Source organism: Pseudomonas sp. ICMP 3272 (genome assembly GCF_001466905.1).
Lineage (GTDB): Bacteria > Pseudomonadota > Gammaproteobacteria > Pseudomonadales > Pseudomonadaceae > Aquipseudomonas > Aquipseudomonas amygdali.
Map to the genome: position 1 here is coordinate 1 of NZ_LKEK01000063.1, position 57,671 is coordinate 57,671.

The following is a 57,671-nucleotide window of genomic DNA, read 5'->3' on the forward strand; positions in this document are numbered from 1 at the left end:
GTTTCCGTCTGCGCCGGAAGTGGGGCGAATTATAGACAGATCACAGAGGGCGTCAACCGTTATTTTGAACTTTCTTCGATCCTGCCGCCGCAGAACCGCCAAGACGCGGGATTCGCCTTGTAATCACTGGAATCCGCAGCAGCAACAGGAACGCACCTATCCCCGCATACAGTGCCCATTCCTTAAGGTCAGCCCTGACAATCCAGAACATGTGCAGCAAGCCCAGCCCCAGAATCACGTATATAAGCCGGTGCAGCTTCTTCCAGCGCGCCCCGAGTCGACGCTGACTATAGCGATTGGACGTCACCGCCAAAGCCAACAGCCCGAGAAACGCCAACGCACCCACGATGATATAAGGACGCTTGACCAGCTCCACGCCCAACTGGCCTAAATCCAGCCCGAGGATGAACAGCGCATACATCGTCATGTGCAGCACTACATAAGCAAAACACCACAACCCCAGTTGACGACGGACAACGATCCATCCCGGCCAGCCGGTCAGACGCTGCAAAGGCGTCATGGACATTGTGATCAGCAACATCACCAGAGTCGCCAGCCCGAAGTTCTCTACCAGAACCTTGCCCGGATCAGGACCCAGGGCAAAGATCCATGCCTGATAGAGCCACCAGACCGGCGCAACACACGCGGCGAGAAATACAGCCAGACGCCAGAACGGGTATCGCATCAATAGTCCTTCCTCAGATCCATACCGGCATACAAGGCACCCACCTCCTCCTCATAACCGTTGAACATTTTCGTGTCGCGCAGATTCGGACTGAATAGCCCACTCGGCAAGCGACGCTCTCGGGCCTGGGTCCAACGAGGGTGATCCACCGTCGGGTTAACGTTGGCATAGAAGCCGTACTCATTTGCCGCAATGCTTTGCCATGTGGTCTTCGGCTGCTCACTGACCAGACTGATACGCACGATGGACTTCACACTCTTGAAGCCATACTTCCAAGGCACCACCAAACGCAGCGGCGCGCCGTTCTGATTAGGCAACTCACGCCCATACATGCCCACCGCAAGGATCGCCAACGGATTCATCGCTTCATCCAGTCGCAGCCCCTCTACATACGGCCAGTCGATGAGGGCAAAGTCAGAGCGTTGCCCAGGCATGGACTTTGGGTCTTCAAGCGTTTCGAAGCGAATGTATTTGGCCTTCGAGGTCGGCTCTACCTGCTTAAGCAGTGCAGAGATCGGAAAGCCCATCCAGGGAATGACCATCGACCAGGCTTCGACGCAGCGCAGCCTATAGATCCGCTCCTCCAACTGGTAAGGCTTCATGAAGTCTTCCAGCGCATAGCGGCCCGGCTTGCCGACTTCACCATCGATCACGACGCTCCACGGTTCAGTCTGCAAGGAACCGGCATTTTTTGCCGGATCGCCCTTGTCGGTACCAAACTCGTAGAAATTGTTGTAGTGGGTGGCGTCCTTGAACGGCGTGATCGCCTCATCCTTGACATTGACCGCCTGCCATTTAGTGGACGCAAGTTTGTCGGCGAACCACCCCGGCGCTTTCCCGGGCTCTACATCCGCATAGCGCGAAGCATCTGCAGCGCTTGCCCAGCGCGGCAGCGCCGTGACGGCCAGACCCGCAAGCGAGCCGCCGAGCAATGTACGTCGAGAGAGATAGATGGATTCAGGCGTGACGTCCGACTCTTTGGAGTCGGACGCAGAAGGAAGCTTGATTAGCATAATGACTCCACAGCCTAAGGGAACTGATGCACCAGTAGACTACGGAGTATGGTGGAAATTAGATCATTGAGAGGCTTTATGACGACGCAATAGATACTGAATAGGTCCCGACAGTGCGTAGGCGAGGAATATCAGCAGCAGAATGCGTGGCGGGTCGCTGAATACCACGGCAAACACCAGCACCACGGCCAGAATCGCAACAAAAGGTACACGCCCTTTCAGGTCCAGCTCCTTGAAGCTGTTGTACTTGATGTTGCTGACCATCAGCATGCCTGCAGCCGCAACCAGCAAGGCCACCAGGAACGACAACTTCGAACCCTGAATCCCGAAATCACTGAACGCCCAGACCGTGCCAGCTACAACACCTGCCGCAGCAGGGCTAGCCAGGCCGATAAAGTAGCGTTTGTCAGCCTTGCCGACCTGAGTGTTGAAGCGCGCCAGACGCAATGCCGCGCCCGCCACATAGATGAAGGCCACCATCCAGCCCACCTTGCCCATGTCACCCAATGCCCAACCGAATGCCAGCAACGCGGGTGCCACACCAAAGGCGACCATGTCGGACAAGGAGTCGTACTCGGCACCAAACGCGCTTTGGGTATTGGTCATGCGCGCAACGCGACCATCCAGCCCGTCGAGGACCATGGCGACGAAGATCGCAATGGCAGCGAACGCGAAATACTTGCTCGCACCAGCGGTATCACCTGCACTCATCGCGCTTTGTGCACTCATGGAACTGATGATGGAGTAAAAGCCAGCGAACAGGTTCGCGGTGGTAAACAGGTTGGGCAGCAGATAGATACCGCGATGCCGGACCTGCCGGCCTTCGGCGTCATGGCCCTCTTCCACATGTTCATCGATAGGTAGCAGACTTTCAGCGTCGGAGGCCTTGTTGGGCTCCTCGGGACGTTCGCTCATGGAGATTACCTTGCAGCGGTATGAAAAGGTTCGACAGAGGTCTGCCGCGAGGGTTCGGCGGCAAACGATGCAGCTTTATACCAGAGCCTGACCCATAACGAAAAAACGCGACCGATTGGCCGCGTTTTTTTGCGAAGCTAAAGCTTAGTTCTTGTCTTTGTCGACGATTTTGTTCGCAGCGATCCAAGGCATCATCGAGCGCAGTTTCTCGCCGATGATTTCGATGCCGTGGGCAGCGTTGTTACGACGCTTGGCGGTCATCGATGGGTAGCCGGTAGCGCCTTCGCTGATGAACATCTTCGCGTACTCACCATCCTGGATGCGCTTCAGAGCGTTGCGCATGGCCTGACGGGATTCAGCGTTGATGACTTCAGGGCCGGTCACGTACTCGCCGTATTCGGCGTTGTTGGAGATCGAGTAGTTCATGTTGGCGATACCGCCTTCGTACATGAGGTCAACGATCAGCTTCAGTTCGTGCAGGCACTCGAAGTAGGCCATTTCCGGCGCGTAGCCAGCTTCAACCAGTGTTTCGAAACCAGCTTTTACCAGCTCGACAGTACCGCCGCACAGAACAGCCTGTTCGCCGAACAGGTCGGTTTCGGTCTCGTCCTTGAAGGTAGTTTCGATGATACCGGTACGGCCGCCGCCAACGCCCGAAGCGTAGGACAGGGCAACGTTCTTGGCGTTGCCGGAAGCATCCTGATAAACCGCGATCAGATCAGGAATACCGCCGCCCTTGACGAACTCGGTACGTACGGTGTGGCCCGGAGCCTTTGGCGCGATCATGATCACGTCGAGGTCAGCGCGCGGTACAACCTGGTTGTAGTGAATCGCGAAACCGTGGGAGAACGCCAGTGTTGCGCCCTTTTTCAGGTTCGGCTCGACTTCGTTCTTGTACAGCTGGGACTGGAACTCGTCCGGGGTCAGGATCATGACCAGGTCGGCAGCAGCAACGGCAGAAGCAACATCAGTCACTTTCAGGCCATGAGCCTCGGCCTTGGCGACAGTAGCCGAACCTTTACGCAGGCCAACAGTGACATCAACGCCGGAGTCTTTCAGGTTGCACGCTTGAGCGTGGCCTTGCGAACCGTAACCGATGATGGCGACTTTCTTGCCCTGGATGATCGAAAGGTCACAGTCTTTGTCGTAGAAAACTTTCATGGAAATCCCCTGTTATCTTGGCCGTTCAGGCCATTTGCTTAATTGATTTAAATGCTCAGCACTTTGTCGCCACGGGCAATGCCCGTTACGCCACTGCGTACTGTTTCCAGGATAGCGGCGGTGCCGATGGCCTGAATGAAGCTGTCCAGTTTGTCGCTCGTGCCGCTCAGCTGCACGGTATAAACGCTGGCGGTCACGTCGACGATCTGCCCGCGGAAGATATCCGTGGTGCGTTTGATCTCGGCACGCTGCGCGCCAGTGGCCTTGACCTTGACCAACATCAGCTCGCGTTCGATGTGAGCGCTTTCCGACAGGTCGACCAGCTTGACCACTTCGATAAGTTTGTTGAGGTTCTTGGTGATCTGCTCGATCACCTCATCATGGCCTACGGTGGTGAGCGTCAGACGCGACAGGGTCGGGTCCTCGGTCGGCGCAACCGTCAGGCTTTCGATGTTGTAGTTGCGCTGGGAGAACAGACCGACGACGCGAGACAATGCACCCGGTTCGTTTTCCAGCAGCAGGGAAATGATATGGCGCATGATTATGTCCGCTCCGTCTTGCTCAACCACATATCGCGCATGGAGCCGTCCTTGATCTGCATCGGGTAGACGTGCTCGGTCACATCGACCTGAATATCCATGAACACCAGACGATCAGTCATGGCAAAAGCTTCTTCCATCTTCGGCTTCAAGTCCTTCAGGTCAGTGATACGCATGCCGACGTGGCCATAGGCTTCGACCAGCTTGACGAAATCAGGCAGCGATTCCATGTAGGAATGCGAGTGACGCGAGCCATAGCTCATGTCCTGCCACTGACGGACCATACCCAGAACACCGTTGTTGAGCAGGATGATCTTCACCGGCAGGCCGTACTGCAGGCAGGTCGACAGCTCCTGGATGTTCATCTGGATGCTGCCTTCACCGGTCACACAGGCAACGTGCGCATCCGGAAAGCTCAGCTTGACGCCCATCGCAGCCGGGAAGCCAAAGCCCATCGTGCCCAGACCGCCCGAGTTGATCCAGCGGTTCGGCTTGTTGAAACGGTAGTACTGCGCAGCGAACATCTGATGCTGGCCAACGTCCGAGGTGACATAAGCGTCGCCATTGGTGACCTCGCACAGCGTTTCGATAACGGCTTGCGGCTTGATGACCGTGCCATCGCCACGGTTGTAAGGGAACAGATCGCCCGTACCGCGCCACTCGTCAATCTGCTTCCACCACGCGGCAACGGATGCCTTGTCAGGTGTCTCGCCGATCTCTTTCAACGTGGCGACCATTTCGGTCAGCACGCTTTCTACAGGACCCACGATAGGCACGTCGGCCTTGATGGTCTTGGAGATCGAAGCCGGGTCGATGTCGATGTGGATGATTTTTGCGTTCGGGCAGAACTTGCTCGCGCCATTGATGACACGGTCATCAAAGCGCGCGCCTACAGCCAGAATGACGTCGGTGTGGTGCATCGCAAGGTTGGCGGTGTAGCTGCCATGCATCCCGAGCATGCCGAGGAACTGGCGGTCAGTGCCCGGATAGCAGCCAAGACCCATCAGGGTATTGGTGACCGGAGCGTTGAGCAGTTGTGCCAGTTCGGTCAGTTGCGCCGACGCATTGCCCATGATCACCCCGCCACCGGCGTAGACGATAGGACGCTTGGCCGCCAGCAGCATCTCGACGGCTTTGCGGATCTGGCCGGAATGACCACGAACCGCAGGGCTGTAGGAGCGCAGCTTGGCTTTTTTCGGGAAGACGTATTCGAACTTCTCGGCCGGGTTGGTCATGTCTTTCGGAATGTCGACCACGACAGGGCCCGGACGACCGGACTGCGCCAGGTAGAAAGCCTTTTTCAGGACTTCCGGGATTTCCGCCGGGTGTTTGATCATGAAGCTGTGCTTCACGATCGGCCGGGAGATACCGATCATGTCGGTCTCCTGGAACGCATCGGTACCCACCAGCGTGCTCGCTACCTGACCGGACAGAACCACCATCGGAATGGAGTCCATGTACGCCGTGGCGATACCGGTAATGGCATTGGTTGCACCCGGGCCGGACGTCACCAGCACCACGCCCGCCTTGCCGGTAGCCCGCGCATAGCCGTCGGCCATGTGCGTGGCAGCCTGCTCGTGGCGAACAAGGATATGGCTCACCGCCGGTTCTTTGAACAGGGCATCGTAAACATGCAGGAGGGCACCACCCGGGTACCCATAGATATGCTCAACGCCTTCGTCACGCAAAAAGCGGACGACCATTTCAGCGCCAGATAAAAGCTCCACGTTGTTCACCTCTAAAACGCCAGAATACCGCCCACTCCGGGACGGGTCTTAATAGGTTTACTGCCAGCAGAGCATGAGCGACGGTGGTCGCCGACTACGTCAGCACTGACTGAGCAAGTATTGGGAGGTCCCTGAGTGTTGCGGAACATTCCCACCCAGCGCGAGGTAACGCGTTGCGGGTGTTACAGGTCGGCGCGGGTGTGCGCCTCATGATCTACTGAGAGGGTCTGCTTCTGGCAGTCCTTCTACAGCGAACTTTGGATTGTTGTGATTCCCCCCCTTCAAGTCAAGTGATCCGTGCGCTTTCTTGACAGCGGACTGGCGAAATCGCACCGTTTCGGACTGAAATGCACCGTTATGGTAGTTTTCTGTATGCACAGACTCTCAAGGACACGACATGCATTGGATGATTCTCGCAGCCGCACTGGCCCTCAGCACAACCAGCCAGGCCGCCTCAATCTATAAGTGGGTCGACGCCCAGGGCGTGACGCATTTTGATGCTCAACCCCCCACCGGCCAGCAGGTACAGGAAATCAATGTGCAGAAGCCGCCGCCTGCCGCTGCACCGAGCACTCCTGCGGACGACGGAGCCGCACAGCAACGCGCCATTGAGCAGAAAGTCAAAAGTCAGGTGAAAGCTCAGGAAGCGAAACGCGCGGAAAATTGCGAAACCCTGCGCACCAATCTTGCGCAGTTGCAGAACAATCCGCGAGTGCGCGAGCAGGTTGGAGGAGAATCGAGGCGTCTTACGGAAGAAAACCGCAAGACGCGTACCGAAGAAACCGAGAAAGCCATCAGCGAATTCTGTCGCTAGAGGATTGGCTCAGCGAGCGGCCGTAATCAACTGGTCGAACCGTGCCAGATGCTGTTGCAGCAACCGGGTTTCACCCAGGCGCCCGGCATAGACCATCTCGGCCATCTCCAGAATGCCGGACGCATTGGGCAGCGGCAGGTCGCGCTCAAGAATGACTTTCATGCGCGGCAGGAAGATCCATTGCAGCCACTGCGCGAACTCGAGCGTATCGACGCTGAACGGTTCCTGACTGGCAAGCGCCTGCTCGCTGGGCGGCGTCGCATCCCACCAGCCCAGCGCGCGCAACTCGCGCTCTATCAACAGCAACTGCTCGGCCACCTCAGGCAAACGCACGTCCATCAGCGAGCCTTTTGGCGAGCCAGCGCAGCACCGGCCGCATCACCCTGCTTTTCGCGAGATTGAGCGATCAGACCCCAGAGGCTGGCCTGAAGGCTGGTACGCCCGTTGGCGTAGGTCAGACCGCGACGAGCCAGTTGCTCGGCCTGGGCTGCATCGCCCTGAGCCAGACGCACCTGAGCCAGACGATAAAGCACCTGAGGCTCACGCGGGGCAACACGCTGCGCACGCTCAAGGCTTGAGGATGCGCCGTTGAGGTCGCCACTGCTTTGCTGTTGCTGTGCCGTGGTCAGCAACGCCAGTACCGGACCGTCAAGCTGCTCGTCCTCTGACAAACCGCCGCCACTGGACGGAATCCCGGTCGGTGCAGAGGCAGCCGGCATGCTGTAAGTGTTGTTCGCCGGAGCCGGGCTGATCGGGGCCTGATTGACCGGAGCCGCGTCGACAGGCGGCGTGTTGACACTGAACGGCGCCTGACTGGCCGGCGCAGAGAAGCTCTGCCCTGCATCAGCACCACCAGCGCCCGGCACCATCACCACGACACCCGAATCCTGCGGCACGGCTTGCGGCTGCTGGACTGGAGCGGTGTTGGTTCGATAAGTGCCATTACGCGACGCTGCCGCGCGCTCGCCGTTGGACACCTTGGAGCTCGAATCCACGACCGGAATCGAGCCGCGTTCCACACTGGCGCAGCCGTTCAGCAAGGCCAGTGCCGTTAAAGCGGGAATCCACCATTTATTCACTTCAAAACCTCGATTGCCTAGTTCAACCAACCCTTGACCCAGTCCATCACCTCAGTGGCAGGTGCCGGAGCGCCGCCGCATGTCGCGCCGGGCTGGGGCTCACTGCCGCGAATATACGGCATCTGCACTGCATTCGGGCAGCTTGAGTCAGAACCCTGACCGGTCTGCGCATCGACCCACGCCTGAACGACGTTATCCGGCATCGCCATGTCCAGCGGCAGCGGATTGGCCTTGCGCATAAAGCTGGTCCAGACCTGCAAGGCACCAGTGGCACCGGTAAACGGAGTCTTGCCGTTATCATCACGGCCCATCCACACCACGGCCAGCAGATCCTGACTGAAACCGGCGAACCAGCTGTCGCGCGAGTCGTTACTGGTGCCAGTCTTGCCCGCCAGGTTCAGCGAGCTTGGCAACACGTTGTAAACAGATTTGCCCGTCCCTTCGCGCATGACACGCTGCATCGCATTCTGTACCAGATAAATGGCACCCGGATCGAAACGCTGCTCGATCTTGAACGGATAACGCTTGAGCGGTTCACCTTCGGCGGTCAGCACACTGCGAATACCGCGCATCGGCGTATTGAACCCGCCACTGGCGATGGTCTGGTACATGGTGGCGACTTCCATCGGGCTCAAGCCGCCCGCGCCCAGCAGCATCGACGGATAAGCAGGCCACTCACGCGTTACACCCAGCTTGGCCAGTGTCTTGAAGACAGTCGGAATACCCAGCTCAAGGCCCAGCTTGGCAGTCGACAGGTTGTAGGAGTGCGCCAGCCCTTGATACAGAAAGATGTTGCCATGCGACTTGTGATCGTAGTTCTGCGGTTTCCAGATCTGGCCATCAGCGCCCTTGACCTGAAACAGTTCGTCGGCAATCCAGCTGGTCAGCGTGTACTGGCTCGGACGCTCCAGTGCGGTCAGGTAAATAGCCGGCTTGACCAGCGAGCCAATCGGACGCACTGCATCGATCGCCCGGTTGAAGCCCGAGAACCCGGCCTCGCGACCGCCAATCAGCGCCTGCACTTCACCGGTCTCCGGGTTGGTGACGACCATACCCGCCTCTACTTCATCCACACCCTTGCGCCCGGCGAGCTTTTTGAACGTGTCGTCCATGGCGGCCTGGGACTTCATCTGCAGGATCGGATCGAAACTGGTAAAGATCCGCAGCCCTTCTTCGGTCAAGTCTTCATCGCGGTAGTCTTCGCGCAACTGGCGCTTGACCAGATCCAGAAAAGCCGGGAACGAGCTATCGGCGAGCGTGCCGGTTTTGGTCACGCCCAGTGGCATTTTCTTCGCGGCGGCCACCACTTCGGGGGTGGCCACACCTTGCTGTTCAAACAGGTCGAGCACCAGATTACGACGCTCCAGAGCACGCTCGGGGTTGCGCCGCGGGTTGTAGAAGGACGGCCCCTTGACCAGCCCGACCAGCATCGCCACCTGATGAATCTTCAGCTCGGAAAGCGGCTGACTGAAGAAATACTGACTGGCCAGACCGAAACCGTGCACTGCACGCTGACCGTCCTGACCGACAAATACTTCATTGAGGTAAGCCTCGAGGATTTCCTGCTTGCTGTAATGAATCTCCAGTAAGACCGCCATCATGGCTTCGGTGAGCTTACGGGTCAGGCTGCGCTCGTTGGTCAGGTAGAAGTTCTTGACCAACTGCTGGGTCAGCGTACTGCCGCCCTGGCGCATCTGTCCTTGCGAAGTATTCACCCAGATAGCCCGGGCAATGGACTTGGGTGACACGCCGAAGTGGTGGTAGAAATCGCGGTCCTCGACCGCCACCAGCCCGTCGAGCAGATACGGCGGTGCCTGATCAAGCTTGATCAGGATCCGGTCTTCGAGGTTCTTCGGGTAAAGCCCGCCAATCAGCAAAGGCTCAAGCCGCGCCACGGCAAGCTTGGCACCATTGCCCGACGACAGGTCGGCGACGTAATCGCCGGAAAAGCGCACGCGCACCTGCTGCGCCGCATCAGTGCCCTCGTAGAACTGGAAGCCACGCGTGTTGAGGTCGACGGTATTGCCATTCACCGCCGCAGCGCCGGGGCCATTCGCGACGCTTTCGCGGCGATAACCCAAGGCGTCGAGTTCGATGAGAAAATCGTCACGGCTCAGCTTCTGCCCGACGAACAGCTCCAGCGGTCGTGCATAGACCTTGGCCGGAATGGTCCAGCGCTTGCCGGAGAACTTCTCCTGAACGATTGCATCGAGGTAAATGGCCAGGCCGCCCAGCAGAACCAGGCCGACAATACCGAGCTTCAACGCCCAGCCCAGCCACTTGTTCAGGCTGCGAGGAGGTTGCTTTTTAGGAGAACGAGAGGTGCGGGATCGAGTCATGGGCGCGGATTATACGCACTTTAGCAAGGATCGACAGACGCCCGAGTCTGCGGTTTGCAGCCTCGCGCCAAGCGGCCATAATGGCGGCATCGCTTACTTACATTTTGAACACATTCCTGAAGGATCACCCGTGAGCCAGTCTTTGATTGCTGCCCTGCAGAACCCTGCTCTTTTCCCACATCCGGTGGAAAATTTCCAGCTCATCGAAACGCACATTTCGTGGGTTCTGCTGACTGGCCCGTATGCCTACAAATTCAAGAAACCGATGAACTTCGGTTTTCTGGATTTCACTACCCTGGCTCTGCGTAAGCATTTCTGTCACGAAGAGCTGCGCCTCAATCAGCGCCTGACCGACGACCTCTACATCGAAGTGCTGCCGATCACCGGCACAGTCGACGCGCCGCAATTGGGCGGCGACGGCGAAGTCATCGAATACGCCTTGAAGATGAAGCAATTTTCACAGGACGGCTTGCTCAGCACCCTGCAAGCCAACGGAGAGGTGACCACTGCGCATATCGACGAACTGGCGCGCCAGATCGCAGGCTTCCACCTCACCTCACCGCAGGTCGGAACCGAAAGCGAACTGGGCTCGCCTGACAGCGTCATGGCCCCTGTGGTACAGAATTTTGAGCAGATTCGTCCACTGATCAGCGAAAAATCCGACCTGACACAGCTCGACGCCCTGCAGGCGTGGGCAGAGTCAAGCTTTGCTCGACTCAAGCCACTGCTGGCTCAGCGCAAGGCCGATGGATTCATCCGCGAATGCCACGGCGACATCCACCTGGGCAACGCGACAGTAATTGACGGCAAGGTCGTGCTGTTTGACTGCATCGAGTTCAACGAACCGTTCCGCAAGACCGACGTGTACGCCGACATCGGCTTCCTCGCAATGGACCTTGAAGACCGCGGTCTGAAATCCCTCTCCCGGCGCCTGATCAGCCAGTACCTGGAAGTCACCGGCGACTATGCGGGCCTGGAACTGCTGAATTTCTACAAGGCTTATCGGGCGATGGTTCGTGCCAAGGTGGCGCTGTTCAGCCAGCCATCCGATGCCGACGGTGTCCAGCGCGCAGCGACGCTTCGTCAATACCGCAACTACGCCAATCTGGCCGAAAGCTATAGCGCTATTCCCTCACCTTTTCTGACGATCACCCACGGTGTATCAGCCGTCGGTAAAAGCCATGTTGCAATGCGCCTGGTGGAATCGCTGGGTGCCATTCGCCTGCGTTCGGACATAGAGCGCAAGCGTCTGTTTGCCGGGCGAGCTGAAGAGATGTATGGCGCGCAAGCCAACGATGCAACCTATGCACACCTGCACGAACTTGCCGGTATCACCCTGCGCGCAGGCTTCTCGGTGGTGATCGATGCCACCTACCTCAAGCACGGGCAGCGTGATGCAGCGGCGAAAGTCGCCGAAAACACCGGCGTGCCGTTTCTGATCCTTGATTGCGAAGCACCACAGGCAGTGATCGCTGGCTGGCTTGCCCAGCGTCAGGCACAGAACAATGATCCTTCCGACGCAACCCTGGAAGTCATCGAGGCCCAGCAGGCCAATCGCGAACCGCTCAGCGCAGAGGAAACGCTGCGCAGCAAGAAGGTTGCCACCCACATCAGCAGTGAGCTGGACAGTCTCATCGACAACCTGCGCCAGCGCCTGCCGGGGCTGTAAAACCAGTACATGGCCGTTGAGCGGGTAATGCTTCACGGCCCCATAATGATGGCGATATAATGGCGCCATAATTCCAACGCAACCACATGTCCGAGGCCATCATGAGCCAGCCCAAACAGATCGACTCACCGCTTTATATGCTGCTGCGTAAAGATGATGTCGAAGGTTTCAACCAGGAAAAACCGCGGACCGGCACCATTGATATGGCCGGGGGTGACTTTCGAGGGCTGGACCTGCGGGCACTGGACACCGCCGGTATCGACTTCACCGACGCCTACTTTCGGTCTGCCGACCTTCGCGGCCTGGACCTGCGGCACACGCCGATGGAAGGTGCGAGCATCGCTCACGCACAGATTTCAGGCGTGTTCTTCCCCGCCGAGCTCTCGGCTGACGAGATTCTGATGTCGGTAAATTTCGGTACGCGCCTGCGCTATCGCACCCGCTAAAGCTGTAAAACCGTCGCAGCCTGCATGCGCAATGCATGTCAGGCTGGCGCTGTGTAGCTTCATTTCTGAAACTCTCCCCCTCTAAATATCGCGGCCATGCGCAGCCAGCCGTTATGCCGTGCAAGGCATTTTTGGCCTATGGATAGTTGTCAGGTGAAGAGCATGGACAGGGTCAAAAGAACTGTTGACTTACAAATGAGAATCGTTATGATTATCACATCCGGTCGCGAGACTGGACGGTAACTGAAAGACCTTGGTTCGGACTTTCAGATTATCTCCTCATCAGGCTAATCACGGTTTTTGACCCGGCTCTTTGCCGGGTCTTTTTTTGTCCTTCAAAAAGCTGCCCACCTCTCAAAAACCGTTGCCATACGACTCATACAGGCCAAGTCTGGCCAGCAAATCGTCCAGCAAGCTTGAGCCACCCAACCGCACGCGCCCGGCATTCATCCATTGCCGACCAAAACGGGCACGCGCCAGCATCATGTAAAAACGTGCCTCGTCGAACGTCCGGATCCCTCCAGCAACCTTCAATCCCACCTGCCCGCCGACGTCCGCGATAGACTCGAGCATCACCCGCGCAGCCTGCGGTGTAACGTGGGTGGCTGATTTGCCTGTGCTGGTCTTGATAAAGTCGGTACCCGAAACAATCGCATCGCGGCAAGCGTTGAGGATCATTTGGGAATCGCGCAGATCGCCGGTTTCAAGTGTCGCAGTGAGTTTGACCCGCCCTGCACACAATGAGCTGCACGCCGATATCATCTCAAGGCCGGGCTGCCGATCTCCGCCGAGCAGTGCGCGAAAGGGATACACGACATCTATTTCGTCCGCGCCGGACAGCAACGCGGCGCGAACTTGCGAGGTCACTGACTGAATGTTGCTGCTGCCGTGAGGGAAATTGACCATGGCGACAACCTTGATGTCATGCGCCTGCATACGGTCCAGGGTGGTACGCGCCAGACACACGAAACGCGGCTGCACGCAAACCGCGGCAACCTGGCCCACAGGCGTCCATGCGCGCTGACAAATGCCGACGATGCGCTGCTCCGTGTCGTCGGCATTGAGGGCAAACAGCTCAAGCAGCCTTATGACCTGACGCGCCAGCCGCTCATCATCTGCTGTCATCTCTTTCATGGCGTATTCGCTCTGCAAAACATAGGCAGAACGATATACGGGCTTGAAGGCCAGCAGGCGTGAGCACCATGCTCAGAGAAAAAAGCCACAGGAAGACAGGAAAAAACTGACGCAGCCTGTAACAAGCCCGGCGTACGACAACGCGACAATCCAAAGAAGCTGTCAGACTACCCAGGTCGGGCGTCTACCCAAAAAACAGGCCTGTGGAGGCTTCTTGAAATTCCTTTGCACCTCAAGTCACTTGCACGAAGCCCAAAGCAGGGGTTTCGAGCTGGGCGAACACGCATTGCTGGCAGTACGTCGTCAGGGTGAAGTGTTCATCTACCAAAACCGCTGCCCGCATCGCGGTATCGCTCTGGAATGGCAGCCGGATCAATTCCTCGACAGCAGTGCCAGCCTGATCCGGTGCGCTACGCATGGGGCGTTGTTTCTGATCGAGAATGGCGAATGCGTTGCCGGCCCCTGCGAAGGCCAGTCATTGACGGCAATCCAGAGCCGTGAAGATGCTGAGGGGATATGGGTGTCGCTGCCCATGGAGGATGACGAGGGCTGACTCGCCACGCCCAGAACGCTTCAATCCAGCCAGTGCAGCTGCAGTCGTCGGTCAATAACAATTTCGTCCGGCGTCAGGTGCACACCGTAGGCAAGAATTTGCACACCGGCGTCAATGGCTTCGCGCAACGCAGCCGCATAAGCCGGATCAATCTCCTTTGCTGGCCGCACAGCGTCGATACCGGTGAGGTTGACGCAATACAACAACACGGCGCGCACTCCCTCGCGCGCCAGCGTGGCCAGTTCACGCAGGTGCCGCGCACCACGCTGGGTAACCGCATCGGGAAACGCAGCCACACTGGAATCATCGAAACCCAACGTGACACTTTTCACTTCCAGATACAGATAGCCATCAGGGTATTCCAGGCGAAAGTCCACACGACTCTTTTCCTGCCCGTAAGCCACCTCGCGCTTGAGCGCCGTAAACCCTTCAAGTTCGCTGATAACCCCGGCGCGCAGGGCCTCTTCAACCAGCGTATTCGCTCGCCCGGTGTTGATACAGGCCAGCCTGCCCTGCGGGGTCTCGCTGATTTCCCAAGTGCCCGGCAGCTTGCGCTTCGGGTCACTTGACCGACTGAACCACACACGCCCACCGGGCATCATGCAGTTGAGCATCGAACCGGTGTTGGGACAGTGAATGGTCAACAGCTCGCCGCTGTCGGTTTCGATATCAGCCAGAAAGCGTTTGTAACGGACCAGCAGACGACCCTGTTCAAGCTGCGGAGCAAAGCGCATCAGGCACCCCAGCTACGCAAACCGCGAGCAATTCGCTCGACTGCCTGCTGAAGGCGCGGCAGGCTCTGTGTATAGGCAAAGCGCACATGATGCCCAGCCTGATGGCGACCAAAGTCCAGGCCTGGCGTAAAAGCGACATGCTCGGTTTCCAGAAAGTGCCTGCAGAACGCGAAGGCATCGCCGCCAAACGCCGAGATGTCGGCGTACAAATAGAATGCCCCTTCCGGCTCGACGGCAATACCGAAACCCAGTTCGCGCAGCGCAGGCAACAGGAAGTCCCGGCGACGGCCGAACTCGGCGCGCCGCTGCTCGAATATTTCAAGTGTCTGAGGCTCAAAGCAGGCAAGCGCGGCATGTTGCGCCATGCTTGGTGCGCTGATGTAGAGGTTCTGCGCCAGTTTTTCCAGATCGGCCACGGCGTCTTGCGGTGCAACCAGCCAGCCGAGGCGCCAGCCTGTCATGCCGAAATACTTTGAAAAACTATTGAGGACAAACGCTTCGTTATCCACCTCCAGCACACTGCTGGCCTCCACGCCGTAGGTCAGGCCGTGGTAGATCTCATCCACAACCAGGTGGCCGTTGCGAGATTTCAGCGCCTGGGACAAGGCTGCCAGCTCGTCGCGATTCAACAGCGTGCCAGTAGGATTGGCAGGTGATGCTACCAGCGCGCCGACACTGTTCTGGTTCCAGTGAGCCGCCACCAGTTCGGGATTCAGTTGATAGCGTTCTTGCGGACCGACCGGCACCAGTTGCGCCTCACCCTCGATCAAACGCAGGAAGTGTCGATTGCAAGGGTAACCAGGGTCGGCGAGCAACCAATGCTTGCCCGGATCGACCAACAGGCTGCTGGCAAGCAACAACGCGCCCGAACCGCCCGGAGTGATCAGAATGCGCTGGGGATCAATATCAACGCCGTAGCGTCGGGCGTAAAATCCGGAAATGGCTTCGCGCAGTTGCGGAAGGCCGCGAGCGGCGGTGTAGCGGGTCTTGCCGTCTGCCAGTGCAGCCTGGCCAGCCTTGATGATGGGCTGCGCAGTCGTAAAATCGGGCTCACCGATTTCAAGGTGAATAACGTCATGACCCGCTGCCTGCAGTTCATTGGCACGCGCCAGCAGCGCCATCACATGAAAAGGTTCGATGGCGCGACTACGTGCACTGTAAGGCTGGGTCATGGATATTCCTTTATGGGTGCGGGTATTAAAAACATGATTGTCATGACGACGCGGCATGATTCTACCGAACCGACCGCTCTACGGTGCGTTAACGGGCTGAAAAACCCGTTCATCAAACGCTGAATAAAAGAAAGCTACGACGGTGCGCATCGACTAGAGTTCATTTAACTGAAGGGCAGATGTGAAATAGCCATCTCTGTAAGCGGACGGCGTCGTCATGCTCGACAACCGGGAGTAGCGCACTCCGATTTGATCTGGTAAGTTCGCCCGCTTGCAGCTGCAGGGCCGACGGGTGTCGGTGATGGAACAATCCTGCGCAATAGATTAGAAGAGTGAGAGGCGGTCCAGACATGCCCACCCCAGAAAAGCAACACAGCCATCTAATCGGCGGCTTTGCACCCTACCCGGAAACAAAGGGTGAGGAGTACATGAGCGAGCCCATGCGCGCGCACTTCACCAAGATCCTGAACAAGTGGAAGCAGGACTTGATGCAAGAGGTCGACCGAACGGTAGACCACATGAAGGACGAAGCAGCCAACTTTCCCGACCCGGCCGACCGTGCCAGTCAGGAAGAAGAGTTCAGCCTCGAACTTCGTGCCCGTGACCGCGAACGCAAGCTGATCAAGAAGATCGACAAGACACTGCAACTGATCAAGGACGAAGAATACGGCTGGTGTGAATCGTGCGGCGTAGAGATCGGCATTCGCCGTCTTGAAGCGCGCCCGACTGCCGACCAGTGCGTCGACTGCAAGACACTTGCAGAAATCAAGGAAAAACAGGTCGGTAAATGACCTGGGGCCGCCTTTGACTGAAAAGACGCTTCGGCGTCTTTTTTTGTGCCTGCTCGAATCGCGCCCCTAGTGCCAGTGCGCGCGTTGCCTAGCGTGCCGACGCTTCACTTCGGTTCGTCGTTCTGGATTTGCGTCCGATCTTGAATTTGCGATGCGGCACAAATCTGTGACGCGGAGCGTCGCCCAAGGCATTCCTACGCTGGAGCGTGAGGAACGATAATCTCAACTATCGTGCGACGCTCCGCGTCGCATGCTGTTCTGGACGCTCTGCGTCACATGGCAGTTCTGTGATGTCAGGTGGGTTGGATTCTGCTCAAGTCCCCTTTTCGCCCCTCGGCGACCTACTTTGATGGGGCCAAAGTAGGCAAATCCCCTCGCTCCTGTTTCCGGCCCGACTTCGTCGGGTTCCTTCGCCCTGTCACTAACGTCGCAATTTGCGTCGCCAGTGCTATCGCGAACGAAAAGCTTTGCGTTGGCAGCGGCTGCGTGTAGNTGCGACGCTCCGCGTCGCATGCCGTTCTGGACGCTCTGCGTCCGGTCTTGAACGAGCAACGTGGCACAGAGTGAACATCGTCACGAGAGCCCGCGTGAAGACCAACCGCGTTTCGCTTGCCCACTCAAGCCAGCCACCCGTAACATCCCGCCCATGAAAAAACCGGCCTATATCGGGCGCTTTGCGCCGACTCCCAGTGGTTATCTGCATTTTGGTTCGCTGGTCGCAGCACTGGCGTCCTATCTGGACGCTCGTGCAGTGGACGGCCAGTGGCTGTTACGCATGGAAGACCTCGACCCGCCGCGCGAGGTGGCCGGCGCGCAAGCCGCGATTCTTGAAACCCTTGAGCGCTACGGCTTTGAATGGGATGGCGAGATGGCTCGGCAGAGCGAGCGCCATGATGCCTACGCCGAAATCCTCCAGCGCTGGTTCAATCATGGCCTGGCTTACGCCTGCACCTGCTCGCGCAAACAGCTTGAAGACTTTCAGGGTGTCTATCCGGGTTTCTGCCGCAATGCAGGACATTCTCCGGAAAACGCCGCAATCCGCATCCGGGTCCCGGAGCTTGAATATCGCTTCGAAGACCGTGTGCAGGGCACATTCAAAATGCACCTGGGACGCGAAAGCGGTGACTTCGTGATCCGCAGGCGCGACGGCCTGTATGCCTATCAGCTCGCCGTGATAATCGATGACGCCTGGCAAGGCGTGACCGATATCGTGCGCGGTGCCGACCTGCTGGACTCGACGCCCCGCCAGTTGTACTTGCAGGAACTGCTGGGCTTGCCCCAGCCACGCTACCTGCATGTGCCGCTGATCACCCAGCCGGATGGCCACAAGCTTGGCAAATCCTATCGCTCGCCACCGTTGCCGGCCGAACAGGCCACCCCTCTGCTGATTCGGGCATTGCGGGCACTGGGGCAACCACTCGATACGCACATGACCGATGGCACCGCGCAGGAAGTGCTTGCCTGGGGAATTCGCCACTGGAACGCCGACCTGATCCCCAGACTACGCAATATTGAAGAAGCCCGGATAGACTGATCCAGAGCGGTCGCCGCAAACTGCGACGCAAGGATGCTTGCAGGTTATCCGGCATCCGTTAACATGCCGCTCCTCATCTACCAGCACAGGGAGACCAGATGTACATATACCGGTTGGTTTTGCTTCTGGTGGTCGGCATCTATCTGTTCTCTCCGGCCATCATGGACTGGTGGATCGATGCGACCGGTGCCTGGTATCGCCCCTACATGCTGTGGCTGATCCTGATCGTGGTGACGTTCATTCTGCAGAGCCAGCGAGATGCCGATGAGCTTTAGTCTGACGCAGATGCTGATGGTCAGCGCCGCCTACCTGCTGGTGCTGTTCGGCGTAGCCTGGGTCAGCGAGCACGGCCTTATTCCGCGCTGGATCATCCGTCATCCATTGACCTACACCCTGTCACTGGGCGTGTACGCCAGCGCCTGGGCGTTTTATGGCACGGTCGGCCTGGCCTATCAGTATGGCTACGGTTTTCTGTCCAGCTACCTGGGGGTTTCCGGTGCATTCCTGCTTGCGCCAGTGCTGCTCTACCCGATCCTCAGAATCACCCGCACCTACCAGCTTTCATCGCTGGCCGATTTGTTTGCCTTCCGCTTTCGCAGCACCTGGGCTGGTGCGCTGACCACCGTATTCATGTTGATCGGCGTACTGCCGTTGCTGGCCTTGCAGATTCAGGCAGTGGCCGACTCCATCGGCATTCTGACTCGCGAACCGGTGCAGGATCGGGTGGCCGTGGCGTTTTGCGCGCTGATCACCCTGTTCACTATTTTCTTTGGCTCGCGACACATCGCAACCCGTGAGAAGCACGAAGGGCTGGTATTCGCCATCGCCTTCGAATCGCTGATCAAGCTGATTGCACTGGGCGGTGTCGGGCTGTACGCCTTGTATGGCGTATTCGACGGCCCGCAACAGCTGGAACTGTGGCTGTTGCAAAACCAGACTGCCCTCGCCTCGCTGCATACGCCGTTGCAGGAAGGCCCCTGGCGCACCCTGCTGCTGGTGTTCTTCGCCTCGGCGATTGTCATGCCGCACATGTATCACATGACCTTCACTGAAAACCTCAACCCGCGCTCGCTGGTCAGCGCCAGTTGGGGGCTGCCACTATTTCTGCTGTTGATCAGCCTCGCCGTCCCGCTGATTCTCTGGGCCGGGCTCAAGCTCGGGGCCACGACCAGCCCGGAATATTTCACCCTCGGGATCGGCATCGCGGCCAACAGCAAGTCGTTGGCCCTGCTCGCCTATATCGGCGGGCTGTCGGCGGCCAGCGGGCTGATTATCGTGACTACGCTGGCGCTGTCCGGCATGGCCCTCAACCATCTGGTGCTGCCGCTTTATCAGCCGCCAGCCGAGGGCAACATCTACCGCTGGCTGAAGTGGACGCGACGCGGGCTGATCGTGGCGATCATCGCCCTGGGTTACGGCTTCTACCTGCTGCTGGGTGCCCAGCAGGACCTGGCCAATCTGGGCATCGTCGCCTTCGTTGCGACCCTGCAATTCCTGCCGGGCGTGCTGTCGGTGTTGTACTGGCCGACCGCCAACCGGCGCGGCTTCATCGCAGGCCTGCTGGCCGGCATTGCGGTCTGGGCAGTCAGCATGCTGCTGCCGCTGATCGGCAACCTGCAGGGCTTCTATATTCCCTGGCTGAACATGATCTACGTGCTGGACGACACCAGCTGGCACATGGCAGCTATCGCGTCCCTCGCGGCCAACGTGTTGTTGTTCACCCTGATCTCCCTGTTCACCAATGCCAGCCCTGAAGAAGTCGGTGCCGCCGAGGCCTGCGCGGTCGATAACGTGCGCCGCCCGCAACGCCGTGAACTGCATGCCGTGTCGCCCCAGGAATTCGCCACCCAACTGGCCAAGCCGCTGGGCGCGAAAGCCGCACAGAAGGAAGTCGAACAGGCGTTGCGCGATCTGTACCTGCCATTCGACGAGCGCCGTCCTTATGCCCTGCGCCGCCTGCGCGACCGGATCGAGGCCAACCTGTCCGGGTTGATGGGGCCAAGTGTCGCCCAGGACATGGTGGAAACCTTCCTGCCGTACAAATCGGGCAGCGAAAAATATGTCACCGAAGACATACATTTCATTGAAAGCCGTCTTGAGGACTACCACTCGCGCCTGACCGGCCTTGCCGCCGAACTCGACGCGCTGCGCCGCTACCATCGCCAGACCCTGCAGGAACTGCCGATGGGTGTGTGCTCGCTGGCCGAAGATCAGGAGATCCTGATGTGGAACAGGGCGATGGAAGAGCTGACTGGTATCGTCGCCCAGCGCGTGGTCGGTTCGCGGCTGGAAACCATCGCCGAACCCTGGAAAAGCCTGCTGACCGGCTTTACCAGCCTGCCCGATGAGCATCTGCACAAGCAGAAACTCGGCCTGGACGGCCAGACCCGCTGGCTCAACCTGCATAAGGCTGCCATCAACGAGCCTCTCGCCCCAGGCAACAGTGGTCTGGTGGTGCTGGTCGAGGACCTGACCGACACGCAGATGCTTGAAGACAAGCTGGTGCACTCGGAGCGGCTGGCCAGCATTGGTCGACTGGCAGCAGGCGTGGCGCATGAGATCGGCAACCCGATCACCGGCATTGCCTGTCTTGCGCAAAACCTGCGTGAAGAGCGCGAAGAAGACGGCGAACTGAAAGAAATCAGCAGTCAGATACTTGAACAGACCAAACGTGTATCGCGCATTGTCCAGTCATTGATGAGCTTTGCCCACGCGGGGGCTCATCAGCATAGCGACGAGGCTGTTTGTCTGGCTGTGGTGGCTCAGGATGCTATTGGTCTGCTGGCACTGAACCGGCGCAATTTCGAAGTACACTTCTATAACCTGTGCAACCCCGAACATTGGGCTGTCGGCGACCCGCAGCGCTTGGCACAAGTGCTGATCAACCTGCTCTCCAATGCCCGCGATGCGTCCCCGGCAGGCAGTGCGGTCAGGGTCAGAAGCGAAGTATCCGAGCACACGGTGGACCTGATCGTCGAAGACGAAGGCAGTGGGATTTCAAAGGTAATCATGGACCGATTGTTCGAGCCGTTCTTCACTACCAAGGAGCCTGGCGAAGGAACCGGACTTGGCCTCGCGCTGGTCTATTCCATCGTTGAAGAGCATTATGGACAAATCACTATCGACAGCCCGGCCGATCCCGAGCAGCAGCGTGGAACCCGTATTCGGGTGACCTTGCCACGTCATGTCGACGCGACGTCCACCGTGAACTGAGACCGTCGAGAGAACTGAATCAATGCCGCATATTTTGATCGTCGAAGACGAAACGATTATCCGCTCAGCCCTGCGTCGCCTGCTTGAACGCAATCAGTATGAAGTCAGTGAAGCCGGCTCCGTTCAGGAAGCTCAGGAGCGCTTCAGCATTCCGTCTTTTGATCTGATCGTCAGCGACCTGCGCCTGCCAGGCGCGCCCGGTACCGAACTGATCAAGCTCGGCGAAGGCAAACCGGTGCTGATCATGACCAGTTACGCCAGCCTGCGCTCAGCGGTCGATTCGATGAAGATGGGGGCTGTGGATTACATCGCCAAACCCTTCGATCACGATGAAATGCTGCAGGCGGTCTCACGAATCCTGCGTGATCGCCAGACGGTCAAGGGGCTTCAGGAGGAGCGTAACGCCCTTGCCAAGGCTAACGGCGCTGAAAAAGGCCCGGCACAGAATAATAATGGCGAGATCGGCATCATCGGTTCTTGCCCGCCCATGCTGGATCTCTACAGCAAGATCCGCAAAGTGGCACCGACCGATTCCAATGTTCTGGTCCAGGGCGAGTCGGGCACCGGTAAAGAACTGGTCGCCCGCGCCCTGCACAACCTGTCACGCCGTGCCAAGGCGCCGATGATCTCGGTCAACTGTGCGGCCATCCCTGAATCGCTGATCGAGTCTGAATTGTTCGGTCACGAGAAAGGCGCATTCACCGGAGCCAGTGCAGGTCGTGCTGGTCTGGTCGAAGCTGCTGACGGAGGCACGCTGTTTCTCGATGAAATCGGCGAACTGCCGCTGGAAGCCCAGGCACGCCTGCTGCGGGTATTGCAGGAAGGCGAGATTCGGCGTGTCGGCTCGGTGCAATCGCAAAAGGTCGACGTACGCCTGATTGCCGCAACCCACCGTGACCTCAAGACGCTGGCCAAAAATGGCGAGTTTCGTGAAGACCTGTTCTATCGCCTGCACGTCATCGCCCTGAAACTCCCCGCGCTGCGCGAGCGTGGCAGCGACATTCTGGAAATCGCCCGTGCGTTTCTGGTACGCCAGAGCGCCAAGGTCGGTCGCGACGACCTGAAGTTTGCCCCCGACGCCGAACAAGCCATTCGTCATTACAGCTGGCCAGGCAACGTACGCGAACTGGAAAATGCGGTGGAACGCTCGGTGATCCTGTGCGAAAACCCGGAAATCACCGCAGATCTGCTGGGCATCGATATCGAGCTCGACGGTCTGGATGACGACGAGTACATGGGCATGGCACCGCTGCCAGGGTCTTCCGGCTCGACGGGCAATGAGCCGGCCGAAGACCTGTCGCTTGAGGACTATTTCCAGCACTTCGTTCTGGAGCATCAGGACCACATGACTGAAACCGAGCTGGCGCGCAAACTGGGCGTCAGTCGCAAGTGTCTGTGGGAACGTCGTCAGCGTCTGGGCATTCCGCGTCGCAAGGGAGTCGCCAACGAGACGTAAAAAGCGGTAAAGGCTCTGGCACGCGGTGCGCAGAGCGGGCAGAAACTGTTACCGCAAACACTTCACGTAACAAAAGCCGGGTCTTACGGTAACGCAGACCCGGCTTTTTTATGCCTGCAACAACCGCCTTTCGCCCGCGAACGCCCGGTTTACGGGGCTTCGCAAAAGTTGGCACAGCTTCTGCTATATGCTTAGTACAAGAAAAACAACAAGCAGTACGACACCCATAATAAAAACAACACGAATCGACTCACGCATAACAAGAACAACACGGCGGAGGCGCAGCTAACTGATTCTTTTGGAGAGGAGTTGTATTTGGGGCTTGCCCCGCAACCAGGCCGAGAACAACAAAAACTACCCTTAGGTAGAGCCTGAACTGGTTGGATCGAATGATCATTGCAACGCAGCGACCAAAGCAATCCGTTTGCTCTTGACTCCCGATTGGGAGGTTTCACAGACGAAGGTCTCGTGAATGGGCACTCAACAAAAACAAGAAGCCCATACAGAAAACAATAACAAAGAGCACACACTTTGGGGGAGCTTCGGCTCCCCCAGTAGCTTCCCCAGCGTTAATACACGCCATCGTTTGTCCTTCCGCGACAGCTTCCTACACCATCCCTCGACTAAATGCTAGAATCCCCGCCCATCATGCGGTCATTCCACGTTTTTGGCCGAATATTCCTTCAAACAGTGCATCCCATGCTGAAGAAGTTGTTCCAGTCATTTCGTTCCCCACTGCGCAAACCGCAGCAACATACGCGTACCACGCCTGAAGTGCTCAATAGCAGCCAGCATTCGCTGCAACGCAGCCAGTTCAGCCGTTATGCCGTCAATATCGTCGAGCGCCTGCAGAACGCTGGCTACCAGGCCTATCTGGTCGGTGGCTGTGTACGCGACATGATGCTCAACATCACGCCCAAGGATTTCGACGTCGCCACCAGCGCCACGCCGGAACAAGTGCGTGCCGAATTCCGCAATGCGCGGATCATTGGCCGCCGGTTCAAGCTGGTGCATATCCATTTCGGTCGTGAAATCATCGAAGTGGCGACCTTCCGCGCCAATCATCCACAGGATGACGAAGAAGAGGACAGCAACCAGTCCTCGCGCAACGAAAGCGGGCGCATTCTGCGTGACAATGTGTACGGCACGCTTGAAGAGGACGCCCAGCGTCGCGACTTCACGATCAACGCGCTGTATTACGATCCGGTCAGCGAGCGTGTTCTAGATTACGCCAATGGCGTACACGACATTCGCAACCGTCTGATCCGCCTGATCGGCGATCCGGAACAGCGTTATAAAGAAGACCCGGTGCGCATGCTGCGTGCGGTGCGCTTCGCTGCCAAGCTGGACTTCGGCATCGAAAAGCACAGCGCGCAACCGATTCGCTCGCTGGCACCGATGCTGCGCGATATTCCGTCGGCACGCCTGTTCGAAGAAGTGCTCAAACTGTTCCTTTCCGGGCATGCCGCTCCCACCTTTGAAATGCTGGTGGACCTGGAGCTGTTCGAACCGCTGTTCCCGGCCAGTTCCAAGGCGCTGGAATACAACCCGACCTACACCCATACACTGATCAGCAATGCCCTGATCAACACCGATTTGCGCATCAAGCAGAACAAACCGGTCACACCGGCGTTCCTGTTTGCCGCGCTGCTCTGGCCTGCCTTGCCGGCCAAGGTGCTGCGCGCTCAGGAACGTGGCATGCCGCCGATTGCAGCGATGCAGGAAGCCGCTCACGAACTGATTATCGAGCAATGCCAGCGCATCGCGATTCCCAAGCGCTTCACCCTGCCGATCCGCGAGATCTGGGACATGCAGGAGCGCCTGCCGCGCCGTTCGGGCAAACGTGCAGACCTGTTGCTGGACAACTCAAGGTTCCGCGCGGGTTACGACTTCCTGCTGCTGCGTGAAACAGCGGGCGAGCAGACCGATGGTCTGGGCCAGTGGTGGACCGATTATCAGGACTGCAACGACAGCGAACGCCGCGACATGATTCGTGACCTGAGTAACAAGCCCGAAGCTGCGGGCGCAGCGCCACGCAAGCGTCGTCGTAACAGCGGTGCCAAACGCAAGCGCACCACCGGCGAGGCGCAAAGCGGTGAATGAACCGCTGTTGACCACTGAACGCGTTTACATCGGCCTGGGCAGCAATCTCGCTGACCCGGCCGAGCAACTGCGCAGTGCCCTCAAGGCAATGGCGCAACTACCCGGTTGTGAACTGACCAGCGTGTCATCGTTCTATGTCAGCGACTCGCTGCTGCCCGGCCAGCCGCGCTTTACCAACGCCGTCGCAGCACTCGACACCACCTTGACGCCACTGACCCTGCTTGACGCGCTACAGGCCATCGAGCTGGATCAGGGCCGCGAACGCCACGAACGCTGGGGGCCTCGCACGCTGGACCTCGACATTCTGCTGTTCGGCAATCGCCTGATCGATGAACCGCGCCTCAAGGTGCCGCATTACCACATGCAGGCGCGGGCATTCGTGCTGTACCCGCTGGCAGAGCTGGCCCCAGGCCTGACGCTGGCCGACGGACGCGAACTCGACCGTCTACTCGACGACTGCCCGTTTACAGGCCTTGAGCGCCTGCCCGCCGAGGCATAAAGCCTGTCTGTCACCGCACATGTGTAACCGGTCCGACGCACAGGTAACACCTTCAATTGACTTCACGCCCCCTCCTCACGAAGATAGGCCTCCCGCCGCCGCACCACAGGCGAACGGGCGCGAAACAGGCCTTTGCAAAACACCGCGACACGACGGTGTGCCTGCTTTTCCAGGATGACTCTCACGCGCTGAACACCCGTCTTCACAGCGCCTGATGGAGGACTTACATGCCGAACATAACCGTTACGTCGCTGCTGGCCATGAAGCAGAAAGGTGAGAAAATCACCATGCTGACCTGCTACGACGCAACTTTCGCCCACACGGCCTCCCGGGCCGGTGTCGAAGTGCTGCTGATAGGCGACTCGCTGGGCATGGTCCTGCAAGGCCACGACAGCACCCTGCCCGTCACGACCGCCGAAACCGCGTACCACGTTGCGTGTGTGAAACGCGGTAATCAGGGCGCGATGATTCTCGCCGACCTACCGTTCATGGCCAACGCCACGCTGGAGCAGACCCTCATCAACAGCGCGACGCTGATGCAGGCAGGTGCGCACATGATCAAGGTCGAAGGCGCAGCATGGCTGGCCGAGTCGATCCGTCTGCTGGCAGAACGCGGGATCCCGGTGTGCGCGCACATGGGCCTGACGCCGCAGGCAGTCAACGTACTGGGCGGCTACAAGGTTCAGGGTCGACTGGAAGCACAGGCACGGCAGATGCGTGCCGACGCGATCGCGCTGGAACAGGCGGGCGCAGCGATGATCCTGCTGGAGTGTGTGCCGAGCGAACTCGCCGAAGAAATCACCCAGGCGGTGAAAATTCCGGTCATCGGTATTGGCGCAGGCAGCGCTACCGACGGCCAGGTACTGGTGCTGCACGACATGCTGGGCCTGTCCATCAGCGGGCGCGTACCCAAATTCGTGAAAAACTTCATGACCGGTCAGCCCGATATCCAGTCGGCTATCCGGGCCTACGTGGCCGCGGTCAAAGACGTCAGCTTTCCGGCAACTGAACACGGATTCTCGGCATGAACACAGTAAAGACCGTACAGGAACTGCGTGCCGCCGTTGCGCGGGCACGCAGCGAAGGCAAACGGATCGCGTTGACCCCGACCATGGGCAACCTGCACAGCGGCCACGCCGCACTGGTCGCCAAGGCGGCCCAACGTGCCGACTTCGTGGTCGCCAGCATTTTCGTCAATCCGCTGCAGTTCGGCCCCAACGAAGACTTGGCCACTTACCCTCGCACCCTGGCGGCCGATCAGGAAAAACTTCTGCAGGCCGGGTGCAACCTGCTGTTCACCCCAAGCGTCGAGGAAATATACCCGCACGGCATGGCCGACCAGACACTGGTCAGCGTGCCACACCTGTCGCAAGGCCTGTGCGGTGCGAGCCGTCCCGGCCATTTCGAGGGCGTTGCTACGGTCGTCAGCAAGCTTTTCAACATGGTGCAGCCAGACCTGGCGATTTTCGGCGAAAAAGACTTCCAGCAACTGGCGGTGATTCGCGCCATGGTCCGTGACCTGAACATGCCGATCCAGATCATCGGCGAACCTACCGTGCGTGCCGACGACGGTCTGGCGCTGTCCTCGCGTAACGGTTATCTGAATGACGCTCAGCGCGCTGCGGCGCCCGCGCTGTATCAGGCCATCCGCCAGACCGCCGACGCGATCAGCGCAGGCGAGCAGGATTTCGACGCGCTGCTGACGAGCAAGAAGCAGCAACTGGAGGCAGCCGGTTTTCGTATCGATTATCTGGAAATACGTGACGCCACCAGCCTGCGTCCGACCACTGCCGAAAATCGCGACGTGGTCATCCTCGCCGCCGCATTCCTGGGTAAAACCCGCCTGATCGACAATCTGCACCTGACCAGAAGCTGACGGGATGCGCCGGGGCAATGAACTAAGCCACACCGGCAATGCCATACCGGTACAGGTTGCCTGAACCACAACCGACAGCATTTGAGCGCAAGCCCCGGCTTCTTGTGTGCGAAAAAGTACCGGGGTCATGTAAGGCGAGGCGCAGACAAACGGGTACGCGAAGGGTAGTCTGCTATGTATAGCCCGTGAGAAAGCTTGCGACCTCGCCCCAAGAATATCCAAAGACAGAACCAGTTAAAGGAAACCCGCAGCGATGGCGTACTACCGCAATCCTTCCGATGTGACCGCTCTGCCCGCCTGGCAAGCGTTGAGCAAACACCGCCAGTCCATGCAGAATTTCAGCATGCGCGAAGCGTTCAATTCTGATCCGCAGCGCTTCAGCCAATTCACCCTCAGCAGCGCCGGTCTGTTTCTCGACTACTCCAAAAACCTGATCACCACCGAAACCCGTGATCTGTTGGTCAGCCTGGCGGGCGAAGTGAACCTCAAGGACGCCATCAAGGCTCAATACGATGGCGAGCTGGTCAACTCATCCGAAGGTCGCCCGGCGCTGCACACCGCTCTGCGCCGGCCGGTCGGCGACAAGTTGAAAGTCAACGGCGTCGATGTGATGCCAGACGTACACCGCGTACTCAATCAGATGACCGAACTGGTCGGCCGAATTCACGACGGTCTGTGGCGCGGTTACACCGAAAAGCCGATCACCGACGTGGTGAACATCGGCATCGGCGGCTCGTTCCTCGGCCCGGAGCTGGTCTCCGAAGCGCTGGTGGCCTACGCGCACAAAGGTGTCCGTTGCCATTACCTGGCGAACATTGATGGCAGCGAGTTTCATGAACTGTCGATGAAAATTCGCGCCGAGACCACGCTGTTCATCGTCTCGTCGAAGTCCTTCAACACGCTGGAAACCCTGAAAAATGCTCAGGCTGCACGCGCCTGGTATCTGGCGCAGGGCGGCTCCGAAGTTGAACTGCATCGCCACTTCATCGCGGTTTCCAGCAACAACGCCGCGGCCGTAGCCTTCGGCATCCGTGAAGAAAACATCTTCCCGATGTGGGACTGGGTTGGCGGTCGCTATTCGCTGTGGTCGGCTATCGGCCTGCCTATCGCGCTGGCTATCGGCATGTCCAACTTCAAGGAACTGCTGTCCGGCGCCTATACGATGGACCAGCATTTCCAGAGCGCCCCTTTCGAACAGAACATGCCGGTTCTACTGGCGTTGCTGGGCGTCTGGTACGGCAACTTCTGGAACGCACAAAGCCACGCGATCCTGCCGTACGACCACTACCTGCGTAACATCACCAAACACTTGCAACAACTGGACATGGAGTCCAACGGCAAAAGCGTCCGTCAGGACGGTACGCCGACCTCCACCGACACCGGCCCGGTCATCTGGGGCGGCGTAGGTGCCAACGGTCAGCATGCTTATCACCAGTTGCTGCATCAAGGCACACAGATGATTCCGGCCGACTTCATTGTGCCGATCGTCAGCTTCAACCCGGTTGCCGACCATCACCAGTGGCTGTACGCGAACTGCCTGTCACAAAGCCAGGCTCTGATGATGGGCAAGACCCGCGCCGAAGCCGAAGCCGAGCTGCGCGAGAAGGGCATGAGCGAGGAAGAGGTGCAGAAACTGGCACCGCACAAGGTCATCCCCGGTAACCGCCCGAGCAACACTCTGGTGGTCGAACGCATCAGCCCGCGTCGTCTTGGCGCACTGGTGGCGATGTATGAGCACAAGGTGTTCGTGCAGAGCGTGATCTGGGGCACCAATGCCTTTGACCAATGGGGCGTGGAACTGGGCAAGGAGATGGGCAAGGCCGTGTACCAGCGTCTGACCGGCGGCACCGAAGAGCCGGCTGACGATGCATCGACCCAAGGCCTGATCAACTACTTCCGCGGCCGTCACCGCGGCTGATTTGTCCCGCTCATGACATCGTTCCCACGCTGCGCGTGGGAATGCCGTGCGTGACGCTCTGCGTCATAAAGAGGACGCAAAGCGTCCAGAACTGCATGCCGACGCGGAGCGTCGGCACGATAGTCAGCCAGGCGATGGAGCGCTACGCGCTTCGAACGAGCCTCAGTCAGCTTTATCCAAGCCCTCCCGATGCACGAGCACGACATGGAATTCATCCGCACCCGCATCGAAACCCAGGTCATCAGCCTTACCGGTCTGGCCCTGGGCCAGCTGGATCTGGAGAACCCCAAGGGCGACCCTGGTCTGTTTGGTCCTCAGGCAGTGTGCTGGAAGGTACACGGCGATTTCACCAGTATGCTGGTCGGCGGCATCAGCGCCTTGATGCTGCAGGCTTTGCACCCGCTGGCACTGGCGGGTATCTGGGACCACTCCAACTTTCGTCAGGACATGCTCGGCCGCCTGCGGCGTACCGGGCAGTTTCTGTCCGGCACCACCTACGGCTCCACGCGAGATGCCAACTGGCTGATCGACAAGGTGCGCAACATTCACCTCAATATCGTCGGCACCGCGCCCGATGGCCGGCCGTATGCCGCCAGCGATCCGGACTTGCTGACCTGGGTGCATGTGGCCGAAGTCAGCAGCTTTCTCGCAGCCCACTTGCGCTACCTCAACCCGGATATGTCGCTCGCCGATCAGGACGCCTACTACGCTGAAACAGCGCTGGTTGCCGAACGGCTCGGGGCAGGTAATGTTCCGCGCTCACGTCAGGCCATCGCTGATTATCTGGCAGACATTCGCGGGCAACTGGTTTGTGACGAGCGTAGTCACGAAGTGCTGCGCCTGCTGCTTGATGCCCCTGCGCCCAACTGGCTGGCCAAGCCTTTCGGTGTATTGATGATGCGTGCCGGTATCGACTTGCTGCCGGACTGGGCGAGCGAAATGCTCGACATTACCCAAGGCCCCTTGCAGCGCCGGATAATCCGCCTGGGCGTCAACAACACCGCGCCCATTTTGCGTTGGGCCGTGCAGGACGGATCAGCGCAACGTGCCAGACGCCGCATGGACGTTACGTAAAGGTTTTCGGCAAAACGTGACCGAGCGGTTCACGGTTGGAACCTGCCTGCCTATCTGTGCCACCATGAGCCCTCAATAACAATGAGGATCAGCACCATGCAGGACGTCGTTATCGTCGCCGCCACCCGTACCGCCGTCGGCAGTTTCCAGGGTTCTCTGGCTGCCGTTGCTGCTGTAGATCTTGGCGCTGCAGTCATTCGCCAACTGCTGGCGCAAACCGGCGTGGACGGCGCGCAAGTCGATGAAGTCATCATGGGCCAGGTGCTGACCGCCGGCGCAGGCCAGAACCCGGCGCGACAGGCTGCCATCAAGGCGGGCCTGCCCTTCTCCGTACCGGCCATGACCCTGAACAAGGTCTGCGGCTCGGGCCTCAAGGCACTGCACCTGGCGACCCAGGCGATTCGCTGCGGTGATGCCGAAATCATCATTGCTGGCGGCCAGGAAAACATGAGCCTGTCCAACTACGTACTGCCGGGCGCACGCACTGGTTTGCGCATGGGCCACACCAGCATGGTCGACACCATGATCACTGATGGTCTGTGGGATGCATTCAATGATTACCACATGGGCATCACCTCCGAGAACCTCGCACAGCAGTACGACATCAGCCGTGAAGCCCAGGATCAGTTCGCTGCCCTGTCTCAGCAAAAAGCGATTGCGGCCATTGAAGGCGGACGCTTTGTCGATGAGATCACTCCGATCCTGATCCCTCAGCGCAAGGGCGAGCCGTTGTCCTTCGCCACTGACGAACAGCCCCGCGCTGGCACCACGGCTGAAACACTCGGCAAACTCAAACCTGCGTTCAAGAAGGACGGCACCGTCACCGCCGGTAATGCGTCTTCGCTCAACGACGGTGCCGCCGCCGTGATGCTGATGAGCGCGACCAAAGCCGAGCAGTTGGGCCTGCCAGTGCTGGCGCGCGTCGCCGCGTACGCCAACGCAGGTGTCGACCCGGCCATCATGGGCATCGGCCCGGTCAGTGCAACCCGGCGCTGCCTGGACAAGGCTGGCTGGTCGCTGGACGAACTGGATCTGATCGAAGCCAACGAAGCCTTTGCCGCACAGTCGTTGTCGGTCGGCAAGGAACTGGGGCTGGACCCGCAAAAGCTCAACGTCAATGGTGGTGCAATCGCCCTTGGCCACCCGATTGGCGCGTCAGGCTGCCGCGTGCTGGTGACGCTGCTGCACGAGATGATCAGGCGCGATGCGAAGAAGGGCCTGGCCACGCTGTGCATCGGCGGCGGCCAGGGGGTTGCCCTCGCGCTGGCACGCTGAGGGCGCTTACGATCGTAATCAGGCGCCTGCGGGCGCCACTTCCATGTCCACCGGCTCCGGACGCTTGATCAGCGCGTAGATCACGCCGGTCAGCACGCTACCGGCGATAATCGCCAGCAGATACAACAGCGCATGGTTGATGGCGTTGGGGATCAGCATCACAAACAGGCCGCCGTGTGGCGCCATCAGTTTGCAGCCGAAGTACATCGACAATGCACCGGTCAGCGCGCCACCCACGACACTGGCCGGAATCACCCGCAACGGGTCCTTGGCGGCAAACGGAATGGCACCTTCGGAAATAAAGCACAGCCCCAGCACGAACGCCGCCTTGCCTGCCTCTCGCTCGCTCTGGGCGAACTTGCGGTGGGCCAGGATCGTGGCGATGCCCATACCGATGGGCGGCACCATACCGGCTGCCATGGCAGTGGCCATCGGCGCGTAGCTCTGGGACGCCAGCAGACCGACGGAGAACGCATAGGACGCCTTGTTGATCGGCCCACCAAGGTCGACGCACATCATTGCACCGAGCACCACGCCCAGCAGGATGGCGTTGGTGGTGCCCATGCTGTCGAGGAAGTGAGTCAAGGCTTCCAGCATGCCCGCAACCGGCTTGCCGACCACGTAGATCATCACCAGACCGGTGAACAGGCTCGACAGCAACGGGATGATCAGAATCGGCTTGAGCGCTTCGACGCTGGCTGGCAGGCGTGCATAGCGGTTGATCGCCGCAGCACTGTAACCGGCCAGAAAACCGGCAATGATACCGCCAATGAAGCCGGCACCCAGCGTACTCGCCAGCAGGCCGCCGATCATGCCAGGCGCAAGGCCCGGGCGATCAGCAATCGAATACGCGATGTAACCGGCCAGCAATGGAACCATGAGTTTGAACGCAGCTTCCCCGCCGATCTGCATCAAGGCCGCCGCCAGCGTGCCTTGCTCTTTGAACGCGGTAATGCCGAACACAAACGACAGGGCGATCAACAGACCACCTGCCACCACCATCGGCAGCATGAACGAAACACCGGTCAGCAGGTGCTTGTACACACCTGCCTTTTCTTGCCTGGCAGGTGATTTGGCAGCAGCCTCGTCGGACTCGACCTGGCCTTCTGCCAAGGCTTTTTTCAACGTTGCTTCGGACTGCTTGAGCGCGATCCCGGTGCCACAACGGTAGATTTTCTTGCCGGCAAAACGATCAGTATTGACCTCGATATCCGCGGCCAGCAACACCACGTCGGCCTCGGCAATAGCCTTGGCGCTGAGCGGATTGCGCGCGCCGACCGAGCCCTGGGTTTCGACTTGCAGGTCGTAATTCAGACGCTTGGCCGCTTGCTGGATCGCTTCGGCAGCCATGAACGTGTGCGCAACCCCGGTCGGGCAGGCTGTGATCGCAACAATGCGCGGCTGCGCACCGGCACCCTCGGTTGCTTGAGGCGTGACCGCCTCAGACGCCGCATGCACCTGCGCTTCTCGCTCGGCGCGTTGCAGAAAACCGTCGACGTCCTGCAACGCATGGGCAGGCGAATCCTGAAACAGACGTTTGCCGACAAAGCGGCTCAAATCCACCGGACCGGTATTGACCACCAGAACAAGGTCGGCGGCTTCGATGTCCTGGGCGGACAACTGCTGGTCCGACTTGTTGGGATCGATGATTTCGACGCTGGTTTCCCAGCCCTGGCGCAATGCCGCCGCTTCGAGCAATCGTGCGCTGAGTACGCTGCTGACCTTGCCGTTCGGGCAGGCCGTAACTATGGCTAACTTCATGACGATCCTCTCTTATTGTTCTGAAAGGCTGCGTACAGTGACGCCGCCTTCAAGCCGTTTGAGTTGCGCGGCATCGGTGATACCGAAACCGATCTGGGTCACTGCCATGGCGGCAATCGCCGTAGCGGTGCGCAAGGTCTTCTGTGGCTCGTGAGCGCTGATCAGCCCGTGCACCATGCCGGCCAGAAGCGAATCACCAGCACCTACCGTGCTGGCCACCGTGACCTTGGGCGGCAGCGAGTGCAGCGCCACACTCGGACTGAACCAGTGCACGCCTTCAGAGCCTTGAGAGATCACCACATGCTCGATGCCCTGCGTGTGCAGGCGAGCAGCCACTTCGGCTTGCGCGGCGATGGAAATGATCGGTGCGTCGAGCGCATCGGCCAGTTCTTCGGTGTTGGGCTTGATCAGCCACGGCCCGGCGGTAAGACCGGCGCGCAGGGCCAGGCCGCTGCTGTCCAGTGCTACTTTCAGACCAAGGTCCTTGAGCATCACCAATAGTTTGTGCAGCCACTCCGGCGTGACACCACGCGGCAGGCTGCCAGCAACGACCACAACGTCGAAACCTGATGCAATCTGTTGCACACGGGCGAACAGCGCTTGCTGTGCCTCTTCACTGACCTGCGGGCCAGGGCCGTTCAGGTCGGTGATGCGGCCACTGCCTTCGGCCAGCTTGATATTGCTGCGGGTTTCTCCCGGCACGCGGACGAACTCGTCAACAAAGTTGCGACGTTCGAACAACGCCTCGAACGCTTGCTGGTTGTCGACACCGAGAAAACCGGCAACAGTCAGGTCATGACCCAGGTCAGCCAGCACCTGCGCCACATTCAGGCCTTTGCCCGCTGCGTGAGTGAGCATTGCATTGCTGCGGTTGACCTGACCCAGCTCCAACTGGCCCAACTGCACAGTCAGGTCCAGCGCCGGGTTCATGGTCAGGGTAAGAATCTTAGCCATTACACAGCCTCCACAAGCGCGCGGACTTCAGCAGCGCTGCCCGCCGTCAGCGCATTTTGCGCCAGTTGTTGCGCGCTGCTCAGGGTCAGCTCACGCACGCACGCCTTGACCTCGCCAATGCTGCGCGCCGATACACTCAATTCATCCACGCCCAGCCCGACCAGAATCGGCACCGCCAGCGGGTCGGCGGCCAGTTCGCCGCACACGCCCACCCATTTGCCGTTGGCATGCGCAGCACGCACGGTCATGTCGATCAGTTGCAGCACCGACGGGTGCAGGCCGTCAGCCTGGGCCGACAGCGTCGGGTGACCACGGTCGATGGCCATGGTGTATTGCGTCAGGTCATTGGTGCCGATGCTGAAGAAGTCCACTTCCTTGGCCAGCACCGGGGCGATCAGCGCCGCCGATGGTACTTCGATCATGATCCCCAGTTGCAGGTCGCTGACCGGAATTTCCTCGCGCAACCGCTCGGTCATTTCCCGCGCCTGACGCCACTCTTCAAGCGTGCCGATCATCGGGAACATGATGCGCAACGGGCCGCTGTCTGCCGCGCGTAACAGGGCGCGCAGCTGGCTTTCCATCACATCCGGGCGTTGCAGGGTCAGACGGATACCGCGTACGCCAAGGAACGGGTTTTCCTCTTTGGCGATCGGCCAGTAAGGCAAAGGTTTGTCGCCACCCACGTCCAGCGTACGCACCACCAGCGGACGGCCGCCCAGATCAGTCAGCACGCGACGGTATTCAGCTTCCTGTGTCGCTTCATCGGGGGCCTGGGAGTGCGCCATGAACAGCAGCTCGGTGCGCAACAGGCCAACGCCTTCCGCGCCCTGCTCCACAGCCGCTGGCGTCCCGGTGCTGTCACCGATATTGGCGAACACTTCGACGGCATGCCCATCACGCGTCACAGCAGGCTCCATACGCGCTGCCGCTGCGGCCTTGAGACGCTCTTCGCGGGCATCGCGGTCCTCAGCGGCGCGCTGCAGGGTTGCTTCATCAGGTGCGACGGTCAGCCGCCCGCGCTGGCTGTCGAGCAGCAGCACGGTGCCGGGCTTGAGCAGCAGCACTTCGTCACCGGCACCGACCAGTGCGGGAATGCCCAGCGCACGCGCCACGATGGCACTGTGCGCGGTCGCGCCGCCACGGGCGGTGAGGATGCCAGCGACCTGCGCCGGGTCCAGACGGGCTACGTCGGATGGGCCGACTTCGTCCATCACCAGAATGTAAGGTTCGTCCGGGGCTGCGACGGTTTCGACGCCGCAGATCTGCGCCAGCACGCGCCGCCCCACATCACGCAGGTCGGCGGCACGCTCGGCCAGCAGCGCGTCCTGCAGTTGTTCCTGCTGAACGGCAGCGGTCTCGATGACCGTGGCCCAGGCCGCAGCCGCGCTTTCGTCGTTGTTGAGGCGCGCCTCGACTTCGTTGGTCAGTTCCGGGTCTTCGAGCATTTCCTGGTGGGTGATGAAGATTTCCCGGATGGCCTTGGACTTGCTGCGCTGAATGAGGTTCTCGATGTCGCTGCGGACTTCACCGATCGCCTTGTGCAGACGCTCGCGTTCGGCAGCCACAGACTCACCCTGCTGCGGATAATCAAAGCTTTGCAGCACCTGAACGTGGGCCGGGCCGATAGCAATGCCCGGCGAAGCAGGCACGGCCTGCAACACGCTACCGGCAGCCGGGGCGTTGAGCGGCTTGGCTACAGCAGCAGGCGCTGGCGCAGCCTGAGCCTCTGAAGCAACGGGCAACGGTTCGACTTCTTCACCCAGGCCCTGCTCCACTGCGGCGATCAGGGCAGGCAACGCGTCATTGGCAATCGTCGGTTCGGCAATGAACTCCAGCGTCTGACCACGGCGGGCGCCGAGGCTGAGCAGCTTGCTCAGGCTCTTGGCCGACACCGCAGATTCGCCGCTTTCCAGCACGCGCATGCGGATCTCGCCGTCAAACTCCTTGGCCAGTTGCGCCAGTATCTTCGCCGGACGGGCGTGCAAGCCGTGGGCGTTGGCCAGCTGGACACGCTGGGTCGGCCATTCGGCAGGCACTTCGCCGCCCAGAGCTTCCAGCACAACGCGACTGTTGGTGGCGTGGCCCAACTCATGGCCACGGCCTTCGATCAGCAACAGGCACAGGCGCTCCAGCAGCGCCTGATGCGCCTCACCCAGACTGGCGAGACAGAACAAACCGGTCAGCGGCTGGCCCAGATAACGGATAGGTTTGTCCGGCGTGACGAACGCCAGACCAGGACGTTTGACCGTTTGCTCGCTGTGCAGCCACCACAGGCCATCACCCAGCGACAACGCTTCAACCTGCTGCAGCACGGCAGCGAAACCGTTGCTCACGCAGTCGGCTTTGCGCAGCAGGCGTGCGCCGCGCCAGACCAGTTCTTCAAAATCGTCGGCCGATACGCCGAGGCTGATCATCTGTGCGTCGAGCGCCAGTTCCTGAGGTGCGCCCTGCAGCAGTTTGAGCAGATCTTCCGGCGTCTTGGCTTCACGCAGCGCCTGGCCCAGATCCTCTTCACCCAATGCGCGGGTCAGCAGTTGCAGCAGACGCAAGTGCTCATCGGACTTGGCCGCAATACCAATCGCCAGATAGACCATTTGCCCGTCGCCCCAGTCCACCCCTTCGGGGAACTGCATCAGACGCACACCGGTGGTGACCACCAGATCGCGGGTTTCGGGGGTACCGTGCGGGATGGCGATGCCCTGACCGAGAAAGGTCGAGCCCTGCTGCTCACGGCTCATCAGCCCGGTGAGGTAGCCCTCGGCAACCAGGCCATCAGCGACCAGGTGGTCGGCAATCAGCTTAAGTGCGGCAGTTTTATCCACAGCCGACCGGGCCATGGATATTTGCTCCAGAGTGAGTTCGAGCATTGCCTTGACTCCTGTGCAGCGCCAAGGCGCCACCTGATTCTTGTTTTAATGACGATCACGTGATCGACAGCTTGGGGGGATGCAAGTGATGCTTGTCCGGACATCGTATCGGACATCACTTTCATCTAGATTGCAGCAGACAACAGGCGTGCTGAATCGTTTAATCTACAATTGCCCGGCACGTTACTCGATTCTGAGGATTCATTGAAGCCCAGTCGGTCTGATCACTGTGGGACACTTCCCAAAATACTTGAAGCACATGGGAATTTCCTACGGTCTGGTGTAAAGATCATCGTCATAGCAAAAATAATTCGACTGTCCAGAGCCACTTACCTGACTAAAGGAAATTTCGGGGTGAAACTGAGCGATATTGCACGTCTGGCAGGTGTTTCTGTCACTACGGCCAGTTACGTGATCAATGGCAAGGCCGAACAACAACGCATCAGCCCGGCAACGGTCGAGCGCGTCAAGGCAGTGGTCGAGCAACATGACTTCCGACCCAACCCGCAAGCGGCGGGCCTGCGCAGCCGTCATAGCAAAACGCTGGGCTTCATCCTGCCGGACCTGGAAAACCCCAGTTATGCGCGCATCGCCAAATTGCTTGAACAGGGCGCACGCAGTCTCGGCTATCAACTGCTGATTGCCAGCTCCGATGACGACCCTGTCAGCGAACTGCAGCTCTTACAGCTTTTCCGTGCACGCCGTTGCGATGCGCTACTGGTCGCCAGTTGCTTGCCACCTGATGACGACAGCTACCGCGACTTGCAGCTCAAAGGCATGCCGATCATCGCCATCGACCGGGAAATGAATCCCGAATTTTTCTGCTCGGTGGTCAGCGACGACCATGACGCGAGCCTGCAACTGACCCGCAGCCTGCTGCAAACCCGACCGCGACACATCGCCCTGATCGGAGCACGTCCAGAGCTGAGCATCAGTCGCGCGCGTGCCGCAGGCTTCGAACACGCACTCGACGGTTTTACCGGAGCCACCATCATCGAGCACGGCGAAGCGTTCAGCCGTCAGTGTGGCCAGCGTTTGATGACCGAGATGCTACAGCGTGAGGGGCATTTTCCCGATGCGCTGATCACCACGTCCTATGTGCTGCTGCAAGGCGTGTTCGATGTGCTGCAAAGTCAGGCACTGCAATCGACTCAACTGCACCTGGGCACCTTCGGCGATACACAACTGCTGGACTTCCTGCCGTTGCCCGTCAATGCCATGGCCCAGCAGCACCAGTTGATCGCCGACACGGCGCTGCAACTAGCCCTGGCCGCTATCGAGAAGGATACTTATCAGCCTGGCGTGCATGCCATTGCACGCGCCTTCAAGCAACGTATTCACGAGGTGTGAATGTGACGCTGATCGATACCCACACCCACCTGGACTTTGCGGACTTCGATGCCGACCGCACTCAGGTCCTGGATAGCTGCCTGTCACTCGGCGTGCAGCGCATCGTGGTGCTCGGCGTGTATCAGCGCAACTGGCAGCGGCTGTGGGCGCTGACCGAAGCCAACCCTGCCCTGCATGCAGCTTTCGGGCTGCATCCGGTGTACATCGATGAGCACCGGGCCGAACACCTGAACGAGCTGGCGGGCTGGCTGACGCGTCTGCAAGGCCATCCGCAGTTGTGTGCAGTGGGCGAGATCGGTCTGGATTATTACGTCGAGCATCCGGACAAGCCACGTCAGCAGGAGCTCTTTGAAGCACAACTGCAATTGGCATCAGACTTCAACCTGCCCGCCCTGCTGCATGTGCGCCGCAGTCACGCTGACGTAATTGCCGCCCTCAAACGCCACAAACTCAAACGCAGCGGCATCGTTCACGCCTTTGCAGGCAGTCGTGAAGAGGCGCGTGAATACATAAAGCTGGGCTTCAAACTGGGCCTTGGCGGCGCAGCGACATGGCCGCAGGCGCTGCGCATGCATCGTGTCATCGCCGAGCTGCCGCTGGACAGCGTCGTGCTGGAAACCGACTCACCGGACATGGCACCTGCCATGCACCCCTACATACGCAACAGCCCGCAGCACTTGCCTGAGATTTGCCAAGCGCTCGCCGACCTGATGAAGATCCCCTCGGAGCGCCTGGCCCAGGCGAGCACCGAGAATGCCTGCGAGCTGTTCGGCTGGCCTCGTACAGCCAGCGCCTAAGTCAAAATCGTTGGGTCAACACTGCTGAGCCGAATCAGCGCAACAGGGTCCACAACGCAAATCCTGCGTACCAGACAATCGCGGCACGAACCAGCAACTCCCAGAGCATGTCGAGACCGGTAACGCCTTGCGGACCGATCACCGGCGGCGGCACCTCGCTGGCGGCGCAACCCACGCGCGTAATCAGCTGTGCGGCGCTGATGTTCCAGTTGAGCAGTTCGTGCAACATCACGCGACTCACGGCTACAAAGTTGCCGACCAGCGCAAAGCTTGCGGCGAGCAGCCTGACCGGCACCCACTCAAAGGCGTGGCGCAGTTGCCCTGCCCGCTCTACCAGTGCAGGTGTCGTACCCTGTTCAGCGGCAAGCGCCAACAGCCTGTAGGCCAATGCCGCTACCGGGCCGAGCACGAAATACCAGAAAATAACGGCGAAGAAACTCTGAAACGCCTGCCAGAGCATGTAGCCCTGCACGCCGTGCAGCAATTGCTCGCCGTTGTCTGCCTGCACACCCATGTCGCGCCCGGCCACGTGCACCGCAGCCTGCGTATCCCCACGTCTGCAGGCATCACGAAACGGCCCGAGTACCGCGATCAGATCAACCCGGCCCAGGCTGTAGATCAGCACCAGCAAGTGGATAGGCAGGACCAGCCAGCCATAAGCCACCGAGCCAATGATGGTCAGCGCCAGTTGCAGCAGCAGGACAGGCACTAGAACCAGCAGCACCAGCATGACCCAGGGACGTGTCGCCGTCCGCGGGCTGGCTTCGAGCCTGGCCAGTTCCTTCAGCCAGGGCCCGTCACGCTGAACGCGCTGACGCAGCGCCGAAAACTTCTCGACAAGAACGGCCAGCAGTAGCACCAGAAAACTCATTGTTCGTCCCTCACATCAATCCAGCAAAGCCGCTTGAAACCTGGCCCAGTCAAAAAATGGGCCAGGGTCAGTCTTGCGTCCCGGCGCTATGTCACTGTGACCGCAGATGCGCTCGGGGGTGATTGCCACGAAAGCCCGACGCAATTGACGCGTCAGCTCGATCAGAGCGTCGTACTGCGCCTCGGTGAACGGCTGCTCGTCAGTTCCTTCCAGCTCAATGCCGACAGAGAAGTCATTACAGCCCTCACGCCCTTGAAAACTGGAAACCCCTGCGTGCCACGCGCGATCAAGACAGGAGACGAACTGAATGACCTCGCCATCACGTTCAATCAGAAAATGCGCTGAAACGCGCAGATCGGCAATCCCCACAAAGTAGGGATGCTCGGTGCTGTCGAGCTGGTTCTGAAAGAAAGCCTGCACCTTGCCGGTCTTGAATTGCGCAGGCGGCAGACTGATGTTGTGGATGACCAGCAGCGAGATTTCGCCTTCGGGCCGCGCATTGAAGTTGGGTGAAGGGCAATGCTGTACGCCATCGCACCAGCCGCTTGCGGAGTCCAGTTGCATGAGCGCTCCTTGAACGGGCGGATAAGTGGCGCTGATTATGCCCGCGACAGGAATGGATGTGGAGGTTTAGCCGTTGACCCGCGGTGTAGGAAACACACGCCACACAGCTGAGATAGGTGACGCGGGCTTCACGAAATGCATGCCGACGCAGAGCGTCGGCAATACAATCAATCAGATAAGATCAGGCACCCTTGAGCTTGCGCAGGTTGCTGATGACCGATTCCAGTGCCCGGTCAAACAGCAGCGCATCATCGAGAATCCGCACGGCACCGCGACGAAACTCGATGGCAAGACCGGTACGGGTCTTTTCCAGGACCTTCATGCCGGTTCGGTTGACGAACACATAGCGCCCGGTCGGCTCGACAATCGCGGTCAGTTTGCAGCGCAGCTTGTGCTCTTCATCTTCCTGAATCTCGACCCAGCAACCGACGCGCAATTTGTCGACCATCTGCAGACCGGCATCGTCGGCAGGCAGCTGCACAGTCGGCTCATTGAGCATCCGCTCTTCGGGGGTGACCAGAACGATTTCTTCAACAACGGCCATCATCGGCGGGCTTTCAACCAGCTGTGCGCCTGTCAACGAAGTATCACCACCTTGCGCATCATCACCGCCTTCCTGCAAGCGCGAGAAGTGCTGAAACGCCTGAACATGCAGAGATTCCAGCTGGCTGAAGAATTCACTGGTGGCGAACGGGTCGAACGCAGCGCTGGTCAGGCCATCGCGCAGGGACTTGAGCAGCCCGGGCACCAGATCAAGCAAGCGCTGCAGCGCCTGGGGGTCGTCATGTTGTTCGACGCTCCAGATCAGCTCATCCATGGTTGCCAGTCCGGCCTGCCATTCGCTGGACTCTTCGCCATGCTTGAGGCAGGTTAGCAGAAGCACCTTGCTCCAGGCCTCCTGCAGCAGACGCACAACCACCTCCGGCAATGTGCGGCCCAGCAGGCGCTGGTTCAACTCATGCTGTACCTGCTGCCGTGCCAGCTCGGCACGCGCGCGCCCTTCTTCGGCATCGCGGGTGCGCTGTTCAAGCAGCTCGCTGCGACGACGCTCGTCACTGGTGAACGCCAGAAAATCCGCCAGCAATTCAGAGAAGATTGCCGGATCATCGACAAAGTCATTGAGCAGGCGCTGCACGATCTGCTCGACACGTTGATAAAGCGAGTCGCGCTGATAGTCATCACGGCTGCCCCAACCCAGCGCGGCAGTGGCAATTTCGTTGAGCAGGCGGCGGGCCGGATGGCTGCCGCGGCTGAAAAAGCTTTTATCGAGCACAGCTACTTTAAGCATCGGGATCTGCAAGCGCCCGATCAGCGCACGCAATGAAGGCGTCAGGTTGCGATCATCAAGGATAAACTCGAAGAGCATGGCAATCAGATTGATTACATCCTCGTCGCCGCCGCCAACAATTCTGGATTTGCCGGTTTTGACGTTGACTCGGGTCAGCAACTGTTCCAGCTGATTGCGCAGGTCAAAATCGTCTGCGGTGTCTTGAGACGGGACGTACTGCTGCAGGTGAGAAAGCAGGCGCAGCAGGTCCCGGCTGGAAATCGGCCGAACCTCGGCATTGGGCTCATGACGCGGAGCGAGGTTGCCGCGAACCTGCAGCAATAACTCCTGCAGTGCAGAAAAAACCTCCTGCACACCCTTGTCGAGCTTGTCGGCGGCTTCATTCAGCGCAGGATCGGACATCTCGGAGACGCGATTCCTGGGGGCCGCCCGATCAGACGATCGACGGGCCGGCAGTGCTTTCATGTCCGGCAACACACCCGTGGCAATCAGCAGTTGATTGGCTTCACTGTAAAGGTGGTCAGTATTGGCCAGGACGTATTTCTCGAACAGCTTGAGAATGATCAGCTTGACCTTGATCTCGACGCCAAGGCTACGTCCTGCATCGAGGAAAAACCGGCACAGCATTGCCGGACCCAACGGGTTGGCATCCTCGGCGATAGCTTGCGGAATCAGAACATTCAGACGTGCAGTGAGCTGGCCCAGCGCGAGGCTGTCACGGCTCATGACCTTGCTGACCATGGCATCCACCGCCACAGTCTTCTCGAGATCATCGTTATGCACCAGCGCCAGTTTATCGAACGACACGGCGGCGGGCAGCACGGGCTCGTGAATCTGGTACTGGCCCAAAGCCAGAAAAGACTCATAAAACTTGTCGAGGAAGCCACGCTCGATACTTTTGCGCTTGAGGCGCAGGTCGCGCATGGCTTCAAAGAAGATGTTCTGATCAGTATTGCTGCGGGCGCGGTCAGCCATTTCGAACAGCGTATCGTCGGCGTTGTCGAACAGCGCCTGCAACGCATCCTTGAGCTGCTGGGCCGCCTTGTCGCGGACCTGCAACAACACAACAGGTAATCGGGCCAAAGGAGTACCGGCCCCCTGCGCGGGGAGCAGTTTGCTCAACGGCACTACTTTTTCGTCGTTCGGCATTACACCCCCTGACAGGAAACAACCTGAACCCCATCACAAACGTGGCTTGCTACCCTCGCACTGTGAAGCGACCCGCTTGGCCTTGCAAAACGTCAAAGTCATGACGTCAATTACAAGTCGGATTATCTTTCAAAACTTGTCATCAACGCCAGTGACACTTCTATGGTTGTCGTTGGAACTGTGACAAGGCACTCATATGCTGCGATAGACCGCGATATTCGCTTTCCATCGCAAACGAATTTGCCAAACCGACCAACTGCATGTTCTCAAGGCTGCACCTGAGCATCGCCGCAGGTGGGTTAGCGGTGTGCGGTGCCTTATACTCGGACGACTTTGCTACTGGAGCCCGCTATGCCGAATTTACGAATTGCCGACCTGACCGCCGAGATCGAAGCCAATGTGCGCCGCGCATTGCTTGAGGATGTCGGCAGCGGCGATATCACCGCCCAACTGATTCCGGCGGAACGGCTGGCCAAGGCCACCATCATTTCCCGCGATGCAGCGGTGATCGCCGGCACCGCATGGGTCGATACGGTCTTCCGCCAACTGGACCCTCGCGTGGCGGTGCACTGGCAGGTGACCGATGGCGACCGGGTCAGCCCGAATCAGGCGCTGTTTCACCTGGAAGGTCCGGCTCGCTCGCTGCTAACCGGCGAACGCAGCGCGCTCAATTTTCTGCAGATGCTTTCGGGTGTGGCCACGCGTGCGCAGTACTTCGCAGACATGGTCTCGGGCACCCAGGTCAAATTGCTGGACACCCGCAAGACACTGCCGGGCCTGCGCCTGGCGCAGAAATACGCCGTCACCTGCGGCGGCTGTCATAACCATCGCATCGGTCTGTACGACGCGTTTCTGATCAAGGAAAACCATATCGCAGCCTGTGGCGGCATTGCCCAGGCGGTAGAGGCTGCACGCCGGATTGCGCCGGGCAAGCCTGTGGAAGTCGAGGTGGAAAGCCTGAGTGAACTCAAGCAGGCGCTGGACGCAGGTGCCGATATCATCATGCTCGATGAGCTCAGCCTCGATGACATGCGCGAAGCCGTGCGGCTGACCGCTGGCCGCGCCCGTCTGGAAGCCAGTGGCGGCATCAATGACGACACCCTGCGGGTAATTGCCGAGACCGGTGTGGATTACATTTCCATTGGTGCGATGACCAAGGACGTGAAGGCCGTGGACCTGTCCATGCGCCTGAGCCTCTGATATCGCGCAAAAACGCGCGCACAAACGACTGTCACGATTCGCTCGGGAGTAGACGCTTTGGAACAATGGTTTGTGATGAATGCGGGCCGACAGCTTGGCCCGATGGATGCGGACGCTGCACGGCTGATTGCCCGTGAGTCGCCCGGCGCATGGTGCTGGAAACAGGGCATGCCGGACTGGCAACCGATCTATCAGGTGGCGCAGGTGCGCGCTATGAAGAAGGACGGCGTGACACCTTTCCCGGACCCGACGCCAGACATGATCCAGCCGAAGCCGTCCGGGCTGCCCGCACAGGCGGCATCCACACCTGCGGCACCTGCACCTCCTGCCAAGCGTCCCTCATTCACGCCAGACCCGAACGCCTCGGGCGGCTATGGCCTGGCGCAGACCACCGATGGCGTGGACTTCAAGCTGTACGGTGCGGAAACACAATTTGTCGAGCTGGAGCTTGATCCCGGCGAAAGCGCCGTCGCCGAAGCCGGGGCGATGATGTACAAGACCTGCGACGTGCAGATGGAAACCATCTTCGGCGACGGCAGCAACCAGTCTTCAGGGCTGCTGGGCTCGCTGTTCGGTGCAGGCAAACGCATGCTGACCGGCGAAAGCCTGTTCACCACGGTGTTTTCGCAACAGGGTTCGGGCAAAGGACGCGTGGCGTTTGCAGCGCCCTACCCCGGCACCATCCTGCCACTGAACCTGCGGGATTTCGGCGGCAAACTGATCTGCCAGAAGGACAGCTTTCTGGCCGGTGCCAAAGGTGTATCCATTGGTATCCAGTTTCAAAAAAAAATCCTCACTGGCCTGTTCGGTGGCGAAGGTTTCATTCTGCAAAAGCTGGAAGGCGACGGCTGGGTATTCGTGCACATGGGCGGCACAGTGCGCAAGATCGAGCTGGCGGCAGGTGAATCGCTGGATGTCGATACCGGATGTCTGGCGGCCATGACGCAGACAGTCGATTACGATATCCGCATGGTTGGTGGCGGCATCAAGTCGATGCTGTTCGGCGGCGAAGGCGTGTTTTTCGCCAGGCTGACCGGGCCTGGCACTGTGTGGCTGCAAAGCCTGCCCTTCTCACGACTGGCCGGGCGCATGCTGGCAGCAGGGCCTGCCGGAGTGGGCAGAAGCGAACGTTAACGTCAGCACTTCGTCATTCGACCGAGGGCCATGCTGCGCCCTCACTGCCAAGGAAGAGACATGCAGATTACTCAAGGTCAACGCGTTCCCCTGTCCGGCCTGATTCAGGGCTCTGATCTCACCCTGTCGATTGCCATCAAGTCCGCACAGGTCATTGATTACGTCTGCTTCGGCGTCGATGCCAACGGCAAGCTGTCGGACGACCGCTACATGGTTTTCTTCAATCAGCCGAGCAGCCCCTGTAACAGCGTCAAACAAGTCAATGGCGGAGATTTTCAGCTATCGCTCGCGGGCTTGCCTGCCTCGATAGAGCGCTTGGTATTTACTGCGTCCATCGATGGTGCGGGCACCATGAGCGAGATTCAGGCGAGCCATTTCAGTATCCACAGTCAGGGCCGCGAAGTGGCTCGCGGCGAGTTCTCCGGCGCAACCTTCACCGCCGAAAAAGCCATCATGGTTGCCGACATCTATCGCAAGAGCGGCGAGTGGCGCATCGCCTCCAATCTGCAGGGCTATAACGCCGGGCTGGACGCGCTGGTGGTGCATTTCGGCGGCGAGGTGGCTGATGCTCCAGCACCCGCGCCAGCAGCACCCCCGCGTATTTCGCTGGAAAAGAAAATCGCTGACGCCGCGCCGCAATTGATAAGCCTGGCCAAGAAGGCTCAGGTCAGCCTGGAAAAAGCCAGACTGACCGATACCAAGGCCAGGGTTGGTCTGGTACTGGATGCGTCCGGTTCGATGAACCCGCAGTACACCCGCGGTCATGTTCAGGAAGTGGTAGATCGCCTGATTCCGCTTGCCGTGCATTTCGACGACGACGGCGCACTGGACTGCTGGGCTTTCGGGGCGAAGCCACAGCAGTTGAATGCGGTGACGCTGAGCAACTTCCAGAACTTCATCAGAACCGACCATGGCGGCTGGAAAGACTGGGAACTGGGCGCACGCATCAACGATGAGCCCAAGGCAATGCGCATGGTCATCGACTACTACAAGAAGTCCGGTGACAAGACTCCGGTCTACATCCTGTTCATCAGCGACGGCGGCGTGCATCAGGACCGCGAAATTACCAGGTTGATGACCGAAGCGGCGAAACTGCCGATCTTCTGGCAGTTCGTCGGCCTTGGCGGACGCGGTTACGGCATTCTGGAAAAACTTGATGACATGGGCGGTCGCGTTGTCGACAACTGCAACTTCTTCGCCCTCGACCGACTGGACGAGATCCCGGAAGAAAAGCTTTATGACCTGCTGATGGAAGAGTTTCCCGACTGGCTGAAAGCGGCAAAGGATGCAGGGATTTTGTAGCGCATCGAGCTCTCAACTATCGTACGACGCAGAGCGTCGAGCACTGCGTTCCCAGCCGGAGCCTGCGCAACGACTATCTCAACTATCTCAACTATCTCAACTATCTCAACTATCTCAACTATCTCAACTATCGTGCGACGCTCCGCGTCGCATGCCGTTCCGGACGCTCTGCGTCCTCTTTACGACGCAGAGCGTCGAGAACTGCATTCCCACGCTGGAGCGTGCGGAACGATCATCAACTATCGCCCCTCTGCGTCCTCTTTGCGACGCAGAGCGTCGCGAGATGCGTCCTACGCTGGAGCGTGCGCAACGATAGCCTCGTAACCAGCCCCAATAAAAACCCCCCGCCATTGCTGGCGGGGGTTTTTATCGTGCGCTGCTCGGGGTTTAGCCGATTGCCACGCCGTGCGCTTCTGCCAACGGCTTCAGACCGCCTGCAAAGCCTTGGCCAATGGCCTTGAACTTGAACTCGTCGCCATTGCGGTACAGCTCGCCGAAAATCATCGCGGTTTCAGTCGACGCGTCTTCCGACAGGTCGTAACGAGCGATTTCCTTGCCATCAGCCTTGTTCACAACGCGGATGTAAGCGTTGGACACCTGACCAAAGCTCTGCTTGCGCTCTTCAGCCGAGTGGATAGTGACCGCAAAAACCAGCTTCTTGACCGCAGCGGCCAGACCGGCGAGCTTGACGTTTACCGACTCGTCATCACCATCGCCAGCGCCGGAACGATTATCGCCCAAGTGCTCGACCGAGCCATCAGCCGATTTCTTGTTGTTGTAGAAAATGAAGCTGTTGTCATCCAACACCTTGCCACTTTCACCAACGATGAAGACCGACGCGTCCAGATCGAACTCGGTGCCATCGGTAACGCGTGGATCCCAGCCCAGGCCCACGGTGATTTCTGTCAGGCCCGGAGCCTCTTTCGACAGAGAAACGTTGCCGCCTTTACTCAGACTTACTGCCATGTTCGTAATCCTTTCTGGAAAAATGGTTAGGCGCGAATCAGAAATTCATGCCGAAAGAGTTGGCCACAGCTTTCAGGCCACCGGCGAAGCCGCTACCCACTGCGCGAAACTTCCACTCGCCATTGTTGCGGTACAGCTCGGCGAAGATCATCGCGGTTTCAGTCGAAGCGTCTTCCGCCAGGTCGTAGCGAACGATTTCCGAGCTGGATTTTTCATTCAGCACACGGATGAACGAGCCGCCCACCTGACCGAAGTTCTGCTTGCGGCTGTCAGCGTCGTGAATGGTCACAACGAAAACAACTTTCTCCACGTCGGCAGGGACACGGGCCAGATCGACCTTGAGCACTTCGTCATCGCCATCACCAGCACCGGTACGGTTGTCACCGGTGTGTTCGACGGAACCATCGGCGCTCTTGAGCTGGTTGTAGAAAATGAAGTCAGCTTCACTGCGGACCTTGCCATTGGCACCCAGCAGAAATGCGCTGGCGTCCAGGTCAAATTCCTGGCCGTCAGTGGCACGCGGATCCCAGCCCAGACCAATCAGTACATTGGTCAGGGTAGGGTCGGTTTTCGACAGCGAAAGGTTGCCACCTTTTTGCAGAGTCAAAGCCATGATTCGGTTATCTCCTTTATCCAGTGTTTACGCTTTTTCTTCGGCGGGTTCTTCTTTACCCGGGAAGAGCAGGCTTGCAACGATACCGATGATCAACACGACGACCACAACCAGCAGGCTGGTATTGGCGCTGATCTCGTAACCGTGGTGGAACAGGTGGTTGGTTGCGTTCAGGCCCAGTTTGATGGCGATGAAGAACAGCAAGGCGATAACCGCTTTCTCCAGATGCACCAGATAGCGCTTGAGGGCTTCAAGAACGAAGTACAGGGTACGCAGACCAAGAATCGCGAACAGCATGGCCGAGAACACGATCAGCGGCTCGCGGCTCACTGCGATGATTGCCGGCACGGAGTCGAACGCGAACAGCACGTCGGAGATTTCAGCCACAACCAGACACAGGAACAACGGGGTCGCGAACAGAGCGCCCTTGGCGGCCAGGGTGATACCGGCGTTTTCCGGTTTTTTGACTTCTTCTTCCAGAACCGAGCGACGGACGAAGAAGTTGCTGCCGTGCAGCTTCGGCCATACCGGGAACAGCTTCTTGGCGAAGCGATACGCCATGTGCTGCGAGTAGTCGACTTCTTCGTCGTCGTCATCACCCGCTCTGAGCATCATGATGGCGGTCCAGGCAACGATGACCGCAAACACCACTTCGACCCACGGCCCCAAAGCCAGCAGGCCTGTACCAATGGCGACGAAGATGCCGCGGAAAACGATGGCGCCGATGATGCCCCAGTACAGAACGCGGTGGCGCAGGCCATCCGGGATCTTGAACCAAGAGAACAACGCCATGAACACGAACAGGTTGTCGACGCTCAGCACTTTTTCCAGCGCGTAACCGGTAACGAACAGTGTGGCAACTTCGGAGCCGTGCTGCACATACAGGAAACCGGCAAAAGCCAGCGAAATGGCGACCCAGAAAATCGACCACGCCGAGGCTTGCGCGAGGGTGATCGGCTTGTTTCCCCGGTGGGAGAACATGTCGATAGCCATGGCCGTAATGGCCAGGCCGACGAAAACCGCCATCGTGAGTGGAGGGAAGCCTAGAGAGGTGCTTTCCATTTAACTGCGTTCCTTAGGGTAAAAAATTACAGGTCGAAATCGGACGGGTTCAGGCCAAGCTCTCGGCAGATCGTGCGGCAGACTTCCCGCTCTTTCTCGTCGAAGCTGCCATCAGCGCCACCGATAGCACAGCAGACGCGCACCAGCAAACGGGCGGCATCTTCTTTCTTTTTGATCTTGCCGATGGTTTTCAACGCTTCGGCACGGCCAATTTCAAAATCGAACTCGAACTTTGAGCACGCTTCCTGAAAACCCTGGATGACTTCCTTCATGTCAAAAACTTTCAGTTCCTGAGAGTTCTGGATGAAGCCAGCCATTTTCTGCTTTTCACTGGAGCTGATATCGCCGTCAGCCGCCGATACCAGCGCACAGCCGGAAACCACAGCTTCCATGAATTCGCGGTTCTTGAACTTCGAAACTTCCGAAGCCAGCTTGTCGCGAGCAGCCGTTGCGTTTGTTTTCAACCAGTCCAGCATGTCTATCTCCCATGAGGCGGCACAGCCAGCCCAGAAATACCACGGTATTGTTTACTTGGAACCGGCAGCCCAGCGCATGCCCCAGCCATAGGCCTTGTCCATGTTGCTGTGGCCATTATGGAAATCCACCCGGCGGGTCACCTTGACTGCGCCGTTGTCATTTTCCAGCAAGGCAATTGCACACATGCCCTGACGACCACCCTCTTCGTTGAGGCGAACCTCGATGGGTGGCTGGCCCGGCGCATGAATGGTGACAACCCCGTCGGTTTCTTTCCAGTTCGGCGCGCCTTCATAGATGAACGCATAAACCAGAATGCGACGGATCTTGCTCCAGTGCGCGCCATTGATATGCAGCCACTCACCATCGCTTACCGAGCCGGTACGGTCATCGCCCATCAACTTGATGAAAGGCTCGGTATTGAGCGAACCGAACGAATTGCCCAGCGCCTGGACCGCGCCTTTCAGGCCATCCTGTAGTTCGAAGAGGCAGCCTACATCAAGGTCGATGGCATTGCTCTTCTTCATCGAGAAGAAGCCGCCGCCCTTGCTGTCGCTGCGACGGTTCCAGTTCAGGTTGACCCGAATCTCACCGAAACCGGCGCTGGATTTCTCCAGGCTGATCGAAGCACGGGTCTTGTCGAGCGTGATCTTGCTCAGACTGACGGTCGACTTGGGCGCAGGCGCAGGCGCGGGAACAGGTGCAGGTGCAGGTGCAGGTGCAGGTGCAGGTGCAGGTGCAGGTGCAGGTGCAGGTGCAGGTGCAGGTGCAGGTGCAGGTGCAGGTGCAGGTGCAGGTGCAGGTGCAGGTGCAGGTGCAGGTGCAGGTGCAGGTGCAGGTGCAGGTGCAGGTGCAGGTGCAGGTGCAGGTGCAGGTGCAGGTGCAGGTGCAGGTGCAGGTGCAGGTGCAGGTGCAGGTGCAGGTGCAGGTGCAGGTGCAGGTGCAGGTGCAGGTTGATCCTGGGGCGCTGCGACCTCTACGCCAAAGTTTTTTGCCAGCGGTTCAAGCCCGCCGGCAAAACCCTGGGCGACGCAGCGGAATTTCCATGCGCCCTGACGCAGATAGAACTCGCCCAGAATCAATGCGGTTTCTTTCATGCCGCTGGTAGGGATATCGGCTTCGATACCGCCAGTGATGCTCAGCGCCAACCGTGACACGCTGCCAAAACTGGCCTTGTTCTCGTAGATGGTTGCCGTCAGGGCAACCTTCTCGATGACCGAATCCAGGCGGCTCGGGTCAAGGCTGAACACAGCGCGCCCGGCCGACGCTTCCGTCTGCTGGACCGCACCGCCGTTGACGCTTTTCTGGCCGTAGAAACACATGTCCTGATCGCCACGCACCTTGCCGGAGCCGGTCAGCAGGAATGCAGACACGTCGATATCCGCATCCGCCAGCGGGGAGTAGCTGACCTCGACCGTCAACGGACCGGCAGCGACTGGCGCGTTGGCGCCTGGGACAAGTTGGGTCATGCGCGTACAGCTCCGATGGCCAGTTCGACCAGATCATCTGCAGTACGGCCGTTGGTAACCTGACCAACTGCGGTGAAATCCCAGCCTGCGGGGGTGCGCGCCAGGTAGGACATCACAACGCCGGTGTGCTGGCCTTTCTCGGACAGATCAAAGCGGCCCAGTTCGTTGCGGCTGCCCAGATCGACAATACGGCAGTAGGCGTTGGCGACTTTTTCGAAATTCTGACCGGTGAACGAGTTGACGGTGAACACCAGGTATTTGACCGTGGCTGGCAGTTTTTCCAGATCGACGCTGATGGTTTCATCGTCGCCCGCGCCTTCGCCGGTGCGGTTGTCACCCGAGTGCTGAATGGCACCGTCGCGCGACTGCAACTGGCGGAACCAGACCAGGTCGAGGGGCTTCTTGTCGGCGTCGAGCATGATGCAGGAGGCATCCAGGTCGATATCGCCGCCGCCACCGCCGAGCAACTTGCCGAAGAAACCGCTGGCTTTTTCAGGGTCCCATCCAAGGCCCATACTGACTTTCTTGAGGCCGGTACCAGCGGTTTTCTCCAGTGAGATCGTCTGGTTCTTTGCCAAAGTGAGTGCCATTTTTCGCTCCATGTGAACGTCGGAATTCGGATAAAAGTGTTACAGCCTTACCGTGTTGGCCCATCTTTGCCATCAGGATTGTGTAACTTGGCGTTAACGGGGCCTTTATAACGGCCTCGACGCCACGTCGGATGGAACAAACGCCAGTGCGCATCCTGAGCAGCGGCGAGTAATTCGTGGTCACCCCGCGTGTCGCCCCAGGCTCGAACCCGAAACTGCGTGAGCGGCCCATAAACACTTTCAAGGCGTGCGACTTTCGAATCGCAACGGCAGTTGCTGCCTTCGATCAATCCAGTCAGTTTGCCGTCGATGACTTCCAGATTGGTGCCGATCAGCTCTACTTTCAAGCGATTAGCGAAGGGTTGCAGAACCATAGCAGGCGATGCTGAACATAGCGTGACAATGGCGCCCTTCTCGATTTCGGCGGCGATGGACTCCAGCGCAGCCGGGCGCATCAGGCGGTTCCAGTGCGACTGGCAGAACGCCTCGGCCTTTTGCTGCAGCCATTGCACTTCAACGCCGCTGAGAAACGCCTTGATCAGGCGGCCCTTCAGTTCGTCGCGGGTCACGCGCTTGGCGAGATAGCCGATGCTCGGCAGCACCAAACGGGCCATGCGCACGGAAAAGGCACGTTGCCCAAAAGCGAATTTGAGAAAAGGCACAAAGCTGTCGTGCCGGGTGATGGTTCCGTCGAAATCGAAAACCGCCAGCAGGCGTTGTTCCACTTCGATTTCAAGATCAGGTCCTACAGGTTCAAGATCAGGTTCTACGGTTTCAAGGTCAGGTTCTATCATCTAGCTAACTGCCTCAGCGAGTCGAATGCTGGCATCCATGATCGAAGCGGGTGCGGATAACACTCCATGCCATTTGGCGCGCTCCATGATGTGGGTTGCCCATTTGTAATGGGTGGCCGGTTCACACATCGCATCGTTGTACTTGAACACTGCGGGGGCCACAGAGTTCAAAATCATCCGGGCGGAGTTCATGTCCTCCAGACTGACGCGTAGTGCATTCTGAATGATATTGACCTGCGAGGGGTGAATTGCCGTTTTACCGACCAACCCATTGGTAATATCCAGCGCCAGTTCATGTTCCAGAATGTCAGGTGTGGCAAGTTGCTCGAACACCGGCGCGGTGAGTGCAAAACCCTGCGAGCCCATCACTCCCGCCAGCATCGGGATCACATAGCCCATGGGCGTCGAATACAGGGTCATGGCCGGGTTGCGGCGCAGCCCCAGACAGCCCATCAGGTCATTGCCACCGATGCGCAACGCAATGATCCGCTCGTACAGACTGGCTTTCAGCGCTTGCCCAAGTTCGACCATTGCCGTCGGATCGAACACTTCCGGCGTTTCCAGTGTAGGCATCAACGCCAGCGCCGGGTTGGTAACAGACTGCTCCCAACTCGTCAGACTTTTCAGCGAAAGCTTGGGGACAACAAACCCGTCAACGTGCGCCATCAGCGGCCAGTCGTTGAGAATCCGCGCCATTGCGGCATCTCTCGGACGAACGAACAACAGCGGACCGTTGGCCGGGCGGCCGCCACGGTCCTGAATGCGGGTCAGGACCTGGCGAAGGTTGACCAGCGCTGTATCGACATCAATCAGCGCTACCGCATCTTCCAGGCACACGACCAGCGAACGCAGTTCGGGAATCTTTTCACCGAACACCACATCGACGATGTCATCGCGGGTGGCGGGCATGTACAGCGTTGCCCCCAGCGCGTAAGGCGAAAATAAGGCCATTAGCTCAGACTCCGAATGATGGTCACTGCCCGATAAGGCCCCAGCACATCGCCGACTTCTTCAACGGGAATTCCCGCTTTTTCGGTCAGGTGCAGCAGCAACTGCACATCGCTGTCCGCCCGATTGCGTACCAGCACATGGTCCGGAACACGGCGCATGACCGCACGCGTTGCTTCGGCAATGCCCGGCTTGATGCGATTGAAGTTAGTGATATCAAAGCGCTCGGCAAGGCGGTCGACCACCTGCGTTGCAGCGCCCTTGAGCCCGGTTCGCTGCGTCAGCGTCCAGGGAGTCAGCGTGAGCGTAGAACTGTTTTGACGACGCAGGCTGTCGATCTGTTCAATAAAAGACTGCGTGACGTCGTGGTCCTGCAACTGCTCGTAAACCACACAACCATGCAGCCCGCCGTCCGTCGGCCAGATAGAGCGCGACACCAGACCGGACACCGTGGCACCGAGAATGCCGGACGGAATCACCCAGTCTTCTGCCGACGCCGCCAGCCAGGCACAGCCGCAGGGATCGGCGAGCACCACCAGCCGTGGCTCTTCCGGGAAGCGCGTGTCGCCTGCCAGACTGCGACGGATTTCACCTGAAATTGCGCCCTTGCCGGTCCAGCCGTCGACAAACACGATGTTCTGCGCGCCGTGGGTCTGAATAATGGCCTCCAGCGCGACTTTATCGATGCCGCGATCACGCACGATGCTGATGCCGTAGTGATGCGCTTCGCGGTGCAGATCGATCAGCGCCCGACGCAACAACACACCCAGCGGCAGACCGGCACGCACGAAAGACACCAGAACGATTTCAGCGCCGGTGCATTCGCGGTCAAGCGCCTGCGCCAGGGCTTGCACGTCATCGGCCATGCGCGCACCGTTCTGGCTGAGTGCACGCTCATACAACGCCTTGTGAGCGGCACTGGGGGCCGACTCCTCGCTGATCATTTCCGAATAGTGCTTCTGGCGTGTCTGGATCAGGCGCTCCTTCTCCGCCACGCTGGTGGTCTGCATCGCAACGCTGCGTAGCAGAAAATGCACGTCGTCGTGCAGATAACTGCCACTGCCGACCGTATCGAGCCCGTGAACGGGATCACTCATGCGCTGCTCCGACAAACATTTTCGCCAACTGACTGCGGGCAGGCGTCGCCCACCAGTGGCACTCATCCATGAAACCCAGGTCGGTAATGCTGTCGCCAAAACCGAGTACCGGGCGTTCGCCATTGATGGCTTTGTCGCGCCGCAGCCACTCCTGAACCGCGTAACGCTTGGCCAGCCCCTCGGGCAGAAAGGCCAGGTTGTTGCCATTGCCGTGGATGTGCATGCCGTCAAGCAGGCCGCGGGCCTGCACTTCGGCCAACACTTTGCCGAGGATGCTGTCATCGCTCTCGTTGTGCTTGGTCACCACGTAATGAAACAGTTGCGCCTCTTCAACCACCCAGCCGCGCAGTGAAAAGCCCAGCTCCTGACCAATCGCCAGTGTGGTGGCAGACAATTCATGCAACCGCGATTGATAGCTGGCCAGGGTATTTTTCATCTGCTCGTTCCAGTCCTGGTCCAGTCGCCCCATGACATCGAGCATCACACCGCCGTGCGAACAGATTGCGCCTGCAGTGAACGGCAGTTTGACCCGGCTGTAGGCCTCGACACTGCGCGCCGTCACCGGCACCACATCGGAATGCGCCAGCAGCCAGTGCGCGAAGGACTTCTGCACGTTGGTCATGTAGCCATTGGCGTTACCGCTGATATCCAGCGTTGCGACATGTTTTTCAATGTTCGCGGGCGTTTTGCGGGCGGTCTGGAAGAGTGTGTCGTCCAGATCGACGAAGATCAGCGGGCGGTCGTTACTCATCGCAGATAACCTCGGCGTTCAGCGCTTCGATAAGCTCGGCGGGTACGGCCTGCCTTGGGGTTTCGGTGCAGATCAGCACCCGGTCAAACTGACCCGGCCGCACGTTGTAAAGGAAGTTGGGGATGCCCAGACCATAGTTGTCGGAGAACGACAGTGCGTGGTCGATGGCATGCCCCAGTGCAATCGGTGAACGGCTGGTAGAGCTGAAATGCACATCGGCACCGGCTTTTTCCAGACGCTCGGCCAGCAGAAACGGCCGCCAGACGAACTCGCTGGTGCCTACCACCAGAACGCGTTCACCCTTTTGTACGGTAAGCCCTGGCGCCAGCGTATCGGCAACCGACAACACCCCCATCCGGCCCCAGTCATTGGCGGTCACCAGCGGCCAGTCGCCCATTGCCACGGTCCCAACCTCAGGCATGTCCGGCAATGGTGCGCTCACGTCTTCATCGAAAGAGTACGAGCCCTGCAACAGCGAGACCTGCTCGGCCACTGCGCCCATCGACGTGCTGACTGCACCTGCCGACCAGTCGGTAAGCACGCAGGTCACCACCCGCTCGATGTTGCTCAGCCCGGCCTCGACCAGCGCCTGATGGAGGTTGATGAAGGTCTTGCCCGTCGACGCCTCGTCATCAACCAGCACCAGGGAGCGTGCGCCAAGCATCATCTCGCGTAGCGTCGGATCGACAGGCAGATGGATAAGGTGAGCGCTGGCGTGGCTGTGCTCTTCTTCAAAGCGAGCGAACAGCTCGCTGCCGGTAGGATGGCGCGTGCTGACCAGATACAAGGCATCAGGGCGCGTTGCGCTGTAGGCACGGTGCACGCCGGCACCGAGACCGACTGCGGTTTCGGCCATGCCGATGACGAGCACCGGGCCGGGCAGGTCTGCCGGAATCTTGTGCGCCAGGTCCTGAAAACTTTTCAGCATCACGCCCGGACGCGCGGGAATATGACGCCCAAGCACCCGGGACACGAACAGAAATGCGCGCTTGGGGTTGCGTCGTTCAGCGAAGCCGAACAGAGAGTCCGGGGCAATGGTGGACGAATCGACGCTGACGTCGAGACGACCACGAAGCAGGTCAGCACGAAGCTTTGTAGGGTTGGAAAAAGCTGCGCTGCTGTCCATCGATAAATTCCTGAGTAACGGGGCCGCAGCCCCTGACGCCTGCCACTTGAGCAGGCAACACCGACTTCATTGGCGAGAGGCTTCAACGAGCCATAACGATGACTGTGCGGCGCGTGAGATTTCTGTGGTGGTGTACGACCTTTCCGGGCGGGCATGCGGCGCATCGATACGGCATGCTTGCAGAAAGGACAGCAGCAGTGCGGACTTCACTGCGAAGTTCATGTTTTGCCCGTCCGGCACGGTGGACGTCACCATGCCGATCACCGCGCCACCGTTGTCGAACAGCGGGCTGCCACTGGACCCCGGCTGAATCGGTGCCGTGAACTGGAACAGGCTGGCGTCATTGTGCAGGCCGAACAGACCGGAGATTCCGCCCTGCGTCACCTGCAGCCCGCCACCGGAAATGGACGCCAACGGGTAACCCAGGACCGCTACGGTATCACCCGGCTCACAGCCCTGCCCGTCCCGGAATGTAACCGGAGACAACAGCGGTGCGCCCTGCACGCGCAGCAGCGCAATGTCGTTGCGACGGTCGATGACCACCGGCTCGGCCTTGTAACGGCCTTCCAGTGAAGTGATGTAGAACACGCCCATGTCTTCGATGACATGCGCACAGGTCATGACGTGCCCCGGGCCGACCACAAATGCCGTGCCGGTCGCCGACTCATGCCGAGGCCCGCCACCGGAGCCACCAGACGGGTGGCGCGGGTGACGGTCATCAACGTCCAGGCCGATCTTGCGCCCGAACGCCGACAGCCCGTACGCCGAGCCTTCGCTCAGCGCGCGGAATTTCCACTGTTCATTGCGCTTGTAGAACTCGCCGAT

General features: G+C 59.3%; 51 protein-coding genes (1 of these 51 running past the window's edge). 21 read left to right on the top strand and 30 right to left on the bottom strand.

The genetic code is table 11. The features are described 5' to 3' along the window. Positions 1-52: 52 nt before the first annotated feature. The 6 genes from msrQ to AO068_RS17510 form a co-directional block, all read right to left on the bottom strand. Positions 53-685 carry a protein-methionine-sulfoxide reductase heme-binding subunit MsrQ gene (msrQ, locus tag AO068_RS17485; protein ID WP_058408989.1) on the bottom strand — a complete coding sequence of 211 codons (633 nt, stop codon included), beginning with the start codon at positions 683-685 and terminating at the stop codon, positions 53-55. Further along, positions 685-1,698 carry a protein-methionine-sulfoxide reductase catalytic subunit MsrP gene (msrP, locus tag AO068_RS17490; RefSeq protein ID WP_058408990.1) on the bottom strand — a complete coding sequence of 338 codons (1,014 nt, stop codon included), beginning with the start codon at positions 1,696-1,698 and terminating at the stop codon, positions 685-687. The genes msrQ and msrP overlap by 1 nt, the downstream gene beginning before the upstream one ends. A 63-nt stretch (positions 1,699-1,761) precedes the next feature. Then, entirely contained in the window at positions 1,762-2,613 is an 852-nt protein-coding gene (pssA, locus tag AO068_RS17495) for a CDP-diacylglycerol--serine O-phosphatidyltransferase (RefSeq protein ID WP_019741330.1), read from the bottom strand. Between the two features lie 144 nt (positions 2,614-2,757). After that, positions 2,758-3,774 carry a ketol-acid reductoisomerase gene (gene ilvC / locus AO068_RS17500; RefSeq protein WP_002552076.1) on the bottom strand — a complete coding sequence of 339 codons (1,017 nt, stop codon included), beginning with the start codon at positions 3,772-3,774 and terminating at the stop codon, positions 2,758-2,760. Positions 3,775-3,821: 47 nt separating this feature from the next. Next, positions 3,822-4,313, bottom strand: coding sequence for an acetolactate synthase small subunit (gene ilvN, locus AO068_RS17505; RefSeq protein ID WP_002552075.1), 492 nt, complete (start codon positions 4,311-4,313; stop codon positions 3,822-3,824). A gap of 2 nt (positions 4,314-4,315) precedes the next feature. Next, positions 4,316-6,040 carry an acetolactate synthase 3 large subunit gene (locus AO068_RS17510; RefSeq protein ID WP_058409015.1) on the bottom strand — a complete coding sequence of 575 codons (1,725 nt, stop codon included), beginning with the start codon at positions 6,038-6,040 and terminating at the stop codon, positions 4,316-4,318. A gap of 397 nt (positions 6,041-6,437) precedes the next feature. On the opposite strand from AO068_RS17510, the gene AO068_RS17515 reads away from it, so the two are divergent. Next, positions 6,438-6,854 (top strand): DUF4124 domain-containing protein, encoded by a 417-nt coding sequence (locus AO068_RS17515; protein WP_058400377.1) that lies wholly within the window; start codon positions 6,438-6,440, stop codon positions 6,852-6,854. A gap of 9 nt (positions 6,855-6,863) precedes the next feature. Here the strand turns inward: AO068_RS17515 and AO068_RS17520 are convergent, their stop codons facing one another. Genes AO068_RS17520 through mrcB form a run of 3 tightly spaced genes read right to left on the bottom strand, consistent with a single transcriptional unit; the run spans position 6,864 to position 10,272 of the window. Continuing rightward, on the bottom strand, positions 6,864-7,193 hold the full coding sequence (locus AO068_RS17520; protein ID WP_058400376.1) for a YqcC family protein: 330 nt from the start codon (positions 7,191-7,193) through the stop codon (positions 6,864-6,866). Next, entirely contained in the window at positions 7,193-7,933 is a 741-nt protein-coding gene (locus AO068_RS17525; RefSeq protein ID WP_161936596.1) for a tetratricopeptide repeat protein, read from the bottom strand. Before AO068_RS17525 ends, AO068_RS17520 begins: the two co-directional genes overlap by 1 nt. A gap of 17 nt (positions 7,934-7,950) precedes the next feature. Next, positions 7,951-10,272 carry a penicillin-binding protein 1B gene (gene mrcB, locus AO068_RS17530; protein WP_058400374.1) on the bottom strand — a complete coding sequence of 774 codons (2,322 nt, stop codon included), beginning with the start codon at positions 10,270-10,272 and terminating at the stop codon, positions 7,951-7,953. A 130-nt stretch (positions 10,273-10,402) separates the two neighbouring features. Between mrcB and AO068_RS17535 the strand changes: the two genes are divergently transcribed. Next, positions 10,403-11,941, top strand: a complete 1,539-nt coding sequence (locus tag AO068_RS17535; protein ID WP_058400373.1) for a bifunctional aminoglycoside phosphotransferase/ATP-binding protein — start codon at positions 10,403-10,405, stop codon at positions 11,939-11,941. A gap of 101 nt (positions 11,942-12,042) precedes the next feature. Further along, entirely contained in the window at positions 12,043-12,387 is a 345-nt protein-coding gene (locus tag AO068_RS17540) for a pentapeptide repeat-containing protein (protein WP_002552068.1), read from the top strand. A 354-nt stretch (positions 12,388-12,741) separates the two neighbouring features. Here the strand turns inward: AO068_RS17540 and deoC are convergent, their stop codons facing one another. After that, positions 12,742-13,521 (bottom strand): deoxyribose-phosphate aldolase, encoded by a 780-nt coding sequence (gene deoC / locus AO068_RS17545; protein ID WP_058408992.1) that lies wholly within the window; start codon positions 13,519-13,521, stop codon positions 12,742-12,744. Between the two features lie 214 nt (positions 13,522-13,735). On the opposite strand from deoC, the gene AO068_RS17550 reads away from it, so the two are divergent. Beyond that, the gene (locus AO068_RS17550) at positions 13,736-14,074 is read left to right on the top strand and encodes a Rieske (2Fe-2S) protein (protein WP_080394953.1); all 339 of its coding nucleotides are present in this window, start codon (positions 13,736-13,738) and stop codon (positions 14,072-14,074) included. A 20-nt stretch (positions 14,075-14,094) separates the two neighbouring features. Here AO068_RS17550 and sfsA read toward each other — a convergent pair whose 3' ends face one another. Then, positions 14,095-14,808 (bottom strand): DNA/RNA nuclease SfsA, encoded by a 714-nt coding sequence (gene sfsA, locus AO068_RS17555; protein ID WP_058408993.1) that lies wholly within the window; start codon positions 14,806-14,808, stop codon positions 14,095-14,097. Beyond that, entirely contained in the window at positions 14,808-15,980 is a 1,173-nt protein-coding gene (locus AO068_RS17560) for a pyridoxal phosphate-dependent aminotransferase (RefSeq protein WP_058408994.1), read from the bottom strand. The genes sfsA and AO068_RS17560 overlap by 1 nt, the downstream gene beginning before the upstream one ends. A 350-nt stretch (positions 15,981-16,330) precedes the next feature. Between AO068_RS17560 and dksA the strand changes: the two genes are divergently transcribed. The 12 genes from dksA to AO068_RS17620 all read left to right on the top strand — a co-directional run bounded on the left by dksA (position 16,331) and on the right by AO068_RS17620 (position 31,719). Beyond that, the gene (gene dksA, locus AO068_RS17565; protein WP_002552063.1) at positions 16,331-16,771 is read left to right on the top strand and encodes an RNA polymerase-binding protein DksA; all 441 of its coding nucleotides are present in this window, start codon (positions 16,331-16,333) and stop codon (positions 16,769-16,771) included. Positions 16,772-17,417: 646 nt separating this feature from the next. Next, on the top strand, positions 17,418-18,305 hold the full coding sequence (gluQRS, locus tag AO068_RS17570; protein ID WP_058409017.1) for a tRNA glutamyl-Q(34) synthetase GluQRS: 888 nt from the start codon (positions 17,418-17,420) through the stop codon (positions 18,303-18,305). Positions 18,306-18,403: 98 nt separating this feature from the next. Beyond that, on the top strand, positions 18,404-18,580 hold the full coding sequence (locus AO068_RS17575; RefSeq protein ID WP_002552060.1) for a hypothetical protein: 177 nt from the start codon (positions 18,404-18,406) through the stop codon (positions 18,578-18,580). Beyond that, positions 18,564-21,518: a sensor histidine kinase gene (locus tag AO068_RS17580; protein WP_122265291.1), complete on the top strand. Its 2,955-nt coding sequence runs from the start codon at positions 18,564-18,566 to the stop codon at positions 21,516-21,518. Before AO068_RS17575 ends, AO068_RS17580 begins: the two co-directional genes overlap by 17 nt. A 22-nt stretch (positions 21,519-21,540) precedes the next feature. After that, positions 21,541-22,974 (top strand): sigma-54-dependent transcriptional regulator, encoded by a 1,434-nt coding sequence (locus AO068_RS17585; RefSeq protein WP_058408996.1) that lies wholly within the window; start codon positions 21,541-21,543, stop codon positions 22,972-22,974. 699 nt (positions 22,975-23,673) lie between these two features. Next, positions 23,674-25,077 (top strand): polynucleotide adenylyltransferase PcnB, encoded by a 1,404-nt coding sequence (locus AO068_RS17590; RefSeq protein ID WP_002552057.1) that lies wholly within the window; start codon positions 23,674-23,676, stop codon positions 25,075-25,077. Further along, complete coding sequence (gene folK / locus AO068_RS17595) at positions 25,070-25,576, top strand: 2-amino-4-hydroxy-6-hydroxymethyldihydropteridine diphosphokinase (RefSeq protein WP_058408997.1); 507 nt, start codon at positions 25,070-25,072, stop codon at positions 25,574-25,576. The genes AO068_RS17590 and folK overlap by 8 nt, the downstream gene beginning before the upstream one ends. 227 nt (positions 25,577-25,803) lie before the next feature. Continuing rightward, on the top strand, positions 25,804-26,604 hold the full coding sequence (panB, locus tag AO068_RS17600; protein ID WP_058408998.1) for a 3-methyl-2-oxobutanoate hydroxymethyltransferase: 801 nt from the start codon (positions 25,804-25,806) through the stop codon (positions 26,602-26,604). After that, the gene (gene panC, locus AO068_RS17605; RefSeq protein ID WP_058400365.1) at positions 26,601-27,452 is read left to right on the top strand and encodes a pantoate--beta-alanine ligase; all 852 of its coding nucleotides are present in this window, start codon (positions 26,601-26,603) and stop codon (positions 27,450-27,452) included. The genes panB and panC overlap by 4 nt, the downstream gene beginning before the upstream one ends. A 253-nt stretch (positions 27,453-27,705) precedes the next feature. After that, on the top strand, positions 27,706-29,370 hold the full coding sequence (gene pgi / locus AO068_RS17610) for a glucose-6-phosphate isomerase (RefSeq protein WP_004658628.1): 1,665 nt from the start codon (positions 27,706-27,708) through the stop codon (positions 29,368-29,370). A 204-nt stretch (positions 29,371-29,574) separates the two neighbouring features. After that, a complete protein-coding gene (locus AO068_RS17615) occupies positions 29,575-30,444 on the top strand; it encodes an oxygenase MpaB family protein (RefSeq protein WP_058408999.1) in 870 nt (289 codons plus the stop codon). Between the two features lie 96 nt (positions 30,445-30,540). Next, positions 30,541-31,719: an acetyl-CoA C-acetyltransferase gene (locus AO068_RS17620; protein ID WP_058409018.1), complete on the top strand. Its 1,179-nt coding sequence runs from the start codon at positions 30,541-30,543 to the stop codon at positions 31,717-31,719. Between the two features lie 18 nt (positions 31,720-31,737). Here the strand turns inward: AO068_RS17620 and AO068_RS17625 are convergent, their stop codons facing one another. The 3 genes from AO068_RS17625 to ptsP are packed head-to-tail and all read right to left on the bottom strand — an operon-like array spanning position 31,738 to position 37,301. Beyond that, entirely contained in the window at positions 31,738-33,480 is a 1,743-nt protein-coding gene (locus tag AO068_RS17625; protein WP_058409000.1) for a PTS fructose-like transporter subunit IIB, read from the bottom strand. Between the two features lie 12 nt (positions 33,481-33,492). Further along, positions 33,493-34,434, bottom strand: coding sequence for a 1-phosphofructokinase (pfkB, locus tag AO068_RS17630; protein ID WP_002552049.1), 942 nt, complete (start codon positions 34,432-34,434; stop codon positions 33,493-33,495). Next, positions 34,434-37,301, bottom strand: a complete 2,868-nt coding sequence (gene ptsP, locus AO068_RS17635) for a phosphoenolpyruvate--protein phosphotransferase (protein WP_058409001.1) — start codon at positions 37,299-37,301, stop codon at positions 34,434-34,436. Before ptsP ends, pfkB begins: the two co-directional genes overlap by 1 nt. A 354-nt stretch (positions 37,302-37,655) precedes the next feature. On the opposite strand from ptsP, the gene cra reads away from it, so the two are divergent. Continuing rightward, entirely contained in the window at positions 37,656-38,651 is a 996-nt protein-coding gene (gene cra, locus AO068_RS17640; RefSeq protein ID WP_054077618.1) for a catabolite repressor/activator, read from the top strand. Further along, positions 38,648-39,448 (top strand): TatD family hydrolase, encoded by an 801-nt coding sequence (locus AO068_RS17645; protein WP_058409002.1) that lies wholly within the window; start codon positions 38,648-38,650, stop codon positions 39,446-39,448. Before cra ends, AO068_RS17645 begins: the two co-directional genes overlap by 4 nt. 34 nt (positions 39,449-39,482) lie before the next feature. On the opposite strand, the gene ampE is transcribed toward AO068_RS17645, so the two are convergent. The 3 genes from ampE to AO068_RS17660 form a co-directional block, all read right to left on the bottom strand. Further along, positions 39,483-40,319: a regulatory signaling modulator protein AmpE gene (ampE, locus tag AO068_RS17650; RefSeq protein WP_058409003.1), complete on the bottom strand. Its 837-nt coding sequence runs from the start codon at positions 40,317-40,319 to the stop codon at positions 39,483-39,485. Positions 40,320-40,334: 15 nt separating this feature from the next. Then, the gene (gene ampD, locus AO068_RS17655; protein ID WP_004658638.1) at positions 40,335-40,883 is read right to left on the bottom strand and encodes a 1,6-anhydro-N-acetylmuramyl-L-alanine amidase AmpD; all 549 of its coding nucleotides are present in this window, start codon (positions 40,881-40,883) and stop codon (positions 40,335-40,337) included. A 181-nt stretch (positions 40,884-41,064) separates the two neighbouring features. Then, positions 41,065-43,320: a DUF1631 domain-containing protein gene (locus AO068_RS17660; protein ID WP_058409004.1), complete on the bottom strand. Its 2,256-nt coding sequence runs from the start codon at positions 43,318-43,320 to the stop codon at positions 41,065-41,067. 351 nt (positions 43,321-43,671) lie between these two features. Here AO068_RS17660 and nadC point away from each other — a divergent pair, with 351 nt between their 5' ends. Genes nadC through AO068_RS17675 form a run of 3 tightly spaced genes read left to right on the top strand, consistent with a single transcriptional unit; the run spans position 43,672 to position 46,956 of the window. After that, complete coding sequence (gene nadC / locus AO068_RS17665; protein WP_058409005.1) at positions 43,672-44,520, top strand: carboxylating nicotinate-nucleotide diphosphorylase; 849 nt, start codon at positions 43,672-43,674, stop codon at positions 44,518-44,520. Between the two features lie 57 nt (positions 44,521-44,577). Further along, complete coding sequence (locus AO068_RS17670; protein WP_004667371.1) at positions 44,578-45,654, top strand: TIGR00266 family protein; 1,077 nt, start codon at positions 44,578-44,580, stop codon at positions 45,652-45,654. A 60-nt stretch (positions 45,655-45,714) separates the two neighbouring features. Continuing rightward, positions 45,715-46,956, top strand: a complete 1,242-nt coding sequence (locus AO068_RS17675; protein ID WP_058409006.1) for a VWA domain-containing protein — start codon at positions 45,715-45,717, stop codon at positions 46,954-46,956. 387 nt (positions 46,957-47,343) lie between these two features. Here the strand turns inward: AO068_RS17675 and AO068_RS17680 are convergent, their stop codons facing one another. From AO068_RS17680 to AO068_RS17735, 12 genes are all read right to left on the bottom strand, one after another. Then, positions 47,344-47,922, bottom strand: a complete 579-nt coding sequence (locus AO068_RS17680; protein WP_058400354.1) for a TerD family protein — start codon at positions 47,920-47,922, stop codon at positions 47,344-47,346. 37 nt (positions 47,923-47,959) lie between these two features. Then, positions 47,960-48,535 (bottom strand): TerD family protein, encoded by a 576-nt coding sequence (locus AO068_RS17685; RefSeq protein WP_058400353.1) that lies wholly within the window; start codon positions 48,533-48,535, stop codon positions 47,960-47,962. A gap of 27 nt (positions 48,536-48,562) precedes the next feature. After that, positions 48,563-49,597, bottom strand: a complete 1,035-nt coding sequence (locus AO068_RS17690) for a TerC/Alx family metal homeostasis membrane protein (RefSeq protein ID WP_004663703.1) — start codon at positions 49,595-49,597, stop codon at positions 48,563-48,565. Between the two features lie 26 nt (positions 49,598-49,623). Continuing rightward, complete coding sequence (locus AO068_RS17695) at positions 49,624-50,073, bottom strand: tellurite resistance TerB family protein (RefSeq protein WP_002552036.1); 450 nt, start codon at positions 50,071-50,073, stop codon at positions 49,624-49,626. A gap of 51 nt (positions 50,074-50,124) precedes the next feature. Continuing rightward, complete coding sequence (locus AO068_RS17700) at positions 50,125-51,540, bottom strand: TerD family protein (protein WP_058409007.1); 1,416 nt, start codon at positions 51,538-51,540, stop codon at positions 50,125-50,127. Continuing rightward, positions 51,537-52,130 (bottom strand): TerD family protein, encoded by a 594-nt coding sequence (locus AO068_RS17705; protein ID WP_002552034.1) that lies wholly within the window; start codon positions 52,128-52,130, stop codon positions 51,537-51,539. Before AO068_RS17705 ends, AO068_RS17700 begins: the two co-directional genes overlap by 4 nt. 47 nt (positions 52,131-52,177) lie before the next feature. Then, positions 52,178-52,924 carry an HAD-IB family hydrolase gene (locus AO068_RS17710; protein ID WP_058409008.1) on the bottom strand — a complete coding sequence of 249 codons (747 nt, stop codon included), beginning with the start codon at positions 52,922-52,924 and terminating at the stop codon, positions 52,178-52,180. Beyond that, positions 52,925-53,875, bottom strand: coding sequence for an HpcH/HpaI aldolase/citrate lyase family protein (locus tag AO068_RS17715; RefSeq protein ID WP_005782711.1), 951 nt, complete (start codon positions 53,873-53,875; stop codon positions 52,925-52,927). It lies immediately after the preceding gene. Further along, positions 53,875-54,969, bottom strand: a complete 1,095-nt coding sequence (locus AO068_RS17720) for a cysteine protease StiP family protein (RefSeq protein WP_058409009.1) — start codon at positions 54,967-54,969, stop codon at positions 53,875-53,877. The genes AO068_RS17715 and AO068_RS17720 overlap by 1 nt, the downstream gene beginning before the upstream one ends. Further along, positions 54,962-55,720: a hypothetical protein gene (locus tag AO068_RS17725; RefSeq protein WP_058409010.1), complete on the bottom strand. Its 759-nt coding sequence runs from the start codon at positions 55,718-55,720 to the stop codon at positions 54,962-54,964. Before AO068_RS17725 ends, AO068_RS17720 begins: the two co-directional genes overlap by 8 nt. Beyond that, a complete protein-coding gene (locus tag AO068_RS17730) occupies positions 55,713-56,846 on the bottom strand; it encodes a phosphoribosyltransferase domain-containing protein (protein WP_058409011.1) in 1,134 nt (377 codons plus the stop codon). The genes AO068_RS17725 and AO068_RS17730 overlap by 8 nt, the downstream gene beginning before the upstream one ends. A gap of 66 nt (positions 56,847-56,912) precedes the next feature. Further along, positions 56,913-57,671 carry the 3' portion of a trypsin-like peptidase domain-containing protein gene (locus AO068_RS17735; RefSeq protein WP_058409012.1) on the bottom strand. Its footprint extends 381 nt past the window's final position, so the window shows 759 of its 1,140 coding nt (coding positions 382-1,140); its start codon lies beyond the right edge, outside the window; it ends in the stop codon at positions 56,913-56,915.

Bases quoted from the DNA above. Each gene is read 5' to 3' on its own strand.
- AO068_RS17540 (WP_002552068.1), top strand. From the start codon at position 12,043: ATGAGCCAGCCCAAACAGATCGACTCACCGCTTTATATGCTGCTGCGT.
- pssA (WP_019741330.1), bottom strand. From the start codon at position 2,613: ATGAGCGAACGTCCCGAGGAGCCCAACAAGGCCTCCGACGCTGAAAGT.
- AO068_RS17585 (WP_058408996.1), top strand. From the start codon at position 21,541: ATGCCGCATATTTTGATCGTCGAAGACGAAACGATTATCCGCTCAGCC.
- panC (WP_058400365.1), top strand. From the start codon at position 26,601: ATGAACACAGTAAAGACCGTACAGGAACTGCGTGCCGCCGTTGCGCGG.
- AO068_RS17580 (WP_122265291.1), top strand. From the start codon at position 18,564: ATGCCGATGAGCTTTAGTCTGACGCAGATGCTGATGGTCAGCGCCGCC.
- AO068_RS17690 (WP_004663703.1), bottom strand. From the start codon at position 49,597: ATGGAAAGCACCTCTCTAGGCTTCCCTCCACTCACGATGGCGGTTTTC.
- AO068_RS17695 (WP_002552036.1), bottom strand. From the start codon at position 50,073: ATGCTGGACTGGTTGAAAACAAACGCAACGGCTGCTCGCGACAAGCTG.
- AO068_RS17710 (WP_058409008.1), bottom strand. From the start codon at position 52,924: ATGATAGAACCTGACCTTGAAACCGTAGAACCTGATCTTGAACCTGTA.
- AO068_RS17620 (WP_058409018.1), top strand. From the start codon at position 30,541: ATGCAGGACGTCGTTATCGTCGCCGCCACCCGTACCGCCGTCGGCAGT.
- AO068_RS17705 (WP_002552034.1), bottom strand. From the start codon at position 52,130: ATGGCACTCACTTTGGCAAAGAACCAGACGATCTCACTGGAGAAAACC.
- sfsA (WP_058408993.1), bottom strand. From the start codon at position 14,808: ATGCGCTTTGCTCCGCAGCTTGAACAGGGTCGTCTGCTGGTCCGTTAC.
- msrP (WP_058408990.1), bottom strand. From the start codon at position 1,698: ATGCTAATCAAGCTTCCTTCTGCGTCCGACTCCAAAGAGTCGGACGTC.
- AO068_RS17715 (WP_005782711.1), bottom strand. From the start codon at position 53,875: ATGGCCTTATTTTCGCCTTACGCGCTGGGGGCAACGCTGTACATGCCC.
- ptsP (WP_058409001.1), bottom strand. From the start codon at position 37,301: ATGCTCGAACTCACTCTGGAGCAAATATCCATGGCCCGGTCGGCTGTG.
- AO068_RS17730 (WP_058409011.1), bottom strand. From the start codon at position 56,846: ATGGACAGCAGCGCAGCTTTTTCCAACCCTACAAAGCTTCGTGCTGAC.
- ilvN (WP_002552075.1), bottom strand. From the start codon at position 4,313: ATGCGCCATATCATTTCCCTGCTGCTGGAAAACGAACCGGGTGCATTG.
- pgi (WP_004658628.1), top strand. From the start codon at position 27,706: ATGGCGTACTACCGCAATCCTTCCGATGTGACCGCTCTGCCCGCCTGG.
- dksA (WP_002552063.1), top strand. From the start codon at position 16,331: ATGCCCACCCCAGAAAAGCAACACAGCCATCTAATCGGCGGCTTTGCA.
- ilvC (WP_002552076.1), bottom strand. From the start codon at position 3,774: ATGAAAGTTTTCTACGACAAAGACTGTGACCTTTCGATCATCCAGGGC.
- panB (WP_058408998.1), top strand. From the start codon at position 25,804: ATGCCGAACATAACCGTTACGTCGCTGCTGGCCATGAAGCAGAAAGGT.
- AO068_RS17720 (WP_058409009.1), bottom strand. From the start codon at position 54,969: ATGAGTGATCCCGTTCACGGGCTCGATACGGTCGGCAGTGGCAGTTAT.
- AO068_RS17575 (WP_002552060.1), top strand. From the start codon at position 18,404: ATGTACATATACCGGTTGGTTTTGCTTCTGGTGGTCGGCATCTATCTG.
- AO068_RS17685 (WP_058400353.1), bottom strand. From the start codon at position 48,535: ATGGCTTTGACTCTGCAAAAAGGTGGCAACCTTTCGCTGTCGAAAACC.
- ampD (WP_004658638.1), bottom strand. From the start codon at position 40,883: ATGCAACTGGACTCCGCAAGCGGCTGGTGCGATGGCGTACAGCATTGC.
- AO068_RS17680 (WP_058400354.1), bottom strand. From the start codon at position 47,922: ATGGCAGTAAGTCTGAGTAAAGGCGGCAACGTTTCTCTGTCGAAAGAG.
- mrcB (WP_058400374.1), bottom strand. From the start codon at position 10,272: ATGACTCGATCCCGCACCTCTCGTTCTCCTAAAAAGCAACCTCCTCGC.
- ampE (WP_058409003.1), bottom strand. From the start codon at position 40,319: ATGAGTTTTCTGGTGCTACTGCTGGCCGTTCTTGTCGAGAAGTTTTCG.
- pfkB (WP_002552049.1), bottom strand. From the start codon at position 34,434: ATGGCTAAGATTCTTACCCTGACCATGAACCCGGCGCTGGACCTGACT.
- AO068_RS17560 (WP_058408994.1), bottom strand. From the start codon at position 15,980: ATGACCCAGCCTTACAGTGCACGTAGTCGCGCCATCGAACCTTTTCAT.
- AO068_RS17625 (WP_058409000.1), bottom strand. From the start codon at position 33,480: ATGAAGTTAGCCATAGTTACGGCCTGCCCGAACGGCAAGGTCAGCAGC.
- AO068_RS17615 (WP_058408999.1), top strand. From the start codon at position 29,575: ATGGAATTCATCCGCACCCGCATCGAAACCCAGGTCATCAGCCTTACC.
- deoC (WP_058408992.1), bottom strand. From the start codon at position 13,521: ATGAAAGAGATGACAGCAGATGATGAGCGGCTGGCGCGTCAGGTCATA.
- AO068_RS17725 (WP_058409010.1), bottom strand. From the start codon at position 55,720: ATGAGTAACGACCGCCCGCTGATCTTCGTCGATCTGGACGACACACTC.
- AO068_RS17515 (WP_058400377.1), top strand. From the start codon at position 6,438: ATGCATTGGATGATTCTCGCAGCCGCACTGGCCCTCAGCACAACCAGC.
- AO068_RS17675 (WP_058409006.1), top strand. From the start codon at position 45,715: ATGCAGATTACTCAAGGTCAACGCGTTCCCCTGTCCGGCCTGATTCAG.
- gluQRS (WP_058409017.1), top strand. From the start codon at position 17,418: ATGAAAAAACCGGCCTATATCGGGCGCTTTGCGCCGACTCCCAGTGGT.
- msrQ (WP_058408989.1), bottom strand. From the start codon at position 685: ATGCGATACCCGTTCTGGCGTCTGGCTGTATTTCTCGCCGCGTGTGTT.
- nadC (WP_058409005.1), top strand. From the start codon at position 43,672: ATGCCGAATTTACGAATTGCCGACCTGACCGCCGAGATCGAAGCCAAT.
- AO068_RS17700 (WP_058409007.1), bottom strand. From the start codon at position 51,540: ATGACCCAACTTGTCCCAGGCGCCAACGCGCCAGTCGCTGCCGGTCCG.
- AO068_RS17520 (WP_058400376.1), bottom strand. From the start codon at position 7,193: ATGGACGTGCGTTTGCCTGAGGTGGCCGAGCAGTTGCTGTTGATAGAG.
- AO068_RS17590 (WP_002552057.1), top strand. From the start codon at position 23,674: ATGCTGAAGAAGTTGTTCCAGTCATTTCGTTCCCCACTGCGCAAACCG.
- AO068_RS17660 (WP_058409004.1), bottom strand. From the start codon at position 43,320: ATGCCGAACGACGAAAAAGTAGTGCCGTTGAGCAAACTGCTCCCCGCG.